Source organism: Pseudomonas sp. 22189, from assembly GCF_052045635.1.
GTDB lineage: Bacteria > Pseudomonadota > Gammaproteobacteria > Pseudomonadales > Pseudomonadaceae > Aquipseudomonas > Aquipseudomonas parakoreensis.
The window spans coordinates 237,695-295,365 of record NZ_JBQEPG010000005.1 but is presented as its reverse complement, the minus strand read 5'-3'; the positions used below and the strand labels follow the sequence as shown (position 1 = coordinate 295,365).

Below are 57,671 nucleotides of genomic sequence, written 5' to 3'. Positions count from 1 at the left end.
CCGAGACTGGCGAGCATCGCCATGTAGAAGCGATCACGTTCATTGACCGGCTCTTTCTGGATGATCTGGTGCAGCCGCTGCCAGTAAGCGATGCCGCGTGGCTGGGTACCCGACCACTTTTTACCGTCAGGCGACAGCAGGCGGGTCTTGCTCGGCTCGGCACGTTTGGCGTACGGGTACATCTTGAATTTTTCTACCAGCGCCTTGCCCTTGGCCGGATCCGGATCCAGCACCCGGAAGCCCACGAGCACGTTCATGGTTTCCGATTTGGCCAGGTAATACTTGTCGGCGTCGGCGGGTGGTTCCGCGCCCGGTGGCAGCACCAGGTATTGGCCACCCTGGCCTTTGTCCGGGCCGGTCTGGCCCATGTCGATGATCGCCCGCTGCCAGAAATCGCCAATGCCGCCGGCGGTCGGTCCCGGTGGCAGTTCAATCACCAGCGGCCCGGTTTCGCTGAGGTCGACGAAGCCGAGAATGTACGGCGTGGTGGCGTTGGCGGTGATCACGCCGAGTTTGTCTTCGTAGCTGTTGAGCACCATCAGATCGCCGCTGCGCGCGCCAAGCTTGTCGCGAAACTCTTCCTGCCACTGCGCGTAGGACACCAGTGGCAAGGCCCACAGGTAACTCTGGGTCGCCTGCTGGAAATCCAGCTCGGCGTAGAGTTTGGCAATCGACTCATGGGCCGGCAGTTCGCCCTCCATGGCGATCTTGCCGATACGGGTGTCGAGCTCCTGAGCACCGACGCCGCAGCTGGCGAACAGGGTCATCAGGCTGAAACCGGCTGCGCGTAAAGCGATGTGCATGGCGATGTCCTTATTTTCCGAATGTCACGTTGATCCCGGCAAACAGGGTGAACTGCGGCACACCGTCGCCTTTACGCTCGACGGTCCACTGCGGTTCGAGGAAGGCGTTGAGTATGTTGCTGCCGGACTTCCAGACCTTGCCTGCACCCAGGCCGATCGGGATGTAGTGAGTGTTGTTCTTCAGGTCGAACGTCCAGGTGCCGGTAGAGCGCAGGTACCAGCCCTTGTTGAGGTTATGAATGATGAACGGCTGCAGGGTTGCGGTTTCGACATGCGCGCGGTCGTGGTCGCCGGCAAACGAGCTCTGGTACTGCACCAGCGCACCGAGCAAGCCGCGCGGCGACGAATCGATCGCTACCGCCGCGAGGCCGGCCTGCCATTTGCCCGTGCCCAATTCATCTTCGGCAGCGGTCGGTGCGGTTATTTGCGGGCCGATGCCCAACTGCACGCCGTCGGTCTTGAGCAGGAAGATGTCGAACAGATTGAGATCGCCGATGCCGGTGCTGTAGCCGCCGTGCGGATCGGGTCGGGTGCTGATCGGCATCGTTGCGCGCAGCAGTTGCGGTACGCCGATGAAATCGTTGGGCGCAATCGGCAAAGTGCCGCGCAGCAGAGCGTCGTTGGTGTGCAGGTTGCTGTCGAACAGCTTCGGGGTGTAGTAATCCTGCAGGTTGGCGCCGGGCGCCAGGTTCAGCGGGTTGTTGCTTTTGTTGGCCTCTTCGGCGTTATTCGCCAAGGCACAAACTGCAGGCGCCAGCGAACTCGCCAGCAGCAAGGCGTGAATCCCCAATTTTTTTGACATGGTCCCCGTTTCCCTGGTGGCTACTGCATGGACGTCCCGGCGCCTCTCGGCCGTTGGACGTATTTCCTTTTTTATCAAGCCTGTAGGACACGTCTGAATGACGCTAGCAGCTAATCGGGAGTTAGCCAGTCGAAGGGATTAATTCTTTGGTTTTGTCTACAGAGTCAAACTAAAGGTGGGCGCTGAATTTTTACGACCCTGTAGGAGCTGCCGCAGGCTGCGATCTTTTGACTTTGATTTTTTAAAAGCCAGATCAAAAGATCGCAGCCTGCGGCAGCTCCTACAGGGGGCGGGGATTACAGATTTTTCTTCGCTTGCTCGCGAACGCGTTCTTCCTGCGCCCGTGCTTCAGGCGTGAACTCGGCACCGAAATCCTCGGCGGAGAAGATCTGGCGGATTTCGATATCGGAATCGCCCGGCATCGGATTGGGGCAGCGCTTGACCCACTCGATAGCGTCTTCTTTCGACTTCACTTCCCAGATCCAGTAGCCGGCCACCAGCTCCTTGGTCTCGATGAACGGACCGTCGATGACGGTGCGCTTGTCGCCGGAGAAATGCACGCGGGTGCCTTTGCTGCTCGGGTGCAGGCCATTGCCGTCGATGAGGATGCCGGCCTTGACCAGTTCTTCGTTGAAGTTGCCCATGGCGGTGATCAGCTCTTCACTGGGCATGATGCCGGCTTCGGAGTCGGCGCTGGCTTTGACAAGGATCATGAATCGCATGGTGGTTTCTCCAGGGGATGGGGTTGATTCACTGCTTAGTCGAACGGGCAGGGCGTGAATCGACAGGTCTCTGAATAAAAGATGCAGTCCGGCGTTTTAACAAACGCAATCCGACACACTGCAACTGCCAATGCAGGAGTTGCCGCAAGCTGCGATCTTTTGCTCCTGTCGTTAAAAACCAACATCAAAAAATTGCAGCCTTCGGCAACTCCCCGTGCGTATTTCAATTCAGGATGTTTAAACGTTGTTTCGATTTTGCGGAACGTTCCCACAAGGTTTTCAGGTTGTCCGTCGGATGTCGGGTCTCTAGCCTGTGTTCGTCGCTGCCAATTCAGCGACCGGGACTGGAAACCCCGATGGGTATTAGTGGCACGTACACGCCTTTCATAACGTATCCTTGCGCACATTCGAATGTGTGCACTCCGTTATGGCGGCTGTGCGCGGGGGATCTTCGGGTCATCCGGGTCGCCGCTGCCCGGGTTTCCAACCTGCGTACAGCTGCCACCTCTTCGTCCGGAAACCGAAGGGGGCAGCTCCGACTATTCAGTGGAGTTACACCTATCATCAGACTACGAATAACTGCACAACCGTGACAATTGCAGGAGCAAAGGTTTCGGGAAAGTCAATTGTGCAGAACCCGGCGAAATTCAATGAGGTGCGAGGTCTTTCATCGAAAGACAGGCAGCGCGTACGCAAAGTAGTCCGAAGGACGGTATTTTCATGCCTGCGGATTTACAAGCCATGCTCGAAGCAAATACCGAGGCCCCTGTGATAAGAAAAATGTTTACAAATAGACGTCTTGGCATATGGCTGGTGGCAGTTTTATCCGTCAATGCGATTTTTTTGGCTTTTCTGATTTTTGGCGATATTGCGAAAGCGCCCAATATGAAAATGATCAAGAGCAAAGAACCGTTGCTGATTGAAGGGCCGAATGGCGACGAGAATTACTATGTCCTGCCTTTGGGTACTACCCTTTATCACGATAAAAGCTTTCCTGAAGGGCATGACCGTTATGTGGTGTATCTCAATCATAAGGGTGCAATTGCACACGAAGAAGTACCCATGAAGCCTGAGTATGGCGGTTCATTTATAGACCCGCTCTGGCTGGCCAATGTTGATGAGGAAACCTTGAAAGAAATTTTCAAACGGTTTCCGCTCTCCAAAACCGATATTGCCGCTGCGATCAAGGCCAATGAAATAACCAAGGATGATCTAGCCGACATCATCCGATCCATGCCCGACTGACCAATTCTTTTAGCTGTCGGTGAAACGAAGCTGCGGTCTTTTGATCTTGATGAAAAGATAAAGTCAAAAGATCGCAGCCTGCGGCAGCTCCTACACGAGGGTTGTATACAATTTTTTGCGCGGCCCCTGACAATTTTCAGTCAGGGCATAGGTCGTCGGACAATTTCGTGGTTAACTTCGGCCTCTTGCATGCTCAATCACCACGTTAAGAAGGACTAAAGTCATGGCTCAAGTCACCCTCAAAGGCAACCCGGTTCAAGTCAACGGCCAGTTGCCACAAGCCGGTTCCAAGGCGCCAGCCTTTTCCCTGGTTGCCGGCAATCTGTCCGACGTCACCCTGAAAGACTTCGCCGGCAAGCGCAAAGTGTTGAACATCTTCCCAAGCGTCGACACCCCGACCTGCGCGACTTCGGTACGCAAGTTCAACGCTCAGGCCAACGAACTGAACAACACCGTGGTGCTGTGCATTTCGGCTGACCTGCCATTCGCCCAGGCCCGTTTCTGCGGCGCCGAAGGCCTGGAAAACGTGCAGAACCTGTCGACCCTGCGCGGTGCCGAGTTCATCGAAAACTACGGCGTAGCCATCGCTGACGGCCCGCTCAAAGGCCTGACCGCCCGTGCCGTAGTGGTTCTGGACGAGAACGACAACGTGCTGCACAGCGAGCTGGTCAAGGAAATCGCTGAAGAGCCGAACTACGACGCAGCACTCGCCGTTCTCAAATAAGCGCTTTTACAATTGTTAACGGCCTGGCCCTGTCCAGGCCGTTTTCATTTGTGTATCAGTGTTTTGCCTCACACCTTGAAACGTAAGTTGAAGGTAAATTGCCGGTAAAGCTGCTTTGCTTAAATCCCATCAGTGCTTATCGTTCAGCCTCCCGTAAAAGAAGCCCACGCGCCCAATGGTTAATCAATCCATGCAATCGTCCCCTCGCAACGCCCGTCGCTGGCTGATCAGCCTGCTCGTCCTGTTGGTCATCGCCGTCCTGTGCTGGAAATTCTGGCCCGCCGGTTCGGCCCACAAGGAGGGCGCCGACAAGGCGGCGAGCGGTCATGCCGGGCGTTCGGGGATGATGCGGCCGGGCTTCGGCGGCGCGGCCGGGCCGATTCCGGTGCGGGTGGCCCCGGCGGTCACGGGCGACTTCCCGCTGTATTACAAGGCGCTGGGCACGGTGACCGCGCTCAACACCATCAACGTGCGCAGCCGGGTCGGCGGCGAGTTGGTGAAGATCAATTTCGAAGAAGGACAGATGGTCAAGGCCGGCGACTTGCTGGCAGAGATCGATCCGCGTCCGTACCAGAACGCCTTGCTCCAGGCTGAAGGCACCTTGCTGCAGAACCAGGCGCAGTTGAAAAATGCGCAGGTCGACGTCGAGCGTTATCGCGGCCTGTACAAGGAAGACAGCATTGCCAAGCAAACCCTGGACACCGCCGAAGCACTGGTCGGCCAGTACCTGGGCACGGTCAAGACCAATCAGGCGGCGGTCAACGACGCCAAGCTGAATCTCGAATTCACCAAGATCCGCGCACCGATTGCCGGCCGCGTCGGTCTGCGTCAGGTCGACGTCGGCAACCTCGTTGCGGCCAACGACACCACGTTCCTTGCAGTGATCACTCAGACCCAGCCGATCAGCGTGGTCTTCACCCTGCCGGAAAACAGCCTCGAAACCGTATTGGCACGCTACCACAGCGGCGCCAGGCTGCCGGCCGAGGCATGGGATCGCGGCGATACCAAAATCCAGGCCAGCGGCGTGTTGCAAAGTCTCGACAACCAGATCGACGTCGCCACTGGCACCCTGAAATTCAAGGCCCGTTACGATAACCGCGACCAGTCACTTTTCCCCAATCAGTTCGTCAACGTTCATTTGTTGGCCGACACCCTCAAAGGCGTGGTGCTGGCACCGTCGGCCGCGATTCAGTTCGGCACCAACGGCACCTTCGTCTACGCGCTGGACGGCGACAAGAAAGTCACCATCCGCCAATTGAAGATCGGCGCCAGCGACGGCACCAACACCGTGGTCACCGAAGGCCTCGCTGCGGGCGATCGCGTGGTGCTGGAAGGCACCGACCGTCTGAAGGAAGGCAGTGAAGTGGAAGTGGTCAACGACAGCAATGACGTGCCGACCACCCCGACCGGCCACCTGCAAGGCAAACCCGCCGCCAGTGCACCGGACGCTGCCACAGCTGACAAGGCCAAGAAGGGCGCATGAACATTTCGCGGCTGTTCATCCTCCGTCCTGTAGCTACCACCCTGAGCATGCTGGCCATTGTTCTGGCCGGCCTGATTGCCTATCGCTTGCTGCCAGTCTCGGCGTTGCCGCAGGTCGATTACCCGACCATTCGCGTCATGACCCTGTACCCCGGCGCCAGTCCCGACGTGATGACCAGCGCCGTGACCGCGCCGCTCGAACGCCAGTTCGGGCAGATGCCGGGCCTGACGCAAATGGCCTCGACCAGTTCCGGCGGCGCGTCGGTGCTGACCCTGCGTTTCAGCCTCGACATCAACATGGACGTCGCCGAACAGCAGGTGCAGGCCGCGATCAACGCCGCGACCAACCTGCTGCCGACCGACTTGCCGGCACCGCCGGTGTACAACAAGGTCAACCCGGCGGACACCCCGGTGCTGACCCTGGCGATCACCTCGAAAACCATGCTGCTGCCCAAACTCAATGATCTGGTCGACACGCGCATGGCGCAGAAGATCGCTCAGATCAGCGGCGTCGGCATGGTCAGCATTGCCGGCGGTCAGCGGCAGGCGGTGCGGATCAAGGTCAACCCGGAAGCTCTCGCGGCGAACAGCCTGAACCTGGAAGACGTGCGCACCCTGATCGGCGCGTCCAACGTCAACCAGCCGAAAGGTAACTTCGACGGCCCGACCCGGGTCTCCATGCTCGATGCCAACGACCAACTGACGTCGCCCAAGGACTACGCCAACCTGATCCTCGCCTACAAGAACGGCGCGCCGCTGCGTCTGAAGGATGTGGCGGAAATCGTCGACGGCGCCGAGAACGAACGTCTCGCCGCGTGGGCCAACCAGAATCAGGCCGTGCTGCTGAACATCCAGCGTCAGCCGGGCGCCAACGTGATCGAGGTGGTCGACCGGATCAAGGCCTTGCTGCCCAGCATCACTGACAACTTGCCGGCTGGCCTCGACGTCACCGTGCTCACCGACCGCACCCAGACCATCCGCGCCTCGGTCACCGACGTGCAGCACGAACTGCTGATCGCCATCGCGTTGGTGGTGATGGTGACGTTCCTCTTTCTGCGGCGCGCCAGCGCGACGATCATTCCGTCAGTGGCGGTGCCGCTGTCGCTGATCGGTACGTTTGGCGTGATGTACCTCGCCGGCTTCTCGGTCAACAACCTGACCTTGATGGCGCTGACCATCGCGACCGGTTTTGTGGTCGACGACGCGATCGTGATGCTGGAAAACATCGCGCGCTTCATCGAGGAGGGCGACAGCCCGATGCAGGCGGCACTCAAAGGCGCCAAGCAGATCGGTTTCACCCTGATTTCCCTGACCCTGTCGCTGATCGCGGTACTGATTCCGTTGTTGTTCATGGCTGACGTGGTCGGGCGGCTGTTCCGCGAGTTCGCCATCACCCTGGCGGTGGCGATCCTGATTTCGCTGGTGGTTTCGCTGACGTTGACGCCGATGATGTGCGCACGCCTGCTCAAGCGAGAGCCAGAAGCCCACGAGCAGGGCCGTTTCTACCGGGCCAGCGGCGGCTTCATCGACTGGATGATCGCCGCCTACGGGCGCAAGTTGCAGTGGGTGCTCAAACACCAGCCGCTGACCCTGTTGGTGGCCATCGGAACGCTGGCACTGACCGTGTTTCTGTACATGGTAGTGCCCAAGGGCTTCTTCCCGGTGCAGGATACCGGGGTGATCCAGGGTATATCCGAAGCACCGCAGTCGATTTCCTTCGCGGCCATGGGCGAGCGTCAGCAGGCGCTGGCCAAGGTGATTCTTGAAGATCCGGCGGTGGAAAGTCTGTCGTCCTACATCGGTGTCGACGGCGACAACGCCACGCTCAACAGCGGTCGTCTGCTGATCAACCTCAAGCCTCACGGCCAGCGTGACCTGAGCGCCACCGAGGTGATCGCGCGCCTGCAGCCGCAACTGGACAAACTGGTTGGCATCCGTCTGTTCATGCAACCGGTGCAGGATTTGACCATCGAGGATCGGGTCAGCCGTACCCAGTACCAGTTCAGCATGTCCTCACCGGACGCCGAATTGCTCAGCCAGTGGAGCGGGCGTCTGGTCGAAGCCTTGGCGCAGCAACCGGAATTGACCGACGTTGCCAGCGACTTGCAGGACAAAGGCTTGCAAGTGTATCTAGTGATCGACCGCGATGCGGCGTCGCGCCTCGGCGTTTCGGTGCAGAACATCACCGATGCGCTGTATGACGCCTTCGGCCAGCGGCAGATCTCGACCATTTACACCCAGGCCAGCCAGTACCGCGTGGTGCTGCAGGCACAGGCCGGGGAGAAAATCGGGCCGGCGGCGCTGGACCAGATTCACGTCAAGACCACTGACGGTGCGCAGGTGCGCCTGTCGAGTCTGGCCCATGTCGAGGAGCGTCAGGCGCAACTGGCGATCACCCATATCGGCCAGTTCCCGGCGGTGATGATGTCGTTCAACCTGGCGCCCGGCGTGGCGCTGGGGCATGCGGTGGACATCATCGAACAGGTGCAGAAGGACATCGGCATGCCGATTGGCGTGCAGACCCAGTTCCAGGGCGCGGCCGAGGCATTCCAGGCCTCGCTGTCGAGCACCTTGCTGCTGATTCTGGCGGCGGTGGTGACCATGTACATCGTACTCGGCGTGCTTTACGAAAGTTACATTCACCCGATCACCATCCTGTCGACCCTGCCGTCGGCGGCAGTGGGTGCCTTGCTCGCGTTGCTGCTCAGCGGCAACGATCTGGGGATGATCGCGATCATCGGCATCATCCTGCTGATCGGTATCGTCAAGAAAAACGCGATCATGATGATCGACTTCGCCCTCGACGCCGAACGCACCCAGGGCATGGCGCCGGAACAGGCGATCTATCAGGCGGCGCTGCTGCGTTTCCGGCCGATTCTGATGACGACACTGGCGGCGCTGTTCGGCGCCGTGCCGTTGATGCTCGCCACCGGTTCCGGGGCTGAGTTGCGTCAGCCGTTGGGTCTGGTGATGGTCGGCGGCTTGCTGGTGAGCCAAGTGCTGACTTTGTTCACCACGCCGGTGATCTACCTGTATTTCGATCGCCTCGGTCGGCGCTTTGGCAAGACCAATGCCGACCGTGATGAGGTGGTGGTATGAATTTGCTGCACCTCATCCACTGTGGGAGCGAGCCTGCTCGCGAAAGCGCTGGATCAGTCACCATCAACGTTGAATGTCAGACCGTATTCGCGAGCAGGCTCGCTCCCACAGTGGGTAGGTGTGTTGATGGGGATTGCGGTCAATGAACCTCTCCGGTCCTTTCATCAAGCGCCCGGTCGCGACCATGCTCCTGAGCCTGGCGATCATGTTGCTGGGCGGTGTCAGTTTCGGCCTGTTGCCGGTATCGCCGCTGCCGCAAATGGATTTTCCGGTGATCGTGGTTCAGGCCAGTCTGCCCGGCGCCAGTCCCGAGGTGATGGCGTCCACGGTGGCGACGCCGCTGGAGCGTTCGTTCGGCGCGATTGCCGGCGTCAACACCATGAGCAGCCGTTCCAGCCAGGGTTCGACCCGGGTCATTCTGCAATTTGACCTGGACCGCGACATCAACGGCGCGGCGCGCGAGGTGCAGGCAGCCATCAACGCTTCGCGCAACCTGTTGCCGAGCGGGATGCGCAGCATGCCGACCTACAAGAAGGTCAACCCGTCGCAGGCGCCGATCATGGTGCTGTCGCTGACCTCGGACGTGTTGGAAAAAGGCCAGCTCTACGACCTGGCCTCGACCATCCTGTCGCAGAGCCTGTCCCAGGTGCAGGGCGTGGGTGAGGTGCAGATCGGTGGCAGTTCGCTGCCGGCGGTGCGTATCGAACTCGAACCGCAAGCGCTGAACCAGTACGGCGTGGCGCTCGACGATGTACGCAAGACCATCGCCGCGGCCAACGTACGCCGGCCCAAGGGCTCGGTCGAAGACGGCGAGCGCCTGTGGCAGATCCAGGCCAACGACCAGTTGGAGAAAGCCAAGGATTACGAGTCGCTGATCATCCATTACAAGGACGGCGCGGCCCTGCGTCTGAAGGACGTGGCCAAGGTCAGCGACGGCGTCGAAGACCGTTACAACAGCGGTTTCTTCAACGATGATGCGGCGGTGCTGCTGGTGATCAACCGCCAGGCCGGCGCCAACATCATCGAGACGGTCAACGAGATCAAGGCGCAGTTGCCGGCCTTGCAAGCGGTGCTGCCGGCCAGCGTGAAGCTGAATCTGGCGATGGACCGCTCGCCGGTGATCAAGGCCACCCTCCACGAAGCGGAAATGACCTTGCTGATCGCTGTGGCGCTGGTGGTTCTGGTGGTGTTCCTGTTCCTGGGTAACTTTCGCGCCTCGCTGATTCCGACGCTGGCGGTGCCGGTGTCGCTGGTCGGCACGTTCGCGGTGATGTACCTCTACGGTTTTTCGCTGAATAACCTGTCGCTGATGGCGTTGATTCTGGCCACCGGGCTGGTGGTGGACGATGCCATCGTGGTGCTGGAAAACATTTCCCGGCACATCGACGAAGGTGTCAAACCGATGAAGGCCGCGTACCTCGGGGCCAAGGAAGTCGGTTTTACCTTGTTGTCGATGAACGTGTCGCTGGTGGCGGTGTTCCTGTCGATCCTGTTCATGGGCGGTATTGTCGAAAGCCTGTTCCGCGAGTTTTCCATCACCCTGGCGGCGGCGATCGTGGTGTCGCTGGTGGTCTCGCTGACATTGACGCCGATGCTCTGCGCGCGCTGGCTCAAGCCGCACACGCCGGGCCAGGAAAACCGTTTGCAACGCTGGAGCCGCCGGATCAACGACTGGATGGTCGGCAAATATGCGACCAGCCTCGATTGGGTGTTGCGCCACCGCCGCCTGACCCTGCTCAGTCTGATCATCACAGTCGGGGTCAACGTCGCGCTGTACGTGGTGGTGCCGAAGACGTTCATGCCGCAGCAGGACACAGGCCAGTTGATCGGTTTCGTGCGGGGCGACGACGGCCTGTCGTTCAGCGTGATGCAACCGAAAATGGAAACCTTCCGCCGCGCCGTGCTCAAGGACGAAGCGGTGGAGAGCGTAGCCGGGTTCATTGGTGGCACCAACGGCACCAATAACGCGTTCATGCTGGTGCGCCTGAAGCCGATCAAGGAACGCAACCTGTCGGCGCAGAAAGTCATCGAACGCCTGCGCAAGGAGATGCCCAAGGTCCCCGGCGCCCAGTTGATGCTGATGGCGGATCAGGACCTGCAGTTCGGCGGCGGCCGCGAACAGACCACCTCGCAATACAGCTACATCCTGCAAAGCGGAGACCTGGGCGCCCTGCGCGAGTGGTACCCGAAAGTGGTGACCGCGCTGCGGGCACTGCCGGAGCTGACTGCGATTGATGCCCGCGAAGGACGCGGTGCGCAGCAGGTGACGCTGATCGTCGACCGCGATCAGGCCAAGCGCCTTGGGGTCGACATGAATATGGTCACGGCGGTGCTGAACAACGCCTACAGCCAGCGGCAGATTTCGACCATCTACGACAGCCTCAACCAGTATCAGGTGGTGATGGAGGTCAATCAGAAGTACGCGCAGGATCCGGTCACCCTCAATCAGGTGCAGGTGATTACCGCTGACGGTGCGCGGATTCCGTTGTCGACCATTGCCCATTACGAAAACAGCCTGGAGGACGACCGCGTCAGCCACGAAGGCCAGTTTGCGTCCGAAAGCATCGCCTTCGACATGGCCGAAGGCGTGACTGTGGAGCAGGGCAGTGCCGCCATCGAGCGGGCGATTGCCAAGGTCGGTCTGCCGGAAGACGTGATCGCGAAAATGGCCGGCACCGCCGATGCGTTTGCCGCGACGCAGAAGAGCCAGCCGTTCATGATCCTCGGTGCGCTGCTGGCGGTGTATCTGGTGCTCGGTGTGCTGTATGAAAGCTACATTCACCCGCTGACGATCCTCTCGACCTTGCCCTCGGCCGGGGTCGGCGCGTTGCTGTCGATCTACGCGCTGGGCGGCGAGTTCAGCCTGATTTCGCTGCTCGGACTGTTCCTGCTGATCGGGGTGGTGAAGAAAAACGCCATTCTGATGATCGACCTGGCGCTGCAACTGGAACGCCATCAGGGCCTGTCGCCGCTGGAGTCGATCCGCAGCGCCTGCCTGCAACGGCTGCGGCCGATTCTGATGACGACCCTGGCGGCAATCCTCGGTGCCTTGCCGCTGTTGCTCAGCCGTGCGGAAGGCGCGGAAATGCGCCAGCCCCTGGGTTTGACCATCATCGGCGGCCTGATCTTCAGTCAGGTCCTGACCCTTTACACCACGCCTGTGGTTTACCTCTATCTCGACAAGCTGCGCCACCGCTTCAACAAGTGGCGTGGCGTGCGTACTGACGCTGCTCTGGAAACTCCGCTATGACCGACCGTTCGCTTCTCAATCTGGCCACTGCGCGCGGTTCGCGGCTGTTGAGCCTGTCGCTGTGCGTGGCGATGCTCAGCGCCTGCGCCGTCGGCCCGGACTATCAGCGCCCGCAGACTGCCGAGGTTGCACAGTACAAAGAGGCCGAGGGCTGGCGCCAGGCCAATCCGAGTGACGCGCTGGCGCGTGGTGCCTGGTGGGAGCTGTATGGCGATCAGCAGCTCAATGGCCTGATCGAGAAACTCAACAGCTCCAACCAGACCGTGGCGCAATCCGAAGCGCAGTACCGTCAGGCCCAGGCCTTGGTGCGCAGTGCCCGTGGGGCGTTTTACCCCAGTGTCGACCTGAGCGTGGGCAAGACCCGCTCCAGTCAGGGCACCGGCAGCAGCAGTTCGAGCCTGAGCAGTTCTTCCAGCGGGATTCGCGATACCTACAACGCGCAGTTGGGCGTGAGTTGGGAAGCGGATATCTGGGGCAAATTGCGCCGAGGCCTGGAGGCCGACGAGGCCAGCGCCCAGGCGAGCTTCGCCGATCTGGCCGCGATGCGTCTGAGCCAGCAGTCGGAACTGGTGCAGAACTACCTGCAACTGCGGGTGATCGATCAGCAGAAACGCTTGCTTGAAGCCACGGTCGCGGCGTACGAAAAATCCCTGCAAATGACTCAGAACCAGTACCGCGCCGGGATCTCCGGGCGCGATGCGGTGGCGCAGGCACAGACCCAGTTGAAAACCACCCAGGCCGATCTGGTGGACCTGATCTGGCAACGGGCGCAATTCGAAAATGCAATCGCCGTACTGACCGGACAGGCGCCGGCCGAGTTCAGCATCGCCGAGACCCAGAACATCCCGAACCTGCCGCAGATTCCTCTGAGCCTGCCGTCGCAGCTACTGGAACGGCGCCCGGACATTGCCTCGGCGGAGCGCTCGGTGATCGCTGCCAACGCCAATATCGGTGTGGCCAAAGCCGCGTATTACCCGGATCTGACGTTGAGCATGAGCGGCGGCTACAGCAGCAGTACCTCGAAAAATCTTTTGACCATACCCAACCGTTTCTGGTCGGTCGGGCCGAAACTGGACTTACCGATCTTCGACGGTGGCATCCGTTCGGCCGAGGTTGACCGTACCGAGGCGGTGTACGACCAGACTGTCGCCAAGTACCGCCAGACGGTGCTCGATGGTTTCCGTGAAGTGGAAAACTATCTGGTGCAACTGAAAGTGTATGAAGACGAGGCGGCGGTGCGTCAGGAAGCACTGGATGCGGCGCGCGACTCGCTGCGTCTGACCCAGAATCAGTACAAGGCCGGGTTGATTGCCTACATCGATGTGGTTGTGGTGCAAGCCACGGCGCTGAGCAACGAGCGCACTGTGCTCAATATCCTGCAGAATCGCCTGATTGCCAGCGTGCAATTGATTGCCGCGCTGGGGGGCGGGTGGGACGGTCAACTGGCCACCGAATAAATCGTGTAGGAGCTGCGGCACGCTGCGATCTTTTGATCTTAAAAAACAAGGNGATCGCAGCGTGCCGCAGCTCCTACAAGTTGTGATGGTTGCTCCAGAGCCTTGCAAAACCATCAAACAAGCGTTTCATCGGGTTGATGGCAAAATGATTACTTTGTCAGTGCGTTCTTCCGCGCAATCAGTACAATCGCCGCATTTGCCCGGCCGAGAATGGACGCAGTACGGCGCGGGTGGTCGCGAGAATCTTCATGCTCATCGGTAATTATTCCTTCACCCTGGTTTTCATTTCTTTGTGTGTGGCGATCCTCGCGTCCTACACCGCGCTCGACCTGACCGGGCGCATCGCCAGCGCCCGTGGGCGCGCAGTGCATTTCTGGACGGCGGGCGGCGCGCTGGCGATGGGTGTCGGCGTCTGGTCGATGCACTTCATCGGCATGCTCGCCTTCAAGCTGCCGATCGAACTGGGTTACGACATTGCGATTACCGCGCTGTCGCTGCTGATTGCCGTTCTGTCGTGCGGGTTTGCCCTGTGGCTGGTCAGCCAGCCGAAACTGCCGATCCTGCAGTTGGGTTTCGGCGCCTTGATCATGGGCGCCGGCATCAGCGCCATGCATTACACCGGCATGGCCGCGCTGCGCATGACGCCTGGCATCGATTACGACCCGACCCTGTTCGGCGCCTCATTGCTGATTGCGGTCGGTGCTTCGGCGGCGGCGTTATGGATCGCCTTTCGCCTGCGCCAGCACTCGCCTTATGTGCGCCTGATTCGCGGCGGTGCGGCAATCATCATGGGCATTGCCATTGTCGGCATGCACTACACCGGCATGGCTGCGGCGCAGTTTCCCGCAGGCAGTTTCTGCGGCGCGACGCTCGCCGGTCTCAAGGGTAACGGCCTCGACAATCTGGTGCTGATCACCACGCTGGCGGTGCTGTCGATCGCCTTGCTGACCTCGATTCTCGATGCTCGCCTCGAAGCACGCACTGCCGATCTGGCGCATTCGCTGACCCTGGCCAACCGTGAGCTGACGCAACTGGCGTTGCACGATACCCTGACGGGCCTGCCGAACCGCATGCTGCTGGACGACCGGATCAATCAGGCGATGAAGAAGGTCGAGGAGCAGGGCGGCTGTTTTGCGTTGATGTTCATCGATCTGGACGGTTTCAAACCAGTCAACGATGCCTTTGGCCACCACATGGGCGACCAGTTGCTGCGCGAAGTCGGGGTGCGCCTGCGTGAGGATTTGCGCAGTCAGGACACGCTGGCGCGAATTGGCGGCGACGAGTTCGTGCTTCTGGTGCGTCTGACCGAGCCCAACGATGCCCTGAGCCTGGCAGCGCGCCAGGTCGGCCTGATCGGCCAGTCATTTCGCGTGGCCGAGCATGAGTTGCAGATTTCCGCCAGCGTCGGCATCGCCCTGTACCCGGGTAATGGCCAGAGCGCTCAGGAACTGCTGATGAACGCCGATGCGGCGATGTATCACGCCAAGGGCGGCGGTAAAAACGGCTACAGCTTCTTCGATGCCTCGATGAACAGCAACGCACGCAAGCAGCTGCAGTTGCTGCAAGATCTGCGCGCCGCGCTGGAGCACCGGCAGTTCAGCCTGTATTTCCAACCCAAATTCGACGCTGCCAGCGGTCGTCCGGTGGGGGCCGAAGCGTTGCTGCGCTGGCAGCATCCGACCCAGGGCATGTTGCTGCCGGACAAGTTCATCGATCTGGCGGAGAAGACCGGCCTGATCATCGCCATCGGCGACTGGGTGCTCAACGAGGCCTGCCGGCAGATGCGCGAATGGTATGTGCTCGGTTACACCGACTGGCGCATTGCAGTGAACCTCTCGGCGTTACAGTTCTGCCACGCGGGGCTGGTACAGAGCGTGGCCCGGGCGCTGGCCACGCATCATTTGCCGGCCAACAGCCTGACCCTGGAAATCACTGAAACCACGGCCATGAGTGACGCCGATGCCAGCATGACGGTGTTGCAGGAGTTGTCGGACATGGGCGTCGACCTGTCGATCGACGACTTTGGCACCGGCTATTCGAGCCTGATGTACCTCAAGCGTTTGCCGGCCAACGAACTGAAGATCGACCGAGGGTTTGTCCGCGATCTGGAGCACGACAGCGATGACGCGGCCATCGTCTCGGCGATTGTGGCGCTGGGGCAGGCACTCGGTTTGCGCATTGTTGCCGAGGGCGTGGAGACTGGCGTACAGCAGGACTTCCTCACGCAGTTGGGCTGTGATTCGTTGCAGGGCTATCTGTTGGGCCATCCGATGCCGGCTGACGCGTTCATGCAGAACCTCACCCGTGGAAAGGCTCAGGCGGCTGTCTGACTGCAAACGGTGGCGAGGGAGCAAGCTCCCTCGCCACAAAAAACATCTCAGTCTCATGCAGGGTTTTGTCTTGGACAGAGCCCATGCAAAACCGCCCAATGACGGTTATTCTTCACCCCGACTGTTACGTGTGCATTGGGGGAAGGGCCAGCATGGATAAAGTCATGGTAATCACCGGTGGCGGGCGCGGAATCGGCGCCGCTACGGCGTTGTTGGCTGCCGGGCAGGGCTATCGCATCTGCATCAACTATCAGTCGGATGAACAGGCCGCGCAAAGCGTGCTGGAGCAAGTGCGGGCGCTGGGGGCGCAGGCCATTGCGGTGCGCGCCGATGTCAGCATCGAAGACGAAGTCATCGCACTGTTTCACCGGGTCGACACCGAGCTGGGACGGGTCACCGCACTGGTGAACAATGCGGGCACCGTCGGCCATAAGTCGCGGGTCGATGAAATGTCCGAATTCCGCATTCTCAAAATCATGAAAACCAACGTATTGGCGCCGATCCTCTGCGCCAAGCACGCGATCCTGCGCATGTCGCCCAAGCACGGCGGGCAGGGTGGCAGCATCGTCAACGTCTCCTCGGTCGCCGCACGCCTGGGCTCGCCCAACGAATACGTCGACTACGCCGCGTCCAAAGGCGCGCTCGACACCTTCACCATCGGTCTGTCCAAGGAAGTGGCGGGCGAGGGCATTCGCGTCAACGCGGTGCGTCCGGGCTACATCTACACCGACTTCCATGCGCTGAGCGGCGATCCGGATCGGGTCAGCAAGCTTGAGTCGGCGATTCCGATGGCTCGGGGCGGGCGCCCGGATGAGGTGGCGGAGGCGATTGTCTGGTTGCTGTCCGACAAGGCTTCTTATGCGACGGGGACGTTTGTTGATCTGGGGGGCGGACGTTAGAGCCAATGTTCTGACGCATTTGTGTTTTGTATCGTTGTCAACTGTCAGTTTTGACAGTTTGATCTGTTTGCTGCTGCGCCTAGAGTAGACGTGACGGACATTGGCAAATCGACTCCCGAATTGCGCTGTTCGCCGTGGCTAAACGGGAGCAGCGAAATGTACACGATTTCAGGTGGGAACTTCGAACCAACGGCGCCCCTGTCAGTGCCGCGGGCGTTGCACAGTGCGACATTGCTGACGAGCGGGGAAGTGTTGGTAGCCGGAGGGCTCAATACGGTGGGGGCAACTCTCACCCCCCTCACGTCCGTGCGTTTTGATGCGCTGTTTCCTGGCGGCATGCAATTTGACTTGCACTCGGTGACATCAAGCGTTGAGCGCTATGACCCGACTCGGCAAATGTGGTTATCGGCGGCCCCCCTTCGTATTCCACGTTGGTCTCACACTGCGCTGATTCTTCATTCCGGCTTGGTCATGGTCGTAGGCGGGAGCAATGGAACTACACTGCGCAGTGTCGAGTTATATGACGCCAACAGCAATCGATGGAGCGCCGCTGCTGACGTGAAGACGCCGCGTTTTGCTCACACCGCCACGTTATTGCGTTCCGGAGAGGTGTTAGTGACAGGTGGCAACAATCTGCAGCCCAGCGGCGGTGAAGTCCTCGATAGTGTCGAGCTGTTTGACCCGTCAACGGGCCAATGGGTGGATGTACCCAGTCTGCCTGTCGCAAGAATGGATCACACCGCGACATTGCTCGACTCAGGGCAGGTGCTGGTTGCTGGCGGCTACTCGGCAATTGAAAATGCTGCACTTCGTAGCGCTTTTGTTTTTGATCCGCAGCGTCGAACCTGGAAAGAAGTCGAAGCATTGCCTGCGCCGCGAATGCAGCAAACAGCGACACTGCTCAAAGATGGACGCGTTCTGCTGGCCGGGGGCGCTGGCGAACCATTTGGGGCTGCGTTGCGCAGTGGCGTCCTCTATTGCCCGAATGATGGCACTTGGCAAGGGACGGCTGAGTTGATGGTTGCTCGCAATCGGCACACAGCGACCAGGCTGGCGAGTGGCGAGGTGCTTGTGACAGGTGGGAGCGGGGCATTCGATGTAAATGATCCATGGTCCGCCGAAATCTACCAATCTGCGAAAGATGAGTGGATCCGTGTCGGTGACTTGAGCGACGGCCGTCATTCCCACAGTGCGACATTACTTGGCTCAGGTGCAGTCCTGATCACCGCAGGACAGCTTCCAACACCTGACCCGGGTTACACAAACAGCGCTGAATTGTTCACCAGTGCGCTTTGAACGGCTTTTTGAAGCGAACGTATATTGGTGCGTCCGATGTTCTGGAACGTTTGTTGATTTGGGGGGGAGGGCTGATTTTTGACATTTGTGTTGGGCGATCTTACCTCATCGCTGGCAACATCTGACTGTCAGAACGACCGCACAATCCGCCCCAATGTCTCCATTGCCTTCTCCGAATCCTCGGTCCACGGGCTGCCGTAATTCAGGCGAATACAATTCCTGAAACGCTGAGTCGGCGAGAAGATCGGCCCCGGCGCGATGCTGATGCCCTGCGCCAATGCCATCTGAAACAACTTCAAGGAATCCATCTGCGGCGGCAATTCCAGCCACAAAAAGTAGCCACCCGCCGGCTGGCTGACCCGGGTCTGCGCCGGGAAGTAGCGGGCAATCGCCGCGAGCATCGCGCTTTGCTGTTCTTCCAGGGCGTAGCGCAATTTGCGCAAGTGGCGGTCGTAGCCGCCGTGTTGCAGGTAGTCGGCGATGGCCGCTTGCGCCGGCATTGAGGCACAGAGCGAGGTCATCAGTTTCAGCCGCTCGATTTTCTGTGCATAGCGCCCGGCGGCGACCCAGCCGATGCGGTAGCCGGGGGCCAGACTCTTGGCGAACGAACCGCAGTGCATCACCAGCCCTTCTGTGTCGAACGCCTTGGCCGGTTTCGGCGCTTGCTGGCCGTAATAAAGTTCGGCGTAGACGTCGTCCTCGATCAGCGGCACCTGATGCCGGCGCAGCAGTTCCACCAGTTCCTGTTTCTTGGCTTCGGGCATGGTCGCGCCCATCGGGTTCTGGAAACTGGTCATGCACCAGCAGGCCTTGATCGGATGGCGTTCCAGGGTCTGGGCGAGCACGCCGAGGTCGATACCGTCGCGCGGGTGCACGGGGATTTCCACGGCTTTGAGTTTCAGGCGCTCCAGCACTTGCAGGCTGGCGTAGAACGCCGGGGCTTCGATGGCCACCAGATCGCCCGGTTCGGTCACTGCTTGCAGGCACAGGTTCAGCGCTTCGAGGGCGCCGTTGGTGATCAGCAGTTCTTCCATGGGCAGCATCAGCCCGCCGACCATGTAGCGCAGGGCAATCTGCCGACGCAGTTGCGGGTTGCCCGGCGACATGTCGGTGACCACCATGCGCGGGTCCATCTCCCGCGCGGCACTGGCCAGCGAGCGCGACAGACGCTGCAATGGGAACAGGGTCGGGCTGGGGAACGCCGAGCCGAAGGGCACGGTGCTCGGGTCCTTGATCGATTCGAGCACCGAGAACACCAGTTCGCTGACGTCGACTTCGGTGGAGTCGTTGACGTGGCTACTGATCACCGGCTCGGAAAACGGACTCGGCGCGTGGGTGTTGACGAAGTAGCCGGAGCGCGGCCGCGCGCGAATCAGTCCGCGACGTTCGAGGAGGTAATAGGCCTGGAACACCGTGGACGGGCTGACCCCGTAGGTCTGGCTGGCGTAGCGCACCGATGGCACTCGCTGCCCGGGGCCGAGGACGCCGGAGCGGATCAGTTCAGCGATGTCGTCGGCGAATTTTTCGTAGCGTTTCATCTTGCGTCCGGGTTGGGTTCATTCTGGAAGACCGCGCTGCCTTCATTCGCGAGCAGGCTCGCTCCCACACTGGATCTCAGTGTCCACAAAACCCTGTGGGAGCGAGCCTGCTCGCGAATGGCCGCGCCGCAGTCTAAGGGATCAGCGATTCATCGGCGCCACAAACCTGCTTTTCGCCACGCTATAAATCTGCGGCTCGTCGCTGTCGGCGATCTTGAAGCTCAAGGTCTGCGAGCTGCTGGCCGGGCGTTCGGTGGTCATCGCCACCGATACCGGCACATCGACAATCTCGCCCGGCGCCAGGCTCAGTTCGGTCTTGCCCTGTAACTGGAAGCCGTCGCCATCCACCAGGCTCAGGGTGTAGTCCTGGCGCTGTTGGGTCTTGTTGATCACCTTCAGGGTGTAGATGTTTTCGATCTGGCCCTGACCGTTCTCGCGGAACAACCCACGATCCTTGGTCACGTCGAGCGAGACCATGGGCCGTTCGACCAAAGCCAGTGCCAGTGCGCCGATCATCACCAGCAGCACCGCGACGTAGCCGATCAACCGTGGCCGCAGCAGGTGGGTCTTGCCACCCTGCAATTCGCGCTCGGAACTGTAGCGGATCAAGCCGCGCGGGTAATTCATTTTGTCCATGATCGAATCGCAGGCGTCGATGCACGCCGCGCAGCCGATGCATTCCATCTGCAGACCGTCGCGGATGTCGATGCCGGTCGGGCAGACCTGCACGCACAACTGGCAATCGATGCAATCGCCGAGACCGGCTTCGGCGGGCTTCACGTCGCGTTTGCGCGGGCCACGGTTTTCGCCACGCGCCGCGTCATAGGAAATCGCCAGGGTGTCCTTGTCGAACATTACGCTCTGGAATCGCGCATACGGGCACATGTGCATGCACACCGCTTCGCGTAACCAACCGGCGTTGATGTACGTGGCGGCGGCGAAGAACAGTACCCAGAACAGACTGACCCCGCCAATCTGCAGGGTGAACAGCTCTTCGGCCAGCGGCCGGATCGGCGTGAAGTAGCCGACGAAGGTCAGCCCGGTCATCACGCTGATCGCCAGCCACAAGGTGTGCTTGGCGGCGCGCCGCGCCAGTTTGTTCAGGCCCCACGGCGCTGCTTGCAGTTTGATGCGCTGGTTGCGCTCGCCTTCGGTGACTTTCTCGCACCACATGAAAATCCATGTCCACGAGCTCTGCGGGCAGGTGTAACCGCACCAGACCCGACCAGCGAACACGGTGATGGCGAACAGACCGAACGCAGCAATGATCAGCAGCGCCGAGAGCAAGATGAAATCCTGTGGCCAGAAGGTTGCGCCGAAGATGTGGAATTTGCTTTCAGCGAGGTCCCACAGTACGGCCTGACGACCGCCCCAGTTCAACCACACGGTGCCGAAAAACAGCAAAAACAGAAACCCTGCGCCGCTGATGCGCAGGCGGCGGAACAGCCCGGTGAAACTGCGCGTGTGGATCTGCTTGTCGGTGGAGCCGGCCTTCGCCTTCATTGGGCGACCTGGCACATTTTTAATGGTGGGGCTTGCTTCTACGGTTCGGACGGGGATTTGTTCGCTCATGGTCATTCGCTCATCAGCCTCCATCAGGCGAACGAACTATGAGCGCCGATCTGTTTGCATAACAGACTCAGCTATTTGAATAAAAAGCGGATCAGATGGCGTCTGAGCGACGCCCTGCGACAACTTGAAGCAGCCCGCAGGCGCAGGCGCAAACGCCTATCGCAGGCGTCTGCACCGGGTGTTGATCAGGGTCAGTCAAATCACCGAATCACTCTCGTCAGCCTTCAGGTGCTTGCGGCCGTCTTTCGCGCCGGCGACGGTCAAGGCATCCGCCTCTGCTTCAGTGATGTAAACGCGCCGGCTTTCAATTTCCACGAACGACATGGCTTTTTCGCTATCCGTTTTGACTTCCAGGGTGTCGCAGATACGAATTTCTTCGCCATTTTCGACGGTGAAAAAACACACTTTTGATTCGGGGTTGGATTCATCGATTCGAACGGGCATGAGGCTGTCCTTTTTTCATGGGTACCTGAGAGGTTAGGGCGCGCGCGTGGCCGATCGTTCTGCGCAACTGATTAATGGTCGCTGCTGTCCATCCATTAACGACAAATAAAAAGGAAGGAGCGATGAACGCTTGGTGGCATGAAGTGTGGGTAACGCTGCAAGCGGAGTTCGCCGATGTCGGCGACGCTTCGCAACTGACGCGCATCACCGTGCGCCTGCTGATGGCGGCGGTGCTCGGCGGGATTCTTGGTTTTGAACGTGAGCACAAAGGCAAGGCCGCCGGGGTGCGCACGCACATGTTGGTGGCACTCGGCGCGGCGCTGTTTGTGCTGGTGCCGCAAACCAGCGGGGCGGAGTCCGATGCCATGAGCCGGGTGTTGCAGGGCGTGATCGCCGGGATCGGTTTTCTTGGCGCCGGAACCATCCTGAAAAACAAGGAAGGCGATGAGGGTCATGTCAAAGGGCTGACCACTGCAGCCGGGTTGTGGATGACGGCGGCGATCGGCGTGGCGGCGGGGTTGGGCAGGGAAGCGACTGCACTGCTCAGCACCGTGTTGGCATTGGGGATTTTCAGCGTGATGCCACGGGTGGTCAGGTTGTTCGAGAAAGAAGACGAGAAAAACCAGCATCTGTGAACACCGCGAACAACCTGTAGGAGCTGCCGCAGGCTGCGATCTNTTTTGACTTTGATTTTTAAAAACAAGATCAAAAGATCGCAGCCTGCGGCAGCTCCTACAGGGGGGCGTGTTGCTCAGACGATGACGGGCGGCATTGTCGTCGGCGGTTCTTCCTTCGGCGGTGGCGTGGTGCCTGGGGGTTCCTGCTCGGGAATCGGCTGCGGTTCGGTCTCGGGCAAGGTGGGTTTGTCGATGTTCGGATCAGGCGTTTCTGCCGGGATCGGGATGTTCATCTGTAGACCTCCGTGTGGCACATGGCGTGAGAAGTGCTTAAGTGGATTGACCACCTGCTGGCGAATTCGATCCGCTTTTTTGCCCAGGCAAATCCCTGTGAACTTTTCCCCGCGCCGGTCGCTCGGAACCTAAGTGAGTTCATGTCGGGGCCGGTGCCTCCTTGTGGACACGGATCCGGCACAAGAGCGTCCTTGGGGCGTAAAGGAGAGAGGCTCGATGTCCGCTGAAAAACCTTCAGAGCAGAGCTATAACCCGCATATGCCGCTGTCGCAGGCGTTACTGCTGCCGCGCATCGTGATCGAAAACACCATGCCGACCCTCGATGGCGGGCAGTTTGCCGTCAAGTCGATCGTCGAGCGTGACGTGATCGTCACCAGCAAGGTCTTTGCCGACGGCCACGACAAGCTGGCGGTGCGCATCCGCTGGCGTGCGGAGGGCGAAGAGTCCTGGCACAGCGAGGTAATGAACGAGCTGGGCAATAACAGTTGGCAGGGGCAGTTTCGTCCCCAACGCCAGGGTCGCTACCTGTATTGCATCGAAGCGTGGATCGATCACTTCGCCAGTTTCCAGTACGAACTGGAGAAAAAGCACAACGCCGCCGTCCCGGTGTCGCTCGAACTGCAGGAAGGCCGCACTATGGTGCAGCAGGCCGCCGAGCGCAGCGACGGTCAGCTCAGCGAACAGCTCGCCGCCTTGCATCATGAATTGTCCGGCCTGCTCGAAACCGAGCAGGTGGCGCTGTTTTTGCACTCGCGCAGTGCGCAATTGATGGCGCAGGCCGATCACCGTGCCTATCTGAGCCTGAGCGCCGAATTCCCGGTGGACGTCGAACGGGAGCTGGCCGAGTTTGCCAGTTGGTATGAGCTGTTTCCGCGCTCGATCACCGACGATCCCAAGCGTCACGGCACCTTCAACGACGTGCACGCGCGTCTGCCGATGATTCAGGACATGGGCTTCGACGTGCTGTACTTCACGCCGATTCACCCGATCGGCCGCGCCCACCGCAAGGGCCGCAACAATTCCCTGACCGCCGGCCCGGATGATCCGGGCAGTCCTTACGCGATCGGTAGTGAGGAGGGCGGGCACGAAGCGATTCACTCGCAGCTCGGCACCCGCGAAGACTTCCGCCGGTTGGTTGCCGCCGCCGCTGAGCATGGTCTGGAGATCGCCCTCGATTTCGCCATCCAGTGTTCCCAGGATCACCCGTGGCTCAAGCAGCATCCGGGCTGGTTCAACTGGCGCCCGGACGGCACGATCAAATACGCGGAAAACCCGCCGAAGAAATACCAGGACATCGTCAACGTCGACTTCTATGCGCCGGACGCGATCCCCAGTTTGTGGGTCGAGCTGCGCGATATTGTGGTCGGCTGGGTCAACGAAGGCGTGAAGATTTTTCGCGTCGACAATCCGCACACCAAGCCGCTGCCGTTCTGGCAATGGCTGATTGCCGATGTGCGGGCACTGCACCCGGAAGTGATCTTCCTCGCCGAGGCGTTCACCACGCCGGCGATGATGGCGCGTCTGGGCAAGGTCGGTTACAGCCAGAGCTACACCTATTTCACCTGGCGTAATACCAAGTCCGAGTTGGCGACCTATTTCACTGAGCTCAATGAGTCGCCATGGCGTGAATGCTACCGGCCGAACTTCTTCGTCAATACGCCGGACATCAACCCGGCGTTCCTGCATGAGTCGGGGCGGCCGGGCTTTTTGATCCGCGCGGCGCTGGCGACCATGGGATCGGGTTTGTGGGGCATGTATTCCGGTTATGAACTGTGCGAATCGGCGCCGGTGCCGGGCAAGGAGGAATACCTCGATTCGGAGAAGTACGAGATCCGCGTCCGCGACTTCAATGCGCCGGGCAACATCATTGCCGAAATTGCCCAGCTCAATCGCATCCGCCGGCAGAACCCGGCGCTGCACACGCACCTGGGCCTGAAAATCTACAACGCCTGGAACGACAACATTCTGTATTTCGGCAAGCGCAGCTTTGATGGCAGCAATTTCATTCTGGTGGCGGTGAGCCTCGATCCGCACAACGTGCAGGAGGCCAATTTCGAATTGCCGCTATGGGAGATGGGCCTGCCCGACGACGCAACCACGCACGGTGAGGACTTGATGAACGGGCATCGCTGGGACTGGCACGGCAAGTATCAGTTCATGCGCATCGAACCGGCGTACCAGCCGTTCGGGATTTGGCGGATTACTGCCGCGTAAGACACACACCGACCCGTGTAGGAGCTGCCGAAGGCTGCGATCTTTTGCCTTTGATTTTTTAGAAGCAAGATCAAAAGATCGCAGCCTTCGGCAGCTCCTACAGAAGTATCAGCACGATCACATTATGTGCAGAGACGAATTGAACAGGAGTTTCACATGGCGAAGAGACCCAAGGCAGCCACCTTCATCAAAGACCCGCTCTGGTACAAGGATGCGGTGATCTATCAAGTTCACGTCAAATCGTTTTTCGACTCCAACAATGACGGGATCGGCGACTTTCCCGGCCTGATCGCCAAACTCGACTACATCGCCGAACTCGGCGTCAACACCATCTGGCTGTTGCCGTTCTACCCGTCGCCACGTCGCGATGACGGTTACGACATCGCCGAATACCGGGGCGTGCACAGCGACTACGGGACCATGGCCGACGCCAAGCGCTTCATCGCCGAGGCGCACAAACGTGGCTTGCGGGTGATCACCGAGCTGGTCATCAACCACACCTCGGATCAGCACCCGTGGTTCCAGCGGGCGCGCAAGGCCAAGCCCGGTTCGGCGGCGCGGGACTTCTATGTGTGGTCGGATGACGATCAGAAGTACGACGGCACCCGGATCATCTTTCTCGACACTGAAAAGTCCAACTGGACGTGGGACCCGGTCGCCGGCCAATACTTCTGGCACCGCTTCTATTCGCACCAGCCCGACCTCAACTTCGACAACCCGCAAGTGATGAAAGCCGTGTTGTCGGTGATGCGCTACTGGCTGGACATGGGCATTGACGGTCTGCGTCTTGACGCCATTCCGTACCTGATCGAGCGCGACGGTACCAACAACGAAAACCTGCCTGAGACCCACGACGTCCTCAAGCAGATCCGTGCCGAGATCGATGCCAATTACCCGGACCGCATGCTGCTGGCCGAGGCCAACCAATGGCCGGAAGACACCCAGCTGTACTTCGGTGACACCGATGCCGAGGGCGTCAACGGTGACGAATGCCACATGGCCTTTCACTTCCCGCTGATGCCGCGCATGTACATGGCGCTGGCCCAGGAAGATCGCTTCCCGATCACCGACATTCTGCGGCAAACCCCGGAGATTCCTGCCAATTGCCAGTGGGCGATTTTCTTGCGCAATCACGATGAGCTGACGCTGGAAATGGTCACCGACAAGGAGCGCGATTACCTGTGGAACTACTACGCCGCTGACCGTCGCGCGCGGATCAACCTCGGCATTCGTCGGCGTCTGGCGCCGTTGATGGAGCGAGACCGCCGCCGCGTAGAACTGCTCAATAGCCTGCTGCTGTCGATGCCCGGCACGCCGACCCTGTATTACGGCGACGAAATCGGCATGGGCGACAACATCTACCTCGGCGACCGCGACGGTGTGCGTACGCCGATGCAATGGTCGATCGACCGCAACGGCGGTTTCTCCCGCGCCGATCCGGCGAGCCTGGTGCTGCCTCCGATCATGGACCCGCAATACGGTTATCTCTCCGTCAACGTCGAGACTCAGGCCGGCGATCCGCATTCGCTGCTCAACTGGACGCGACGCATGCTCGCCGTGCGCAAGCAGTCCAAGGCGTTCGGGCGTGGCACGCTGAAGATGCTTTCGCCGAGCAACCGACGGATTCTGGCCTACACCCGCGAGTTCACCGACTCCGACGGCAAGCACGAGATCATTCTTTGCGTGGCCAACGTCTCGCGCAGCGCGCAGGCGGCGGAACTCGACCTGTCGGCCTACGTCGGCATGGTCCCGGTGGAGATGCTTGGTGGTAACGCGTTCCCGCCCATCGGCCAGTTGAATTTCCTGCTGACCCTGGCGCCGTACGGCTTCTATTGGTTCGCCCTCGCGGCGGAAAACCAGATGCCGAGCTGGCACGTCGAACCGGCGCAGAGCCTGCCGGACTTCACCACGCTGGTGCTGAAAAAACGCATGGAAGAACTGCTTGAAGCGCCGACCCGCAACACCCTGGAGCAGAGCGTCTTGCCGAGCTGGCTGCAGAACCGCCGCTGGTTCGCCGGCAAGGACGCGGCCATCGAGCAGGTCAATCTGGCCTACGGCGTGCGTTTTGGCGATGCGCAGCATCCGGTGCTGCTCAGTGAGATCGAAGTCACCAGCGCCGGGCAGACCAGCCGCTATCAACTGCCGTTCGGGTTTATCTCGGAAGATCAGGTCGGGGCGGCGCTGCCGCAGCAATTGGCCTTGTCCCGAGTACGCCGCGGACGTCAGGTGGGGCTGATCACTGATGCGTTCAGCCTCGAAACGTTTGTGCACGCCGTGCTGCACGGCATGCAGAGCAGCACCGTGCTCAATTCCGAACAGGGCGAGATTCGTTTCGCGCCGACCGCGCAGCTGGAAAAACTCGGCCTCGGTGCTGAGTCCGAGGTGCGTTATCTGTCGGCCGAGCAATCGAACAGTTCGGTGGTGATTGGCAACAGTCTGGTGCTGAAGCTGATCCGCAAAGTCGCCTCGGGGGTGCACCCGGAACTGGAAATGAGCGCCTACCTGACCGAGGCCGGGTTCGAGAACATCTCGCCGCTGCTGGGTTCGGTGATTCGCCGTGATGCCCAAGGCGAAGACAATCTGCTGATGATCGCCCAAGGCTATCTGAGCAATCAGGGCGATGCCTGGGAATGGACGCAGAACAACCTCGAACGGGCGCTGCGCGATGAACTGGCCGACGCCATGTCCGAGCAGGAACAGCATTACAACGCCCTCGGCGAGCTCAAGGACTTTGCCGGCATGCTCGGCCAGCGTCTGGGCGAAATGCATCAAGTGCTCGCGGCGCCGAGCGACAATCCCGATTTCGCCCCGCAAACCACCAGCGCCAAAGACGCCCAAGCCACCGGCAAGGACGTTGCCGCGCAGGTCGAGCATGCGTTGAAGCTGCTCAAGCAACATCAAAGTCATCTGAGCGCGGCAGATCAGAAAATGGTTGCGCGGCTGCTGGACAACAAAAAAATCATCCTCGGCCATGTGCAGGAACTCGCGCAAAAAGCCGTAGGCGGCCTGCGGATTCGGGTCCACGGTGACCTGCACCTGGGCCAGGTGCTGGTGATCAAGGGCGATGCCTATCTGATCGACTTCGAAGGTGAACCGGCGCGGCCGCTGCACGAACGGCGCGGCAAACACAGTCCGTACAAGGACGTCAGCGGCGTGCTGCGGTCCTTCGATTACGCGGCGGCCATGACCATCAACGTGCATAACGTCGATCACAGTGCGGAGTCGGAAGCGGCCCGGCATCGGGTTGCCGAGCGCTACCTGCGTGAGGCGCGCGAGGCATTTGTTCAGGCATATCGCCAAGCGGCGACTAGTCTTGATCATGCCTGGCAGGATCCTGCGGGTGCCGACGCAGCGCTTGCGCTGTTCGGCCTGGAGAAGGCGGCCTATGAAGTGGCCTATGAAGCCGAAAATCGCCCCACGTGGCTGCCCGTGCCGTTGCACGGTTTGTATGGGTTATTGACGGGGCTTAAACCCTTTTCCGATCTTGGTGGAGAGTAGTCATGAGTGTCTCGAACAAGGAACAGGGTCACGCTAAAGAAGCGTTATTGCCGACGGCGCAAGACATCGACGCGTTGGTACGTGCGGAACATCACGACCCGTTTTCCATTCTCGGCCCGCACGGTGATGGTGCCGGCGGGCAGTTCATCCGCGCCTATTTGCCGGGTGCGTTGAAAGTTGAAGTGCTGGACAAGGACAGCGGTGAAGAACGTGGCGAACTGACCGCCACCGAAACCCCGGGGCTGTTTGTCGGGCACTTCGCCCAGGCCCGGCCCTATCTGCTGCGCACGCGCTGGGCCGGCGGCGAGCAAGTGGCGGAAGATCCCTACAGCTTCGGTCAGTTGCTCGGCGAAATGGATTTGTATCTGTTCGCCGAAGGCAATCACCGCGACCTGAGCAGCTGCCTCGGCGCTCAGCTGAAAACCGTCGATGGCGTTGACGGCGTGCGTTTCGCCGTGTGGGCGCCGAACGCCCGGCGCGTCTCGGTGGTCGGCGATTTCAACGTCTGGGACGGTCGCCGCCATCCGATGCGCCTGCGCCATCCATCCGGTGTCTGGGAATTATTCATTCCGCGCCTGCAGGCGGGCGAGTTGTACAAATACGAGATCCTCGGCGCCCACGGCATCTTGCCGCTTAAGGCCGACCCGATGGCGCTGGCCACCAGTCTGCCGCCGGACACCGCGTCGAAAGTCGCCGCGCCGCTGCAGATCAACTGGCAGGATCAGGACTGGATGAACGGCCGCCGCGAGCGGCAGAAACATTCAGCGCCGCTGTCGATCTACGAATTGCATGCCGGCTCGTGGCAGTGCGAACTGGACGATCTGGGCGAAGTCGCTCGCCAGTACACTTGGCCGGAACTGGCCGAGCGCTTGATTCCTTACGTCAAGGAACTGGGTTTCACCCACATCGAACTGATGCCGATCATGGAGCACCCGTTTGGCGGTTCGTGGGGCTATCAACTGCTCTCGCAATTCGCCCCGAGCGCGCGATATGGCACACCCGAGCAGTTCGGCGAGTTCGTCAACGCCTGTCACCAGGCCGGAATCGGGGTGATCCTCGACTGGGTGCCAGCGCATTTTCCTACCGATACCCATGGCCTGGCGCAGTTTGACGGCACGGCGTTGTACGAATATGGCAACCCGCTGGAAGGCTTCCATCAGGACTGGGACACGCTGATCTACAACCTGGGGCGCACCGAAGTGCACGGCTACATGCTGGCATCGGCGCTGCACTGGTTGAAGCATTTTCACGTGGATGGCCTGCGCGTCGATGCGGTGGCCTCGATGCTGTATCGCGACTATTCGCGCAAGGCCGGCGAGTGGATTCCGAACCGCCACGGCGGGCGCGAGAACCTTGAGGCAATCGATTTCCTCCGGCACTTGAACGATGTGGTCGAGCTGGAGGCGCCGGGCGCGCTGGTGATTGCCGAAGAGTCCACCGCCTGGCCGGGCGTCAGTCAGAGCACCCAGCAGGGTGGCCTCGGTTTCGCTTACAAATGGAACATGGGCTGGATGCACGATTCGCTGCACTACATTCAGCAAGACCCGGTGTACCGCGCGCATCACCACAACGAACTGAGTTTCGGTCTGGTCTACGCCTGGTCCGAGCGCTTCATCCTGCCGATCTCCCACGACGAAGTGGTGCATGGCAAGCATTCGTTGATCGACAAGATGCCCGGCGACCGCTGGCAGAAATTTGCCAACCTGCGCGCCTATCTGAGTTTCATGTGGACCCACCCGGGCAAAAAGCTGTTGTTCATGGGTTGCGAGTTCGGCCAGTGGCGTGAGTGGAACCACGATCAGCAGCTGGACTGGTACCTGCTGCAATACTCGGAACACAAAGGCGTGCAGAAACTGGTCGGCGACCTCAATCGCCTGTATCGCGAAGAACCGGCGCTGCACGACCAGGACGACGCGCCGCAGGGCTTCCAGTGGTTGATCGGCGATGACGCCATAAACAGCGTGTACGCGTGGCTGCGCTGGAGCAAGGACGGCAAACCGGTGCTGGTGGTCGCCAACTTCACCCCGGTGCCGCGTCAGTCGTACCGCGTCGGCGTGCCGTTTGCCGGGCGCTGGAATGAATTGCTCAACAGCGATGCCGACACCTACGCCGGGTCCAACTATGGCAATGGCGGCGGGGCGTTTACCGAAGAGGTGCCGAGCCATGGGCAGTCGCTGTCGCTGGAACTGAATCTGCCACCGCTGGCGGTGTTGATTCTCAAGCCGGAGGGCTAGTCCAGCCACCGCTAACCCTGTGGGAGCGGGCTTGCCCGCGAAGAGGTCGGAACATTCAACATCTCTGTTGCCTGATCCGCCGTCATCGCGGGCAAGCCTGCTCCCACAGGCGTTTTCGGTGATCCGGGGTTCGCTGCCGCAGCAGGATTACAGGTGCACCTCCACCGCCAATGGCAAGTGGTCCGACAGGTGCGTCCACGGTTTGTTGCCGAGGATCTGCGGGTCGTGGCTGCTGGCGTTGCGCAGGTAGATGCGGTCCAGGCGCAGCAATGGAAAACGCGCTGGATAGGTCTTGGCTGGACGGCCATGGTGGCGTTCGAACGCTTCGTGCAGGTAATCGCGGCGGGCGAGGGCGACATTGCCCTGCAGTTGCCAGTCGTTGAAGTCGCCGGCAATGATCACCGGCGCGTCCTCGGGCAAGGATTCGAGCAACTGGCAAAGCAGCTGCAACTGCAATTGGCGGTGACTTTCCAGCAGACTCAGGTGCACACAGATGGCGTGGACTTCGGCGTGGCCCGGCACGTCCAGTACGCAATGCAACAAGCCTCGGCGCTCGGGGCCGGTGATCGACACGTCGAGGTTGCGGTATTCGCGGATCGGGTATTTTGACAGCAGGGCATTGCCGTGGTGGCCATCGGGGTAAACCGCGTTGCGTCCGTAGGCAAAATCGCTCCACATGCTGTCGGCAAGAAATTCGTATTGCGAGGTTTGCGGCCATTCGTTGTAACGATTGGAATGGCGCTCGTGTTCGCCCACGACTTCCTGCAGAAACACCAGATCGGCCGAGGTGCTGCGCACCGCTTCACGCAACTCCGGCAAGATGAAGCGCCGATTGAGGGCGGTGAAGCCCTTGTGGGTATTGACCGTCAGCACGCGCAGGCGTTGGATGACGGGGGCGTCGACGACGTGACGCTCGGGATCGCTGGACACGTTCACTCCTCTGAAAAAACGGCTTCCTGTTCATGCGACTGGTCTGTGCGCGGGCAGTTCCTTCCAGATGCCTCAGGCCGTAACACGAATCCCCCGAGCCGACAGAAAACCTGTAGGCGCGAGCCTGCTCGCGAAAGCGGCCTCCTGATCGACCAATCTCTGACTGAATGCACTCGGTCAAATTGTGGGAGCTGGCTTGCCAGCGATGACGGCTCACAAGCCGACCAACCTCCCACTGAATGCAAGCATTCCAAGTGTGGGAGCGAGCCTGCTCGCGAAAGCGGCCTGCCAGACAAAATCAGAACAACAGACCAAACCCCGCACATAAACATAACCCCGCAGCCACGTTTAAAGTACACGAACCGTTACGCCATACCGGCTACAACGCCTTGCGCCGTTACCTACGCGTACGCCAGAATCCGCCGGCTTACACGGCTATGCGATGGGCTTATCGTTTCCCTGTCACTGGAAAACAGTGATCGGGTTTGGTAGCCCATTTCGGTACGGTCGTATGGCGTCACCTTATGTAGCCTCTTTTTGGGGCTCAGTTTTATGGTGGGCATGCGTGGGGCTCATTCGTGAGCGCCGGGTTCCGTATCGACCGGTCTACCAACCCGCGCATGGCCGCCACCCATCGTTTGGTAGCGAGGGTGATGGCTCCTATTTCTCGATACGGAGTTTCATCCATGTTCAAAGCCACACCCAACCCCCCGGACACCTCGATCCCGTACGACCCAGCCCTCGACCCGCAGAAGATAAAAGCGGCCACCGACCGCGCCATCAACTTCTACCTCAACCCCGGCGCCCTGAAGATCTCGATCCCTTCAGCCTCGTCACGCAAATCGAGCAGAATCTTCCTCATCGACCCCACCGTGGACGAAGAAACCTTGCTCGTCGAAGCCTGCGAATCCTTAGCCGCCGCCAGCGACATGGCCCGCGACATCAGCGACGTCGCCGACCACCCACAGCGCCGGGCCATGCTGATGCTGCATCAGGTGATCATGCTCAGTGAACTGATGGTCAACCGAGTACTGGACGGCCGCCGCGTGCCGAACTAACTGCCCGGTCCCCTGTAGGAGCTGCCGAAGGCTGCGATCTTTTGATCTTGTTTTTAAAAGCAACATCAAAAGATCGCAGCCTTCGGCAGCTCCTACATTGAGAAATTCTTTCAAGTGCCTCGATCGGAGTGCCAGCTGATGTCCGAAACCCCACCCAATCCGCCGATCACAGAATCGGTTTCGCCGTACGAATCCCTCAACTCCAGAAAACTCCACGAAGCCGCCGAACGCGCCCTCGACCATTACCTCGCCCCCGCACACATCATGGCAACGCCCTATACCCCCAGCAGCATGTTCCTGGTCAACCCGCAAACCGATACCGAATCGCTGCTTGCCAACGCCTGCGAATCCCTGGCCTCGGCCACGGTCATGCTCGGCGATTTCGCCGGCACGCTCGAAGGGACGAGCCGTCATACGGCGCTGGGCATTGCGCAGGTGGTGATGCTGGGGGAGCTGGCGGTGAATCAGGCGCTGGATAATGTTGTGCCGAAGGATTAGTCGCCAGCCGTTGTAGCTACATAGCGAGCAGGCGAATGCCTACTTGGGATCTGCGTTGGTTACAGGTTAAGTGCCCGGCAAAGAATTCTTGTAGGTGTGAACTTACTCACTATTGCCATCAAATAAATCCGTTCGACTATGTTGCCTTTACAGCTCTGGTTCATGCCAAAGTGCGAAAGATAGGCAGAGGCGGGTAATTTAACCCGTCCCTGTCTTTTCAATGCCTGTTACTTCTCATTAGGTTAGTGGCTAAATATGAAGTTATCAAAAAAAATAGATGTCCTGGTAGTGGTGACAATCATTTTTTTTATGCCATTGCCTTGGAATTGAGCAGATTTCGGCTTCTCATAGTTTTCTACTATAAGTGTTATTTCGCCTAGCAGTCTATTCGTGGAGTCATAAAATTTAGCTGTCGCCGGGAAAGATGTGTGTGCGTAGTCGAACGATATATATGAGTAACTTTCCCTGAATGTAAATGTGGACGTGGAGTAGCCACCATTTATCGATAACACATTTCCAGCGAAAGGAGGTAGGTAAATACTATTTTTCCCAATTCCTACATATAGTCCTTCTCCTACTGGGCTGCGCTCTATTGTCATAGTAGGAAGGTCCAATCTTATTGGATCAATACCACTCCTGGTCTCAAAATCCTCTCCCAGTGGGATTGGTGGCGATACGACCACGACCCGCGATCCCGACACCTGTCCACTGCCATACAGCGCGGTGGCAGTGAAGCTGTGAGTAGCCACGCTCAAGCCCGTCACGGTCAGTTCCCACAGGCCGGTCGTCAGGTTAACCGTCGCCACACCTTTGACGGTGGCGCCGTCCTTGATCCGGACTTTCTGACCTTTAGCCCCACTTCCTTTAAGCGTGACAGAAGTTTCAAAGGTCGAGCCGCCCGGAAGAATTTCTTCCCCTCTAGAGTTCTCCGCCCGAGTGATGGTCGGCGCGATATTGGCCGTCACCGTCAGCGTCCACGCCGCAGAGACCTGCCCACTGCCATACAGGGCGGTGGCGGTGAAGCTGTGAGCGGCCACGCTCAAGCCTGTCACGGTCAGTTCCCACAGGCCGGTCGTCAGGTTAACCGTCGCCTCACCTATGACGAAGGTGCCATCCTTGATCTGGACTTTCCGGCCTTTGGCCCCGGCCCCTGACAACGTGACCGTGGTATCGACGGTAGTCCCGCCGTTGTCAATTGGCGCTCCTTTGGAGTCTACGGCCTGGGTGATGGTCGGCGGGTCGAGCTCTTGGGCAGCGCCCACATTGAAGTCCAGTGGCTGCGAATACCGGGTGCGCTCTCCCGCACGTTCGACGAAGTACCTGGCCTGAACCGTGCCGTCCTCGTTACCTTTGATCAAATCGGCGCTGATGGGGAACGGCACCTCGCTACCGGCGGTGATCGAGTTCAGTATGATCCAGTCGCTGTCCAGGCCGGTTTTCGAGCCCACCCACTCTCGTGTCACCTTGTCGTCGACCAGGGTATTGAGCCAGGTGGCGCTCAGCGTGGTGCCTTTGCGATCGGGGTCGAGGACGTTGTCGACCACACCGTCTACCCTCGGCATCGGCAATTCCAGGCGTGGCTCGCCGACCGCGAGCAGCGGCGCGTGTTCGGACTCGCGGATCGCACTGATCGCGCTATAGCGATCCAGCTTCGCCAGTACGCCGTCGTCGCTCAGCAATTGGTAATAGAGCTCCAGCGTGCCACCTTCCAGAACCTTGATATGGGCACTGTCGACAGTGATGTACAAAGACACTTTATCGTTGACGTCGCCATGGGTGATCGGTCGCAATGGCAGGTCGGGCAGGTACGGGGTGAAATCCGGCAGGGTGCCGAGCCAGAACAGTTTGATTGCCTGACCGGACTCGAACGAGTCATCCCAAGGGATTTCAATGCGGGTACGCGGCAGGTCCGGATCGAGTGCCCCTTGCTTGGCGTCTTCGGCAATTGGCGCCTTGAGACGCTGGAGTTGACCGATGACGCTGATGAACTGCCCTTTGGACAAAATGTCGGCCGAGCCATCGGCTTTCTGGATACGGTACAGCAGCACCATCTGGACCTTGGCAAAACGGCGCAGCAGGGCATTGTCGATCGGTATCTCAAGGATGCTCGGTACGCTCTCCAGGATCACGCCCGGCAGTTCGTGGTCGATTGGTGCCCCTTCCACCGGCGTGCCTTTGAGTTGGAGGAACACGGTGTCGCCCTTCGCGAACAACTTGCCGTCCACGGCAACGACCTGCCCGGTGCCCTTGGCATCGCCCAGCTTGTCGAGATCCAGAACGTTGTTCAGCGTTTCCTTGAGCAGGGGTGCCAGTGGGCGCGACGTGTCGATGCTGACCACCACCCGCTGGGCGGCACTCCAGTCTTCGGAACGGTTGTCGACTTTGTCGTAGAGTTCGAAAGCCACTGCCAGCCCGGTGCTGTCAGAGTCACCCGCTTTACGGATCGTGGCTTCGTCGACATGGATGACGATGGGGGTTTTGCCTTCGACCTGGTCCTGGGTCAGTGGCGGGCTTGACACGAAGACCCCGCCCCAGCTCAGGCGGATCACGTCACCGGGGGCAATGTTCGGGTAAGGTTCAATCCTGATGTCGACGCCCGCAGCCACGTTGTCCTTATCGATGCCAGCTTCGAGAATCTCGCGGGGAATGTGCATGATCAGCTTGGAGTGGCCCGGTTCTTCGTTGTCATCATGACCACCGGGGCGGGTGAGCTTGACGAACACCTTCATCACTTCGGAGGGCTCGGCTGTCTGGCCCAAGCGGGTCACGCTGTAGGAGACATCGAAGTTGCCGGCCAGGATGTGCCGCGGCTCCACGAACAACTGCAGTTGGGTGCCGACCTCATTTTTCTCCACGGTCTTTTGCAGTACCTGATTATTGGGACCCCAGAAAATGACCAGGCTGTCGCCTTGCCCCATGGTTCCCCAGGGGCCGGCTGTGCATTGCAGGCCGTGGCGCGGAAAATTGTCCAGTACCGCCGCAATGTTCAAGCCCCACACATCAGGACTGGTGGAGATCGGTTCCTTGGTGCGCCCGGGAATGCCCAGCTCACGCAAGAGGTTGGTGTGCTCGTCGGGGGAAGGGGATGAGGCCATGGGAGGTACTCCGGTCGAGGGCTGGGGGACTGAATGATTTAAAGCCTGACGGAGTGGAGCTGCCTACTGTCAGATCTGACAGGTCGGGAGGGATTTTCGATGAGTGGTAGATGTTTCGACGGGGATGATTCTCGGCCAATGATACTGGGGTGTCGATCTCACCTCGTGTCACAGGGCGTTTTAGCAAGAGACTTTTTTTTAAACTGGATCTGCCCTGACGAAAATCCCTTGTGGCAGCGGGCTTGCTCGCGAATGCGGTGTATCAGTCAGCAATTCAAGCGCCTGACACTGCCTATTCGCGAGCGAGCCCGCTCCCACAGGGGAAAAGTGTTTCAGATGAGGACGATTTCGTACGGCAAGCGCATGCGCTCGAGGATCACCCGTGGCAGCATCGGCGCGATGCCGATCGCCGGTTCGCCCTTGAGCTGGCTGGCATAGGCATGGGTGGCGTGGCTTTTGCGCGCCACGGTCCAGGTGTCGAGGCGCAGTTTGCGCGCACGTTCCCAGGGAATCAGGTTCTGCTCGCGCTCCGGCCAGTGCCAGGCCCAGACAGGCACGTCATGGAAGGTCGCGCCGACTTGCGCAGCCGCTTGGGCACTGGCACGGCCGACCGCTTCATGGTCGTCGTTGCTGTCGTTGCGCCAGGTGCTGAACACCACGTCGCCGGGGCGCAGGTAGCGCGCGATGAAGTGGGTGATGTCAGCCTCGCAGTCGAGCAGCGCATTGTCGGTAAACCCGCCGCGTACCCATTTCAGACTGTGCATCGGCAGGCCGAGCCGGCGCAGGGCTTCGACGCTTTCCTGGGGACGGAATACGCTCAGGCGTTTTTCCGACCATTGTCGTGAACCCGGATGGCTGGCGCTGCCGTCGGTGATCGACAGCAGTTGCAGCGGATGACCGAGGCTGGAAAGCAGTTGCAGGAGACCGCCACAGGTCACCACTTCATCACCCGGATGCGGGGCGACCACGACGGCACGGGCACCGGGGGGAACGAGGCTGTGGGTGTTGATGACGGGAATGTTGTCCAGCTGCGGGGCGCTGTTCCATATCTGCGCCGGCAGCGAGTGTTCGCTGAGGAATAACGGTTTCATGGGTATTACGTCCTTGTTGTCTCTGGCCCTCAGTCATGCAGACACCGTGGAAAATCAGGTGCGCGCGACCCGTGAAGGCGGATGAATTGCCGTGCGTCGCTCCGAACCCTGGATTGCCGCGCAGCAGAGTATTGCTCATGAAAGTTGATTCGTCGCGTCACAGATCAATCTGATCCGCTTTTTTTATGTCTATCTGTACCATTTTTCGCAAGTAATCACCGAATCCGCCCCGGGCTCGGCTGTCCAGACGGGCGCTGGTGTGCACTTGCGGGCGATGGCTCCAGGCGATGTCGGCACCGGACAGCTCCAGTTGCCGCACCAGTTGGACATCTTCATCGCAGGCCAAAGGTTTGAACCCCCCGGCCCAACGATAGGCGTCTGCGCTGATTCCGAGGTTGGCACCGTGAATGTGCCGATGCCCGTCACGCGCCTGATAGTGGCTGTGATAGCGGATTTGCGCGGCTTCGTCGAACGATTGATCCCAGTGTTCGACGGTTACCGTGCCGCATACCGCGTCGGCGCCCAGGCCCAACTGCGCCACCAGCCAGTCGTCGGCCACGCGGCTGTCGGCGTCGGAGCAGGAGATCCAGCGTGCACCACGCTCCAGTAAAACCTGCGCGCCGGCGGCACGGGCCTGGCCGACGTTGCGAGCGTCGATGTGCAGGCTCAGTACCGGAAAGCCGCTGACAATCTGTGCCGAACGGTCGGTACAACTGTCGAGCACCACCAGCACCTCCACCGGTTCGCCGGCCAGCAGTCCATGTTTGCTGGCGCGCAGGGCGGCTGTCAGGCACTGCTCGAGCAAGTCTTCTTCGTTGTGCGCGGGAATCAGAATGCCGATCATCGCAGGCCCTCCAGTGCGGCCACCGAGCGCGGCTCGCGGCTCCAGACCTCAAGGATGAAGTCGGCTTCCTGATGCAGCGCCAGACGCGGCAGCGGCAGTTGTTCGTGAATCAAGTCATGCACCTGGCGGGCATTGAGCGGGCAGCCGTCGATGGGCGGGCGCCAGTGGCACGCGAGCAATTGCCCGTCTGCGGTCAGGGAATCGCTGATGCGCCGGATCACGTCTGTCAGATCCTGGGCATCGAGGTAGTAGCCGACTTCGCTCAATACAATCAGGTCGAATTTTTCTTCCGGCCAGTCGCCGGGCAGGCGGCTCTGGCGGACTTCGGCGTGGTCAAACAGGCTCAATCGGTTGCGCGCCAGGTTCACCGCCGCACTGGCGGTGTCGCAACACAGCAGACGGTCACAGCGGCCAGCCAGTTCGGCGCTGAGCTCGCCATTGGCGCAACCGGGTTCGAAGATCGCCCGATAGTGCGCGCGGGGCAGGGCGGCGAGGGTGATCGCGCGTTTGCGTTGTTCGTACCAGCGCTCGCGAAACGCCCAAGGGTCATCGCTGGCGCGGAACAGGCCTTCGAAGTAACGATCATCGACACTCACAGGAACACCACTTCGAAGGGTTGCAGCAGACGATCCAGCACGTACGGCGCCAGCACCGGTTGCAGCCCGGCTTGCGGGTCGCCTTCCAGTTGGCTGGCAAAGGCATGCACCGCGTGGCGTTTGCGCGCCACTTGCTCGGGTGACAACAGGATTTTGCGCGCGCGCTGCCACGGCAACGCGGCGTCTTCGGGGGAGGCCCAGTGCCAGGTCCATACCGGCAGTTCGTGGCAGGTGGCGCCGACCCGGCGTGCGGCTTCGATACTGGCGCGACCGGCGGCTTCGTGATCGCAATGGCCGTCCTCGCACCAGGTGCTGAACACCACATCGCCGGGGCGCAGGTGGCGTTCGATGAACGTGACCAGCGACGGCTCATCCGCGGCAACCTGGCTGTCGCTGAAACCGCCGCGCAGCCATTTCATCCGGTGCAGTGGCACACCGAGGCGGCGCAGGGCTTCCGCCGATTCCTGCGGGCGCACCACGCTCAGACGTTCGACTGGCCAGCGCTCGGAGCCGGGATGACTGGCGCTGCCATCGGTGACCGAGATCAGTTGCAACTGACGCCCGGCGGCGGCCAGTAACTGCAACATCCCGCCGCAGCCAAGCACTTCATCGTCCGGGTGCGGGGCGACAATCACCGCCCGCGCGCCCGGCGGCACCAGACTGAGGACATCGACGCTGTCCAGCGCCGCCAGGTGCCGGGAATGTTGCCATTGCAGCAGGGAAGTCCCTTGGTGGCCGATGATCGGATCGGGTTTATTGGCGACATTCATAGCGTCCAGGCCTCCTCGGGGTGTTCAGCCAGCACTTGGCCAAGGGCCGCCAGATCACGCTCGGCATGGCTCTGGCGCAGGAACACCGGCAGATCGGCGCTCAATCGGGCGAAGTGCCGATCCTTGCAGAACGGAGCGGCACCCAGCGCCCGACCGGTCTCGCGCATCACTTGCTCAGCCGATTGTTCGACCACAGCGCGGGCGCGCTGGGCCAACAGTCGGGCATCGGCTTCGGGGTGCGCATCAATGTGCAGAGCACTGAAACGCAGCACATTCGCCGCTGCGTACAACGCCGCATCGACCGCACCGAGGTGGGCGAGGGCGTGTGGCTCCTGGCGTTGCGCGCAGTGTTGCCGCAGTGCCTCGGCGATCTGCCGTGCCGCGCCGTACCAGCATGCGGCAATGCCAATCCCGCCTTGCCAGAAACCGGGGCGCTGCAGGTAATCGCCAGGGTTGCCGATAGCCTGGGCTTCGACGCCGTCGAACAGCACTTCGACGCTGCCGGTGGCCCCCATGCCAACTGCCTGCCAGCCCTGATCGGTGATGGTCACCCCCGGTTGATCGAGCCCCACCGCCACCAGTTGCTGGCGATCTTCGGCGTCCCACGCTGTGAGCAGTGCGTGGCTGAGCACCGCCGCACCGGAACACCAGGCCTTGCGCCCGTCAAGGCGCACCATGTGCCCGGCCGGTCGCACGTGCACCCGTGCCTGCGGCGGTTCCGCCGCCCACATGCCCCAAGTGCTGCCCGGCGTGGGCGTCCCCCCCAGTTGTTCGATGATCGCCAGTGCGTCGGTGTGGCCTTCGTAGAGTTTGCACAAGCCCAAGTCGTGTCCGCCGACTTCGGCCAGACGCTGAAAACGCTCCAGCGTAAGACCACTGCCCGGTAACGGCAGTTGATCCAGCCCGGCTTCGACCAACGCTCGCAGGCAGTGGCCGAGGGCGGCGGTGTCGGCGTAGTCCGGCGGGCGGCGCGCCAGATAGTGCTGCAGGTCCATATCAGTCTTCTTCTTCGCGTTGCAGTTCGAACAGCAGCAGCGAACGGCCGGTGACCGAGTATTCATGGCCGAACTCGAAGCGCTCCTGACCGCGAATGGCCGGTTGATTGGTATCGATCATGCAGGTCCAGAAACTGCCTTCCGGCACTTCCGGCAGGCTGAAATTGACGATGTCGTGATGGGCGTTGACCACCAGCAGCAGCGTCGCGTCGGCACCCTTGCGGCGGATCCCGGTCTCCTGCGCACGGCCATCGAGCAGCATGCCCAGGCAACGGTTATGCGCGTCATGCCAATGTTCGGTGGTCATCTCGGTGCCATCCGGCGCCAGCCAGGTGACGTCCTTGACGCCAATGTCCTCGTTGTACTCGCCGACCAGGAAACGCCCACGGCGCAGAATCGGATAAGCCATGCGCAACTTGATCAGGCGTTTGACGAACTTGAGCAGCGCCTTGCCGTCTTCGCTGAGGTCCCAGTTGACCCAGCCGATCTCGCTGTCCTGGCAATAGGCGTTGTTGTTGCCGTCCTGCGTGCGGGCGAATTCGTCGCCGGCGACGATCATCGGCGTTCCCTGGGACAGCAGCAGCGTGGCGAAGAAGTTGCGCATCTGCCGGTGGCGCAGCGCGTTGATCTCGGGATCGTCGGTCGGGCCTTCGACGCCGTGGTTCCACGACAGGTTGTTGTTGCTGCCGTCCTGGTTGTTCTCGTCGTTGGCTTCGTTGTGCTTGTCGTTGTACGACACCAGATCGTTGAGGGTGAAACCGTCATGCGCTGTGATGAAGTTCACCGACGAGTACGGCCGCCGCCCGCGCTGGTTGAACATCTCGCCGGACGCGGTCATGCGGCTGGCGAAGTCGGCAACCTGGCCGTCGTCGCCTTTCCAGAACGCGCGCACGGTGTCGCGGAATTTGTCGTTCCACTCGACCCAGCCCGGCGGGAAGTGGCCGACCTGATAGCCACCGGGGCCACAGTCCCATGGCTCGGCGATCATTTTCACCTGGCGCAGCACCGGGTCCTGGCGGCAGGCGACGAGGAAGCTGTGGCGTTCGTCGAAACCGTCGTGATAACGCCCGAGAATCGTCGCCAGGTCGAAGCGGAAACCGTCGACATGCATTTCGCTGGCCCAGTAACGCAGCGAGTCAGTGACCATCTGCAGCACACACGGATGGCTCAGGTCGAGGGTGTTACCGGTGCCGGAATCGTTGATGTAGTAGCGCTTGTCGTCCGGCATCAACCGGTAATACGAGGCGTTGTCGATGCCGCGCATCGACAGGGTCGGGCCTTGCTCGTTGCCCTCGGCGGTGTGGTTGTAGACCACGTCGAGGATCACTTCCAGGTTGGCTTCGTGCAGGTGCGCGACCATCTCCTTGAACTCGGCGATCTTGCCGCTGGCCAGATAGCGCGGGTCGGGGGCGAAGAAGGCGATGCTGTTGTAGCCCCAGTAGTTGGTCATGCCCTTGTGCAGCAGGTGCTGGTCATTGACGAACGCGTGAATCGGCAGCAGTTCCACCGACGACACGCCGAGTTTGCGGATGTGTTCGAGCACATCATCGACCATCAACCCGGCGAAGGTGCCACGCACGTTCTCCGGCACCGACGGATGACGCATGCTGATGCCGCGTACGTGGGTTTCATAAATGATGGTTTTGTCCCACGGCACGCTGACGCGATGGTCGTTGCCCCAGGTGTGCGCCGGGTCGATGACCTTGCATTTGGGCACGAACGGCGCACTGTCGCGCTCATCGAAACTTAAGTCGGCGTCGGGATGGCCGATGGTGTAACCGAACAACGCCTCGGACCATTTCAATTCGCCAACCAGTTGTTTGGCGTAGGGGTCGATCAGCAGTTTGTTGTGGTTGAAGCGGTGGCCGTTGGCCGGGTCATACGGGCCATAGACGCGGTAGCCGTAGATCAGCCCCGGGTGGGCGTCGGGCAGATAACCGTGATAGATCTCGTCGGTGTATTCCGGCAGTTCGATACGTTCGAGTTCGACTTCGCCGGCGTCGTCGAAGATGCACAGCTCAACCTTGGTGGCATTGGCGGAAAACAGCGCAAAGTTGACCCCCAGACCATCCCAGGTCGCACCGAGCGGGAAGGGCAGGCCTTCACGGATTCTCGACGGTTCAGCGTGCGCTGCGGGCTCGGCTTTTTTTGGACTGGTCATGATTGCTCCTGCAAAACGGGTTGGTTCGAATAATCAACTGTGGGAAAAGAATCTGTGGTGAGGGGATTTATCCCCGATGGGTCGCGCAGCGGCCCTGCGACTGCTTCGCAGCCGATCGGGGATCAATCCCCTCACCACAGACATCTCTCCCTGACAGGGGTTATCAGGTTTTTTGAGGACGAGTTGTCCCTGCGTGACGGGCGAACCCGCCACACGGTCATTCAGTTCAACAATCCGGGTGTGTCAGTTGGCCGGGGGCTTGCGTGGGGCGCGGGGCTTTTTCTCGGCGGCTTTTTCACCCGGCGGGACGACCTTGGCGGCGCCTGCCGGTTTGGCCTTGGCGGCCGCGGGCGCCTTGGGCTTGGTCGCCGCAGCCTTGCTGTCGGTGCCTTTGCCGGCGGTTTTGCTGCCCGCCGCTTTCGGCGCTTTCTTCGGTGCCAAAGCTTCGGCTTCAGCCAGTTTGCGCGCCATCTCCCAGTGGCGTGCTTCATGACCTTCAGGTTTGCCCTCTGATTCCCAGATCTGATAGGCGAACTCGCGGATGCGTTTATCGTCGGTACTCATCGCAATGCTCCTGAACTGAACTCGTCGTTACGTAAAGAGTTGGATAAACAGATTGACCGGGATATCCCCCAGCGCGGCGCTGACGTTCAGCTCCCTGTTTTTTGTGACTGCGCTGCTGTGAAAAAGTCCCTTCAGGTTTGTGTCAGAGGCGGCGAACGGTAAAACCACCCGTGTATCGCCCCAGCGCAGCGCATCAACTTGAGGGACGGCACCGTTTTCCAGCAGCGTCGCGCAGCGCACCGGGACGATCACGATGGCGTACATCCCCTCGTGCTCACGGGCAAACGCGAGCACGTTGTGCGCCTGGCTGCCCAGTACCTCCAAGGCTTGGTACGCGCCGCGCCGGAACAGCTCGGCGTGTTCGACGCGCAGGTTCAGCACCTCGGCGATCAACGCTTGCTTGATACGCCCGTCACGCCAGTTCGCCAGCAGAGTCTCGACTTCAATGCGTTGATGCAGGGCCTGCTCGCGAGCGGCGTAGTCCACCGGCCGGCGGTTGTCCGGATCGACCAGGCTGAAATCCCAGAACTCGTTGCCCTGATACAGATCCGGCACCCCCGGCACCGTCATGCGCAGCAAGGTTTGCGCCAGACTGTTGAGGGCGCCGGCCGCAGCGATACTGTTCACGGTCTTGCTCAGCGCGGCGCGCAGCAGCTCGCCTTCTGCACCGGTGAGCAGGCGTTGAGTGAACGCCTGCGCAGCGTTTTCATAGGCTTCATTCGGTGCACTCCAACTGCTTTGCAGCTTGGCTTCGCGCAGGGCTTTCTGCTGCCATTGCCAGATCCGCTCGGCGTAATCGGCCAAACCGGCCTGATCGTCATCGCGCAAGTGCAGCGGCCAACTGCCGAGCAGGGCTTGATAGAGGATCAGTTCATCAGCGGACGAGGGCTGTTGATCATCGTCACGCAGCGGACGGGCGAGGGCGCGCCACAACTCGACCTGTTCGGCGTACCAGTGGCTGCGCTCGCTGAGCACCGCCAGCCGCGCACGGGTGTCCTCGCCGCGTTTGTGGTCATGGGTGGCGGTGGCCAGCAAGTTGTCGGGAAACGCCTCCATGCGCTGTTGATTGATCGCGTGGAAGTCACTCAGCGGTGCGCTGAACTGTTCGGTGTTGTAGCCGACGTCGTTGCGCGACAGCAGCACCGCCGAGCGGTACAGCGCGGTGTCTTCGACGGCTTTGGCTGCCGCTGGGGAGGTCAGTTGCTGGAAGCGTACGCAGGCGTGCTTGAGAATCTTGCGTGAGCGTCCGCGCGGTGTGTGCCGCCACGGCGTGCCACCGAGCCATGCGGCCACGCAGTCGAGCACCGGCCAGTCGCCTTCGCTCAGGGTCTGCCGGGCGCCGTCCATGGCCTGCTGGAAGAAGTGCTCATCCTGCGCCGAGCGACCGAGTGCGCTGATGTAAGTGCGATACACCGGGAAATGCACGATCAGCGCCTGCAACACACGGCGAATCGCGCCGAGGGTCAGGTCGCGGGTCATCAGGTCGTCCCGGGCAACCTGCAGCAGCGCCTGGGCGACGCTTTCGAAGTCGCTGGCCAGCGAGCCATTGAGAATCTGCTGGCGCGCCAGTTGCGCTTCTTCGATGAACGCCGCCGGACGCTCGGTACGCCGCTGCCACAGATCGCCGAGGACGTGTTCGCCATCGGGGTCGTGTTGCAGCAACGAGAGCTGATTCATGAACTCGTAACCGGTGCTGCCATCCACTGCCCAGTCGGTGCGCAGGGTTTCGCCGGCACCGAGAATCTTCTCGACGTAGATCGGCAAGTGCCGACCCGGTGCGAGCAAGTCGAGGCGCCGCCGCAACTTGCGGCAATAGCCACGCGGGTCGGCGAGGCCGTCGATGTGGTCGATGCGCAAACCGTCGACCAGCCCTTCGGCGATCAACTGGAAAATCTTGCCGTGAGTCGCTTCGAACACCGCCGGGCGTTCGACACGCAGGCCGCCGAGTTCGTTGATGTCGAAAAAACGCCGCCAGTTGATGTCATCCGCTGCGGTACGCCAACTGGCCAGACGGTAGCTCTGGCGTTCGAGCAATTGATGAAGCTTGTCGAAACCTTCGGCAGTGGTGGAGTCGTAATGCGCGAGACTTTCCTCGATCGCGGCGAAGATCTGCGGATCGCTTGCCAGCTCCTTCAATTCAGCTTTGAGCGGCATCGCCAGCGCATGCGCGTCGTTCTGATAGCTCAACGCACTGAAACGATCAGCCAGTGACTTCAGTGTCTCAATGGGTTTGAGCAGTTCACCGTAGTCATTCGGGCAGATCGGGAAGTGGTGTTCGTAATGCTCGACGTAAAAGCGCCCTTGCTGTGCGTCGAAGTGCAGTTTCAGTGTGCCTTCCTGCAACGCGACGCCGTAATCGCTGCCCAGAAACGGCAGCAGCAACTGGCCTTCCATCAACGGATCCGGCGAGTGCCACTGGATGTCGAAGAACTCGCCGTAAGGGCTCAGTCGGCCCCATTCCAGCAGGTCGAGCCACCACGGATTGTCCCCGCCGCCGACGGCCATGTGGTTGGAGACGATGTCGAGGATCAGCCCCATGTTGTGTTCGCGCAGGGCGCTGACCAGACGCCGCAACGCCGGTTCGCCGCCGAGTTCCGGATTGACCTGGGTCGGGTCGACCACGTCGTAGCCGTGCATGGAGCCGGCGCGGGCCGCGAGCAGCGGTGAGGCGTAGAGGTGGCTGATGCCAAGGCGGGCAAAGTACGGCACCAGCGGCACCGCTTGCTCCAACGTGAAACCCTTGTGAAATTGCAGGCGCAGGGTGGCGCGTAGAGGCTGGATAAGCGTCTGGTTCATTGGTCACGCTCGGCAGCTTGCAGGCGGGCACAGGCCAGCAGTTCCAGACGCCGCGCGGCATCGGTGCCGTCGAGCAACGCTTCGCTGTTGCCGGGCAGGCGCCGCGACCAGTTCGGGTGGCTGTCGATGGTACCCGGCAGGTTGGCTTGTTCGTCGATGCCCAGCGCATCCTCCAGCGGCAGCAACACCAGCGGCGCGCGGGTGTGGCCGAGGAAACGCACGCTGGCATCGACCACCTGATCGGCTTCGTGGGACTCTTCGCGAAAGTTCTGCGGGTCCTGACTCAGGGCCCCGCGCAGGCCTTCGCGTTCGCGCTGGCGATGACGGCGCCAGTCGATTTCACCGTTGGCATCGACAAAGCCCAGGCGCGCATTCCAGTCGATGTCACGGCCGTGCCACCAGCCGTTGAGGGTTGGCAGATCGTGGGTGCTGGTGGTCGCCAGCGCGTTGTCCGGCCAGTCGAGGATCGGCTTGAAACGGGTGTTGTCCTGCTCAAACAACAGCACGCGCATGCCGAGAATCGAACGTGCGCTGAGCTTTTCCCGCAGCCCCTCGGGCACCGTGCCCAAGTCTTCGCCGAGGACGATGGCCTGATGCCGATGGGATTCGAGGGTCAGCAGGCGCAGCAGGTCGTCGAACGGGTAATACAGATAAGCGCCATCGGCCGGAACGGCGCCATTGGGGATCACCCACAGGCGTTGCAGGCCCATCACATGATCGATGCGCAGTCCGCCGGCATGGGCGAAGTTGGCCCGGAGCATGTCGATGAACGCGCGAAAGCCGTTGCGTATCAGGCCCTCGGGGGAAAACGCGGAAATCCCCCAGCCCTGACCAGAGCGGTTGAGAATGTCCGGGGGCGCGCCCACGGTGAGCGAGGCGAGCAATTCGTCCTGAAAGCTCCAGGCCTGACTGCCGGCGCCGTCGGCACCGACCGCGAGGTCGGCGATCAGGCCGATGCCCATGCCGGCGCTACGGGCAGCCGTCTGCGCGCGCTCCAGGCAGCGGTGGATCAGCCATTGGCAGAAGGCGAAGTAACCGATGCGTTCGGCGTATTCCTCGGCAAAGGCTTCAAGGGCGGCACCGCGCGGGTCGTGCCAGTGTTCCGGCCATTCGCGCCAGTCGAGGCTTTCGCCACGGGCGGCGCGCATTTCCTGGATCGCTTCGAAGCGGCAGTGGTTTTCCAGCGCTTCGCCACCGGCATGACGGAAACTGGCGAAGTCCGGGTGCAACGGATGTTCGCCGGCGACAAAACCTTCGTACAAGGCTTGCAGCAATGCCTGTTTGGCGTTGGCGGCGGTCGGCCAGTCGATCAGTTTCGAATCTTCCAGTTGGCGAAATTGTTCCGTCAGCCCGCTGGCGTCGATCGCATCGCGCAAGGCCCGTTCGCCAAGGATGGCGCCCGGTGCGGCATACAGGGGGTTGAGAAACAGGCGGCTGGAGGGCGAGTAAGGGCTGTAGCGCCCGGTGTCGGCGCTGAACATCGCGTGCAACGGACTGATCGCCAGCGCATCGGCGCCGCGTTCGCCGGCCACACGAGCCAGTTCCTCCAGTGCCTGGGTGTCACCAAAGCCGCAGTCGCCGGGGCGACGCAGACTGTACAACTGCGCACTCAGGCCCCAGACGCGAGGGATCGGGTTGTCCACCGCATCGCCCACGCTGAAGCAGCGCTCGGGGGCCACGGCCAGAGTGAAATACTGATCGGCGATATGCACCTGCTGGTAACCGACCTGGATCAAGCCGGGCAGTTTCGCTTCGGCGTCGAGTTTGAGGTTGAGGCGGGAGCCGTCTTCGAGGTGGATTTCGCAAGGCGTCTCGGGCTCGAAATAGCGAGCCAGATCAACGCCGACCCCGACATCGGCGGTCAACAGCGGCGGCAAGTGGCGATCTTGCTGTACTTGTTGCAGTTGCAGCAGGCTGGCATCGATTTCCTGCGCGGTGTTGGCCGGATGACCCAGCCCGGTAAGGACATTGCGCAGTACCGCCGGGGCGACTTTCTGCGGGCGGCCGTTGGCGTCGATCCAGTCGACGGCGAGGCCGGCGCGGCTTGCGAGTATTTCCAGTTGCGCATCGCTCATAGGCGCTCTCCATCCAGAGGTTGCAAGGGGGTTGCGGCCGTGAGGCTGACAAGCGCGCAATACGCGGGCAGTTGGCCCGGTTCCGACAGGGCAACGGCGGGCGGTTGCTGAAACAGCCACACAGCGTCGCTCTGTGCTGGGTTGACCACTGGCGTGTCGCTGAGGTTCAGGTCAATTCGCAGCTCACTGCCATCGCCCAGGCGCCAGCGCGCACTGACCGCGCCACGACCGAGCATGTGCGCCCCGAGCGCCTGAGTGCCGGACAGGTTGGGAATGATGTATTGATGGCGCAATTGCAGCAGGCGTCGGTACAGCGCGAGGTTTTCCTGCTGTTTTGCGCTGCCGCTGCCGATCAAGCGTGGCTGTGAGGCGTGGAAGGTCTGTTCGGCATTCGGATCGGGAATCTTTTCGCGCTGGTGCGGATCGGTGAAGGCGCTGAACGCGGCGAACTCATTGCGCCGGCCTTCGCGCACCAGATCCGCCAGTTCACCGTGGTGGCTGGTGAAGAACAGGAACGGTTGCTCGGCGGCGAATTCGTCGCCCATGAAAATCAGCGGAATCATCGGTGACAGCAGCAACAGCACAGTGGCGGCCTGCACGGCGCGTGGGTCGGCCAATTGATGCAGGCGTTCGCCGAAGGCCCGGTTACCGATCTGGTCATGGTTCTGCAGGAACAGGATGAAAGCGGTCGATGGCAGGTGTTCACTGGGCTCACCGCGAGGTTCGCCGTGGCGGGTGATGTGGCCTTGAAACACGAAGCCCTGGCTCAGGCAGCGGGCCAGTTGCTCAGTGGGTTGCAGCGCATAGTCAGCGTAATAGGCATCGGTTTCGCCGGTCAGCAGCACGTGCAGGGCGTTGTGGCCGTCGTCGTTCCACTGGGCGTCGTAATCCTCTTCGAGCAGGCTCGACTGGTTGAGCTCGTTTTCCACGGTCAGCCAGACGTGACGCGACGGATCGATCTGTTGCCGGATGCGTTGTGCCAGTTCCGGCAGGAAATCCGGGCTTTCGATCGCATGCACTGCGTCCAGGCGCAGACCGTCGAAACGGTATTCGAGCACCCACATCAGCGCGTTTTCGATAAAGAAGTCCCGGACTTCACGGCGGCGGAAGTCGATCGCCGCCCCCCAGGGCGTGTGCTTGTCTTCGCGAAAAAATCCTTTGGCGTAGCGACCCAGGTAATTGCCGTCAGGGCCGAAGTGGTTGTAGACCACGTCGAGAATCACCGCCAGCCCGTGGCCGTGGGCACTGTCGATCAGGTGTTTGAGTTGTTCCGGGGTGCCATAGGAGGCTTGCGGTGCGAAAGGCAGGACGCCGTCGTAACCCCAGTTGCGGTTACCGGGAAATTGCGCGACAGGCATCAGTTCGATGGCGGTAATCCCCAGCTCGACCAGACGTGCCAGATGCTGCTCGACTTCCGCAAAACCGCCGAGCGCGCCGACATGCAGCTCGTAGATCACCGCTTCGCTCCACGGCCGGCCGTGCCAGGTGGTGTGCCGCCAGTCATAGGCCAGCGGATCGACCACCACGCTGTGGCGGTCAAGGTCACCGTCCTGAGCGCGGGAGGCCGGGTCGGGCACCTCCAGTTCACCGTCGATGTTGAAGCGGTAGCGGGTGCCCGCCGGGCACCGGGCCTTGATCACGAACCAGCCATCGCCCTGCGGCAACATCGGCAGGGACTGGCCGTCTTCAAGTTCGACACTGACGTAAAACGCATCCGGTGCCCACAGCGCAAACTGAGTGTGTTCGGCGTCCTGCATGATCGCGCCGTGGGGCCAGTTTTCTTGGGTCCGTAACGGCATTGTGAAAAGCTCCCTGAGTTATTTGTGGCCGGCTTTACCCAGCGCCTTGGCGACCAGTCGTTCGTAGAGTTCGGCGTAGGGTTCGACCGCTTTGCACCAGTTGAACGGCGCGGCCATGGCCCGGCAGCGCATCGCGTTAAGCAATTCGGGGAAGGCGAAGACCTTGAACGCACGGCTCAGGGCTTCGCGGTAGCTGTCGGCGGTGGATTCGTCGAAAAGGAAACCGGTGACGCCATTCTCGATGGTGTCGGCCAGCCCGCCGGTATTGCGCGCCACCGGCAACGAGCCGAAACGCTGGGCGTACATCTGACTGAGGCCGCAAGGCTCGTAACGCGACGGCATCAGCAGGAAATCGCTGCCGGCGAACATGCGGCGAGCGTCGGTTTCATTGAAGCCGATGCGCACGCCGATCTGCCCGGGGAAGCGCAGCGCCAGCTCACGCATGGCCTGTTCCTCTTCCGGCTCGCCACGGCCGATGATTGCGATCTGGCCGCCGTTCTGCACGATGTATTCGGAGACGGCTTGCGTCAGGTCCAGACCTTTTTGATAGACCAGTCGCGAAACCACGGCAAACAGCGGGCCGCTGGAGTCGCTCAGGCCAAACAGTTCACGCACATGGGCGGCGTTGATCGCTTTGCCTTCCCAGTCGCCGATGGCGAACGGTGCGAACAGGTGCGGATCAGTCGCCGCATCCCAGCTTTCGTCGATGCCGTTGGGAATGCCGCTGAGCAAGCCTTGCTGGGTCTTGGCGGCGAGAAAACCGTCGAGGCCGCAGCCAAAATCCGGGGTGGTGATCTCTTGCGCATAGGTCGCGCTGACCGTGGTGATGTGGCTCGAATAGGCCATGCCGGCCTTGAGGAACGACATCTTGCCGTAGAACTCCATGCCTTCCTGTTGCAGGGCGTGGGTCGGAATACCCAGCTCCGGGCACGAGCCGAGACTGGTCACGCCTTGATAGGCCAGGTTGTGAATGGTGAACAGGGTCGGCGTGCGCTGCCCGCGCCAGTGCATATAGGCAGGAGCCAGACCGGCCGGCCAGTCGTGGGCGTGCACCAGATCCGGGCACCAGTGAATCTGTGCGAGGTTGGCGGCGATATCGGCAGCGGCCAGACCCAGGCGGGCGAAACGGATATGGTTGTCGGGCCAGTCGCGGCCATTGTTGGCGCCGTAGGGCGAGCCTTCACGTTCATACAGTTCAGGGCAGATCAGGACGTAGATCACCAGTCCGTCCGGCATGTCCATGCGCCCGATCTTGCACGGGGGCAGTGCGGCATGGCCGCCGAGTTCGCCGATGATATGGATCGGGTTCTCGCTGTGCATCACCTGCGGGTAGCCGGGGATCAACACCCGCACATCGTGCAAGTGCGCCATGGCGCGGGGCAGGGCGGCGGAGACGTCACCCAGACCGCCGGTCTTCACCAGGTCGGCGATTTCCGAGGTGACGAACAGCACTTTCTTCTTGTTCGGATTCTGGCTGGCGACTGGCGTCAGCGTTTTGGTGCCCGGGACGCTGATCGACCGGCTGCCGGGAAGACTCATGGTGCTCGATTCACCAACCGCCTGCTGAGCACGCTCTCCCTGAATATCCAATGCCGCACTGATCATATGAATCTCCCGTGTCGTTGATCTGATTCTTGTATCGAACAAGCTGTGGCCAAATCCTGTGGCCGGGCGCAAACGCGCCACGCATCGGTGAGCAAACGCTACCCAACACGCGCAAGCAGAATGGGTGAAAGGGCCGTTGCAAGGATTGCACCAGTCGCGTTGACCCTGCCTTTCAGATGACCCGCCGCCATCGGCAAAAGTTTCGACAATTTTTCGGCTTTGTGACTGGCCGGTTTTAACCCGCGAAAATCAGTCTAGGCCAGATCCTAGAGCGGGCGAGAGCAAACGGGTAAATTGTTCGACAATCGGTTTGCAGGCAGCGAAAACCGTGGTGTTCAAGCGGGAACGCACCGACGAAGGGCAGGTTTTTTTGATGGAGAGGGCTAAAACGGTGACTGGCCGGTCACGATTTTGTGCTAGCGGAAAGGCGAAGCGCACTGTTGTGGTGCGGTCAGTTTGTTGCTTTGCTGACTAAGGACAAAACCTGTAGGAGCTGCCGAAGGCTGCGATCTTTTGATCTGGTATTTAAGATCAAGATCAAAAGATCGCAGCCTTCGGCAGCTCCTACACGGGGTCAATTGAGGATTCGGATTGGGTTGCCGGCCGCCCAACCCTGAATATCGTCGATCATTTGCGAAAAGAACTGTTGGTAGTTCTGTCGGCTGACATACCCCACATGCGGTGTGGCCAGCACATTGTCCAGCGTGCGAAACGGATGCAGTTCAGGCAATGGTTCCTGATCGAACACATCCAGCGCCGCTGCGGCGATCTTGCGTTTCTGCAATGCCTTGATCAGCGCCGCTTCATCGACGATCGGCCCGCGGGCGGTGTTGACCAGCAGCGCGCCGGGTTTCATCCAGTCCAGCGCCTGTGCGTCGACCAGCCCACGGCTGCGCTCGCTCAATACCAGATGCACCGACAGCACATCGGCCTGCTCGAACAGTTGCTGTTTGCTGACCCGGGTCACGCCGACGGCTTCAGCGCGTTCGGCGGTGAGATTCTCACTCCAGGCAATTACGCGCATGCCAAACACCTGACCGAATTGCGCGACCTTTTGACCGATGCTGCCCAGACCAAGAATGCCCAGGGTTTTACCGTGTAAATCACCGCCCAGCCCTTGCTGCCAGCCGCCGGCGCGCAGGGAATTGACTTCATTTACCAGATTGCGCGTGGCGGCCATGATCAGTGCCCAGGTCAGTTCCGGCGCCGCGTGCTTATAGCTGTCGGTGCCGCAGACCTGGATCCCGAGCCTGGCAGCCGCCTGCATGTCCAGCGCCGCGTTGCGCATGCCGCCGGTGACCAGCAGCTTGAGGTTGGGCAGGCGCTGCAGCAGGTCCTGGTCGAAACGCGTGCGCTCGCGCATTACGCAGATCACCTGGTACTGGCCAAGACGTTCGGCCAGTGTGGCGTTGTCCGCCGGGTAGTCGTGCACAAACGTCACTTCGCCGATGCTGTCGAGCACCGACCAGTCGACCACGTCACGCGCCACGTCCTGCCAGTCATCGATCACTGCAATCTGCACCGCCATCAGCCTTACCTCATCAACGAACGGGATTGGGGTTGTTCAGCCAGCCGAGCAAGGCCTGGTGAAATTTCGCCGGCTCTTCCATCTGCGGCGCGTGGCCCATGCCGGGGAATTCCACCAGCGTCGACTGTGGAATCAGCTTGGCGACCTGCTTGCCGAGCACCTCATAGTGGCCGATTTTCGCCTTGACCTCGGGGGACGCGAGATCCTTGCCGATGGCCGTGGTGTCGGACGTGCCGATCAGCAACAGGGTCGGCATTTTCAAGTCCTTGAACTCGTAGTACACCGGCTGGGTGAAGATCATGTCGTAGATCAGCGCCGAGTTCCATGCCACCTGGGTCTTGCCTGGCCCATTGCTCAGGCCGGCGAGCATGTCGACCCAGCGGTCGAATTCGGGTTTCCAGCGGCCGTCGTAATAGGTGTTGCGCTCGTAGTCGCGAATGCCTTGGGCGGTGACCTTGAGTTCGCGCTGGTACCACTGATCGACGGTGCGATAAGGCACGCCAAGGGCTTTCCAGTCCTCCAGACCGATCGGGTTGACCAGCGCCAGTTGTTCGACCTGTTCCGGAAACAATAGCGCGTAGCGGGTGGCGAGCATGCCGCCGGTGGAGTGGCCGAGCAGCGTGGCTTTCTGGATGCCGAGGGCCTTGAGCAGTTGTTGGGTATTGGTCGCCAGTTGCTGGAAACTGAACTGATAGTGGTCGGGCTTGCTCGAGGTGCAGAAGCCGATCTGATCCGGCGCGACGACGCGGTAACCGGCCTCGCTCAAGGCCTTGATCGAGCTGTCCCAGGTGGCGGCGCAGAAATTCTTGCCGTGCATCAGCACCACGGTGCGGCCGTTGGCCTTGCCATGGGCGGCGACGTCCATGTAACCCATCTGCAGGGATTTACCCTGGGACTGAAAGGCAAAGTGCTTGAGTGTGTAGGGATACTGAAAACCCTGCAGCTCCGGACCATAGGTCGGGCCGTCGGCGGGGGCTGCTTCAGTTGCGGCGGCATGGGCAAACAGCGGTAGCGCGGCGCTGAGGACCAGGCCGGGCAGCCAGCGGAGAGCGTGACGGACATAGGGACAAACTCCATGAAAATCGGCCGATGCTGGAACGCCCGGATTAGGGCGACGTTAACCACAGGCAACGCCGCGAGCGGAATGTTCAACCGAGCCAGCCCAGGGTCAGCATCGCTACCACCGCGTAGCGCGCGCCCTTGGCCAGGGTGACGATCAATAGAAAGCGCCCGAGTGGCTCGCGCATGACGCCGGCGATCAGGGTCAGCGGATCACCGATCACCGGCAGCCAACTGAGTAACAGTGACCAGTGACCGTAACGCTCGTAATGTTTGCGCGCGGTGGCCATGTGTTTCGCGCTGACCGGAAACCAGCGTCGATCCTGAAACCGTTCGAGGCCACGTCCCAGCCACCAGTTGACCAGCGAACCGAGGACATTGCCCAGCGTCGCCGCGCCTAACAGACCCCAGAGCCAGTAACGATCGCTGGCGATCAGGCCGACCAGCAACGCTTCCGATTGCAGTGGCAGCAGCGTCGCAGCGCCGAACGCCGCCGCGAACAGCCCGAGGTAACCGGCAGCCATCAATGCGCCGGGTAGTCCGCCACCACCACATCCGTGCCGTCGTTTTTCAGGCCGATCACTTGATAGGCATCGCTCATGCCGTCCATTTCCATGCCCGGCGACCCCATGGGCATGCCCGGTGCGGCGATACCCAACAGATCGTCACGCTTGCTCAGGGCCAGTATTTGTTCAGCCGGCACGTGGCCTTCGACGAACTTGCCGTTGATCAGCGCGGTATGGCACGAGCCCAGGCGCGGTGGTACGCCGTGTTGCTGCTTGAAGCGGCTCATGTCGCTTTCGACGTGGTCTTCGACTTTGAAGCCGTTGGCTTCGAGGTGGCTGATCCATTTTTTGCAGCAGCCGCAATTGGCATCGCGATGCACTTCGATCGGAATCAGGTCGGCCGCCTGGGCCAGGGAGGAGAGAAGCAGGGCGCTGAGGGCGGTCAGTCGCAGGGAGGTTCGCATAATGGATTCTCGGCTCGGATGACGATCAAAAAGGAAAGCATTTTGACCGGATTATCCTGCCCGGCATCAACGGAGTGTTTCAAGTTGATACAAGACAGGCTGGCAGGATGATCATTGATCAAGCCTGACAGCCTGCTGAGTGAAAGATTACAAATCTGTCAGGCTCAACGAACCTTGAACCGCCCCATGATCGCGCTCACCCGGTTATTGGCTTCCAGCAACTGGTGGGTGTTGCGTTCGCTGGCCTGGCCGCTGTGCACCAGTTCTTCGACCATGTGCCGGATCTGCACCATGCTGCGGTTGATCTCTTCGGTGACTGCGCTCTGCTGTTCGGCAGCGGTGGCGATCTGCGTGCTGAGGCTGTTGATGTGACTGACCGAGCCGGCCATTTCATCCAGACCCGAGTTGACCCGCGCGGTGGCGTCGGCGGCGGACTGGCAACTGGCCTGAGTGTTTTCCATGGCGCTGACGGAGGAGCTCACGCCTTGGGTCAGGCGAGTCAGCATTTCGTTGATCTCCGAGGTGCTGGCCTGAGTGCGGGCGGCGAGGGCGCGGACTTCGTCGGCCACCACGGCAAAGCCGCGACCCTGTTCACCGGCCCGGGCGGCTTCGATGGCGGCGTTGAGCGCCAGCAGGTTGGTCTGGCCGGCGATGGCGCCGATCACCCCGAGGATCTCGGTGATGCGCTGGGCGTCCTGCTGCATGTTCTCGACTTTTTTGGTGGCACTGGCCACTTCATCGATCAAGGCCACCACGCTGTTGGTGGCTTCACCGACGACCACCCGCGAACGGTCGGCGTTTTCGTTGGCGCGTTGGGTGAACGCTGCGGTTTCTGCGGCGTTCTGCGCGACGCTTTCGGCCGTCGAGCTCATCTCGGTGATGGCGGTAACGGTCTGATCGGTTTCCGATGCATGGCGCAGCAGAATCTGGCTGGTGTTGGCCGACGTGCGTTGCAGATCGTCGAGGCTTGAGGCCATGGCGCCGGTGGCCTGCGTCACTTCACCGATCATGTTCTGCAAGTAGGCAATAAAGGTGTTGACCGAGTGGCCGATGGCGCCCAGTTCATCTTCGGCGCGGATGGTGATGCGCCGGGTCAGATCGGCATCGCCGCTGGACAACGAATCGATATTGGCCTTGAGCGCCTTCATTCGCGACACCAGTTGGCGGATCGCATACACCTGCAACAGCACCAGCAGAATCACCAGCGGAATCTGCAGCAGGCTCAGGCTGCTGAGCACGTCGTCACGCTGGGCGGTGAGCATTTTCGTTGGCAGGGCGGTGGCGAGGAACCACGGCGTGCCTTCGATCGGGCGCATGAAGAACGTGCTGGCCTCGCCATTGTTGTCGAACTCGACGCGTTGCGCCTGATCACGGTTTTGCAGACCCGCCTTGACCTGACTGGCGAAAGTCGAACCGGCGGCCAGCTCGCTGATGTTCTTCAGCACGATCGGGCCGCTGATGCGCGAGCTGTTGCTGATGATCTTGCCGTCGGCCTCGACGATCAGCATTTCGGCGTTGAGGTCTTTTTCCTTGCGCGCCACCAGATCGTTGAAGAAGCCCAGCGTCACGTCGATGGTCGACACGCCCCAGGCCGCACCGTTTTTCTGGATCGCCATGGCGCAGTTGGTGCGCGGCTCGGCGCTGGCGTCGTCTTTATAGGCGGCCGCCCAGGCGCACTGGCCGCGCGGGGTCTGCATGCCACCCTTGTACCAGCTCTGATCGTAGTAATTCGGCGCCGCGTCGCTGTTCCAGAAGGTGTTCACCGCCAGTTTGCCCGAGGCATCGCGGTGCCAGAACGTGCTGAACTTGTTCCGTCCGGCTTCACGCTGACCCGGCAACGGCCAGATCCCGCCACCAAACACTTTCAGTTCGCCGTACTGATCCACCAGCCCCGGCAACACCGTGTCGATGGCCGCGCTGTCGAGCAGGGGAATGGTCTGGGTGATGCTGCGCTGCTGCGACTGAACCTTATTGAGTTCGCCCTGAATCTGCTCGGCGACTTCGGCAATCCGATTGAGCACCACCTGTTCTTCGGTATGCCGCAGTTTGGGTGCGACCAATTGGCTGATACCGACCACGGTCAACACCGACAGCAGCAGGATGAAAAGAACCAGAAATAACGTGTAGCGAGCCTGAATGGTGCGGAATGCGGGCATGGAGACCGGTCCTTGAGCTGCGATTCTTATTGTGGGGTCGAGGGAGAAACGGCGGGGTTACACCAGCGTATCGTCGGCGAAGGGGGAAGCTTTAGGTACTTTCGTGCAAGAAAGTTTCGGGCTGACAGACGGGGCGTATCGACCCTGATACAAATGAATTGACCGCCTGTTTAACCGGTACGGAAAAAGCATCGCCAGCCATCGTCAAACTGCCATGAAGCCCAGTGATAGTGAGCTTGCGGTGATTTGTATCGAGAATGTACAGAAATTGTAAGCGACTGCACTAAAAGGGTTGGTGCCACTAGTTGGCCGGTAGATACTTCGCGTCATTCAAAGTGTCACCAAGGACATTTCATGGTTATTTCACAGGGAGTCTTCTCATGACGATCGGCATTGTCGGTGGTTGGGAAAGCAAGGCAGGGGTGCTGGTTCGCAATACGGGCGCGAAAAAGCAGGTGAATCAGAGCGTCAAGGTGCAGCAGATGCTGACCATGGTCGGCAACGATCCGAACGCGCTGAATACCGCGGAAATGGACAAGCAGGGCCTGCGCAAGAACATCA

Annotated in this window: 41 protein-coding genes (2 of these 41 running past the window's edge); 16 read left to right on the top strand and 25 right to left on the bottom strand. The window is 60.8% G+C overall.

Features of this window, described 5'->3' with window-relative positions; translation table 11 throughout:
• From ACTJKS_RS07630 to ACTJKS_RS07620, 3 genes are all read right to left on the bottom strand, one after another.
• Nucleotides 1-803, bottom strand: partial view of a DUF1254 domain-containing protein gene (locus tag ACTJKS_RS07630; protein ID WP_262948359.1) — the 5' portion only. 649 nt of this gene lie to the left of the window's left edge; only the first 803 of its 1,452 coding nucleotides appear in the window; its start codon is at nt 801-803; its stop codon lies beyond the left edge, outside the window.
• Between the two features lie 10 nt (nt 804-813).
• Nucleotides 814-1,605: a hypothetical protein gene (locus tag ACTJKS_RS07625; protein ID WP_108182597.1), complete on the bottom strand. Its 792-nt coding sequence runs from the start codon at nt 1,603-1,605 to the stop codon at nt 814-816.
• Nucleotides 1,606-1,901: 296 nt separating this feature from the next.
• Complete coding sequence (locus ACTJKS_RS07620; RefSeq protein WP_108182598.1) at nt 1,902-2,327, bottom strand: YciI family protein; 426 nt, start codon at nt 2,325-2,327, stop codon at nt 1,902-1,904.
• A 720-nt stretch (nt 2,328-3,047) separates the two neighbouring features.
• On the opposite strand from ACTJKS_RS07620, the gene ACTJKS_RS07615 reads away from it, so the two are divergent.
• The 9 genes from ACTJKS_RS07615 (at nt 3,048) to ACTJKS_RS07575 (ending at nt 18,109) form a co-directional block, all read left to right on the top strand.
• Nucleotides 3,048-3,572, top strand: a complete 525-nt coding sequence (locus ACTJKS_RS07615) for a hypothetical protein (protein ID WP_262948362.1) — start codon at nt 3,048-3,050, stop codon at nt 3,570-3,572.
• Between the two features lie 223 nt (nt 3,573-3,795).
• Nucleotides 3,796-4,296 (top strand): thiol peroxidase, encoded by a 501-nt coding sequence (gene tpx / locus ACTJKS_RS07610; RefSeq protein ID WP_041066982.1) that lies wholly within the window; start codon nt 3,796-3,798, stop codon nt 4,294-4,296.
• Nucleotides 4,297-4,471: 175 nt separating this feature from the next.
• Nucleotides 4,472-5,779, top strand: coding sequence for an MdtA/MuxA family multidrug efflux RND transporter periplasmic adaptor subunit (locus ACTJKS_RS07605; RefSeq protein WP_108182599.1), 1,308 nt, complete (start codon nt 4,472-4,474; stop codon nt 5,777-5,779).
• Entirely contained in the window at nt 5,776-8,877 is a 3,102-nt protein-coding gene (locus ACTJKS_RS07600) for an MdtB/MuxB family multidrug efflux RND transporter permease subunit (RefSeq protein ID WP_041066988.1), read from the top strand. The genes ACTJKS_RS07605 and ACTJKS_RS07600 overlap by 4 nt, the downstream gene beginning before the upstream one ends.
• 142 nt (nt 8,878-9,019) lie before the next feature.
• The gene (locus ACTJKS_RS07595) at nt 9,020-12,127 is read left to right on the top strand and encodes an efflux RND transporter permease subunit (protein WP_198759803.1); all 3,108 of its coding nucleotides are present in this window, start codon (nt 9,020-9,022) and stop codon (nt 12,125-12,127) included.
• Nucleotides 12,124-13,584, top strand: coding sequence for an efflux transporter outer membrane subunit (locus ACTJKS_RS07590; RefSeq protein ID WP_262948365.1), 1,461 nt, complete (start codon nt 12,124-12,126; stop codon nt 13,582-13,584). Before ACTJKS_RS07595 ends, ACTJKS_RS07590 begins: the two co-directional genes overlap by 4 nt.
• A gap of 248 nt (nt 13,585-13,832) precedes the next feature.
• Entirely contained in the window at nt 13,833-15,914 is a 2,082-nt protein-coding gene (locus ACTJKS_RS07585; RefSeq protein ID WP_041066997.1) for a putative bifunctional diguanylate cyclase/phosphodiesterase, read from the top strand.
• Between the two features lie 152 nt (nt 15,915-16,066).
• On the top strand, nt 16,067-16,813 hold the full coding sequence (locus tag ACTJKS_RS07580) for an SDR family oxidoreductase (protein WP_047294160.1): 747 nt from the start codon (nt 16,067-16,069) through the stop codon (nt 16,811-16,813).
• A 156-nt stretch (nt 16,814-16,969) separates the two neighbouring features.
• Complete coding sequence (locus ACTJKS_RS07575; RefSeq protein ID WP_108182602.1) at nt 16,970-18,109, top strand: Kelch repeat-containing protein; 1,140 nt, start codon at nt 16,970-16,972, stop codon at nt 18,107-18,109.
• Nucleotides 18,110-18,237: 128 nt separating this feature from the next.
• On the opposite strand, the gene mapR is transcribed toward ACTJKS_RS07575, so the two are convergent.
• The 3 genes from mapR to ACTJKS_RS07560 all read right to left on the bottom strand — a co-directional run bounded on the left by mapR (nt 18,238) and on the right by ACTJKS_RS07560 (nt 21,663).
• On the bottom strand, nt 18,238-19,647 hold the full coding sequence (gene mapR, locus ACTJKS_RS07570) for a GntR family transcriptional regulator MpaR (protein ID WP_008087199.1): 1,410 nt from the start codon (nt 19,645-19,647) through the stop codon (nt 18,238-18,240).
• A 141-nt stretch (nt 19,648-19,788) separates the two neighbouring features.
• The gene (gene ccoG / locus ACTJKS_RS07565; protein ID WP_262948372.1) at nt 19,789-21,219 is read right to left on the bottom strand and encodes a cytochrome c oxidase accessory protein CcoG; all 1,431 of its coding nucleotides are present in this window, start codon (nt 21,217-21,219) and stop codon (nt 19,789-19,791) included.
• A gap of 195 nt (nt 21,220-21,414) precedes the next feature.
• On the bottom strand, nt 21,415-21,663 hold the full coding sequence (locus ACTJKS_RS07560; RefSeq protein WP_041067006.1) for a DUF3203 family protein: 249 nt from the start codon (nt 21,661-21,663) through the stop codon (nt 21,415-21,417).
• Nucleotides 21,664-21,785: 122 nt separating this feature from the next.
• On the opposite strand from ACTJKS_RS07560, the gene ACTJKS_RS07555 reads away from it, so the two are divergent.
• Nucleotides 21,786-22,298 (top strand): MgtC/SapB family protein, encoded by a 513-nt coding sequence (locus ACTJKS_RS07555; RefSeq protein WP_108182603.1) that lies wholly within the window; start codon nt 21,786-21,788, stop codon nt 22,296-22,298.
• 116 nt (nt 22,299-22,414) lie between these two features.
• Here the strand turns inward: ACTJKS_RS07555 and ACTJKS_RS07550 are convergent, their stop codons facing one another.
• The gene (locus ACTJKS_RS07550) at nt 22,415-22,573 is read right to left on the bottom strand and encodes a hypothetical protein (protein WP_003224520.1); all 159 of its coding nucleotides are present in this window, start codon (nt 22,571-22,573) and stop codon (nt 22,415-22,417) included.
• Nucleotides 22,574-22,790: 217 nt separating this feature from the next.
• Here ACTJKS_RS07550 and ACTJKS_RS07545 point away from each other — a divergent pair, with 217 nt between their 5' ends.
• The 3 genes from ACTJKS_RS07545 (at nt 22,791) to glgB (ending at nt 30,520) form a co-directional block, all read left to right on the top strand.
• Nucleotides 22,791-24,788, top strand: a complete 1,998-nt coding sequence (locus ACTJKS_RS07545; protein ID WP_108182604.1) for an alpha-1,4-glucan--maltose-1-phosphate maltosyltransferase — start codon at nt 22,791-22,793, stop codon at nt 24,786-24,788.
• A 156-nt stretch (nt 24,789-24,944) separates the two neighbouring features.
• A complete protein-coding gene (gene treS / locus ACTJKS_RS07540; RefSeq protein WP_108182605.1) occupies nt 24,945-28,286 on the top strand; it encodes a maltose alpha-D-glucosyltransferase in 3,342 nt (1,113 codons plus the stop codon).
• A gap of 2 nt (nt 28,287-28,288) precedes the next feature.
• Nucleotides 28,289-30,520 (top strand): 1,4-alpha-glucan branching protein GlgB, encoded by a 2,232-nt coding sequence (gene glgB / locus ACTJKS_RS07535; RefSeq protein ID WP_108182606.1) that lies wholly within the window; start codon nt 28,289-28,291, stop codon nt 30,518-30,520.
• A gap of 147 nt (nt 30,521-30,667) precedes the next feature.
• On the opposite strand, the gene ACTJKS_RS07530 is transcribed toward glgB, so the two are convergent.
• Complete coding sequence (locus ACTJKS_RS07530) at nt 30,668-31,450, bottom strand: endonuclease/exonuclease/phosphatase family protein (RefSeq protein WP_108182607.1); 783 nt, start codon at nt 31,448-31,450, stop codon at nt 30,668-30,670.
• 686 nt (nt 31,451-32,136) lie between these two features.
• Between ACTJKS_RS07530 and ACTJKS_RS07525 the strand changes: the two genes are divergently transcribed.
• Both ACTJKS_RS07525 and ACTJKS_RS07520 read left to right on the top strand, forming a co-directional pair.
• Nucleotides 32,137-32,508, top strand: a complete 372-nt coding sequence (locus tag ACTJKS_RS07525; protein ID WP_198759916.1) for a DUF6124 family protein — start codon at nt 32,137-32,139, stop codon at nt 32,506-32,508.
• A gap of 138 nt (nt 32,509-32,646) precedes the next feature.
• Complete coding sequence (locus ACTJKS_RS07520; protein ID WP_262949318.1) at nt 32,647-33,006, top strand: DUF6124 family protein; 360 nt, start codon at nt 32,647-32,649, stop codon at nt 33,004-33,006.
• Nucleotides 33,007-33,248: 242 nt separating this feature from the next.
• On the opposite strand, the gene ACTJKS_RS07515 is transcribed toward ACTJKS_RS07520, so the two are convergent.
• The 17 genes from ACTJKS_RS07515 to ACTJKS_RS07435 all read right to left on the bottom strand — a co-directional run bounded on the left by ACTJKS_RS07515 (nt 33,249) and on the right by ACTJKS_RS07435 (nt 57,110).
• A complete protein-coding gene (locus ACTJKS_RS07515; protein ID WP_262949319.1) occupies nt 33,249-36,101 on the bottom strand; it encodes an Ig-like domain-containing protein in 2,853 nt (950 codons plus the stop codon).
• A 332-nt stretch (nt 36,102-36,433) separates the two neighbouring features.
• Nucleotides 36,434-37,192, bottom strand: a complete 759-nt coding sequence (locus tag ACTJKS_RS07510; protein WP_047294177.1) for a PIG-L deacetylase family protein — start codon at nt 37,190-37,192, stop codon at nt 36,434-36,436.
• 157 nt (nt 37,193-37,349) lie between these two features.
• The gene (locus ACTJKS_RS07505) at nt 37,350-38,036 is read right to left on the bottom strand and encodes a glycosyltransferase (protein WP_041067035.1); all 687 of its coding nucleotides are present in this window, start codon (nt 38,034-38,036) and stop codon (nt 37,350-37,352) included.
• Nucleotides 38,033-38,632: an SAM-dependent methyltransferase gene (locus ACTJKS_RS07500; RefSeq protein ID WP_108182613.1), complete on the bottom strand. Its 600-nt coding sequence runs from the start codon at nt 38,630-38,632 to the stop codon at nt 38,033-38,035. The genes ACTJKS_RS07505 and ACTJKS_RS07500 overlap by 4 nt, the downstream gene beginning before the upstream one ends.
• Nucleotides 38,629-39,402: a PIG-L deacetylase family protein gene (locus tag ACTJKS_RS07495; protein ID WP_108182614.1), complete on the bottom strand. Its 774-nt coding sequence runs from the start codon at nt 39,400-39,402 to the stop codon at nt 38,629-38,631. Before ACTJKS_RS07495 ends, ACTJKS_RS07500 begins: the two co-directional genes overlap by 4 nt.
• Nucleotides 39,399-40,397 (bottom strand): acyl-CoA dehydrogenase family protein, encoded by a 999-nt coding sequence (locus ACTJKS_RS07490; protein ID WP_262949321.1) that lies wholly within the window; start codon nt 40,395-40,397, stop codon nt 39,399-39,401. The genes ACTJKS_RS07495 and ACTJKS_RS07490 overlap by 4 nt, the downstream gene beginning before the upstream one ends.
• 1 nt (nt 40,398) lies before the next feature.
• On the bottom strand, nt 40,399-42,558 hold the full coding sequence (gene glgX / locus ACTJKS_RS07485; RefSeq protein WP_047294185.1) for a glycogen debranching protein GlgX: 2,160 nt from the start codon (nt 42,556-42,558) through the stop codon (nt 40,399-40,401).
• A gap of 243 nt (nt 42,559-42,801) precedes the next feature.
• Nucleotides 42,802-43,122 (bottom strand): DUF2934 domain-containing protein, encoded by a 321-nt coding sequence (locus ACTJKS_RS07480; RefSeq protein ID WP_041067049.1) that lies wholly within the window; start codon nt 43,120-43,122, stop codon nt 42,802-42,804.
• A gap of 27 nt (nt 43,123-43,149) precedes the next feature.
• Entirely contained in the window at nt 43,150-45,918 is a 2,769-nt protein-coding gene (locus ACTJKS_RS07475; protein WP_262949322.1) for a malto-oligosyltrehalose synthase, read from the bottom strand.
• Nucleotides 45,915-47,993: a 4-alpha-glucanotransferase gene (gene malQ, locus ACTJKS_RS07470; RefSeq protein WP_262949323.1), complete on the bottom strand. Its 2,079-nt coding sequence runs from the start codon at nt 47,991-47,993 to the stop codon at nt 45,915-45,917. Before malQ ends, ACTJKS_RS07475 begins: the two co-directional genes overlap by 4 nt.
• Nucleotides 47,990-49,792, bottom strand: coding sequence for a malto-oligosyltrehalose trehalohydrolase (gene treZ / locus ACTJKS_RS07465; protein WP_262949325.1), 1,803 nt, complete (start codon nt 49,790-49,792; stop codon nt 47,990-47,992). The genes malQ and treZ overlap by 4 nt, the downstream gene beginning before the upstream one ends.
• Nucleotides 49,793-49,810: 18 nt before the next feature.
• Nucleotides 49,811-51,397: a glycogen synthase GlgA gene (gene glgA / locus ACTJKS_RS07460; RefSeq protein WP_041067060.1), complete on the bottom strand. Its 1,587-nt coding sequence runs from the start codon at nt 51,395-51,397 to the stop codon at nt 49,811-49,813.
• A 574-nt stretch (nt 51,398-51,971) separates the two neighbouring features.
• On the bottom strand, nt 51,972-52,925 hold the full coding sequence (locus tag ACTJKS_RS07455) for a D-2-hydroxyacid dehydrogenase family protein (RefSeq protein ID WP_198759357.1): 954 nt from the start codon (nt 52,923-52,925) through the stop codon (nt 51,972-51,974).
• A gap of 13 nt (nt 52,926-52,938) precedes the next feature.
• Nucleotides 52,939-53,790 carry an alpha/beta fold hydrolase gene (locus ACTJKS_RS07450; protein WP_440828810.1) on the bottom strand — a complete coding sequence of 284 codons (852 nt, stop codon included), beginning with the start codon at nt 53,788-53,790 and terminating at the stop codon, nt 52,939-52,941.
• Between the two features lie 283 nt (nt 53,791-54,073).
• Nucleotides 54,074-54,508, bottom strand: a complete 435-nt coding sequence (locus ACTJKS_RS07445; RefSeq protein WP_041067067.1) for a YqaA family protein — start codon at nt 54,506-54,508, stop codon at nt 54,074-54,076.
• A complete protein-coding gene (locus tag ACTJKS_RS07440) occupies nt 54,508-54,954 on the bottom strand; it encodes a DUF411 domain-containing protein (protein ID WP_198759358.1) in 447 nt (148 codons plus the stop codon). Before ACTJKS_RS07440 ends, ACTJKS_RS07445 begins: the two co-directional genes overlap by 1 nt.
• 164 nt (nt 54,955-55,118) lie before the next feature.
• On the bottom strand, nt 55,119-57,110 hold the full coding sequence (locus tag ACTJKS_RS07435; RefSeq protein WP_041067073.1) for a methyl-accepting chemotaxis protein: 1,992 nt from the start codon (nt 57,108-57,110) through the stop codon (nt 55,119-55,121).
• A gap of 380 nt (nt 57,111-57,490) precedes the next feature.
• On the opposite strand from ACTJKS_RS07435, the gene ACTJKS_RS07430 reads away from it, so the two are divergent.
• Nucleotides 57,491-57,671 carry the start of a hypothetical protein gene (locus tag ACTJKS_RS07430; RefSeq protein WP_041067079.1) on the top strand. Its footprint extends 347 nt past the window's final position, so the window shows 181 of its 528 coding nt (coding positions 1-181); the start codon lies at nt 57,491-57,493; its stop codon lies beyond the right edge, outside the window.

Coding starts and splice junctions, on each gene's coding strand:
- ACTJKS_RS07550 (WP_003224520.1), bottom strand. CDS start 22,573: ATGAACATCCCGATCCCGGCAGAAACGCCTGATCCGAACATCGACAAA.
- ACTJKS_RS07560 (WP_041067006.1), bottom strand. CDS start 21,663: ATGCCCGTTCGAATCGATGAATCCAACCCCGAATCAAAAGTGTGTTTT.
- ACTJKS_RS07440 (WP_198759358.1), bottom strand. CDS start 54,954: ATGCGAACCTCCCTGCGACTGACCGCCCTCAGCGCCCTGCTTCTCTCC.
- ACTJKS_RS07475 (WP_262949322.1), bottom strand. CDS start 45,918: ATGAACCAGACGCTTATCCAGCCTCTACGCGCCACCCTGCGCCTGCAA.
- ACTJKS_RS07515 (WP_262949319.1), bottom strand. CDS start 36,101: ATGGCCTCATCCCCTTCCCCCGACGAGCACACCAACCTCTTGCGTGAG.
- ACTJKS_RS07510 (WP_047294177.1), bottom strand. CDS start 37,192: ATGAAACCGTTATTCCTCAGCGAACACTCGCTGCCGGCGCAGATATGG.
- treZ (WP_262949325.1), bottom strand. CDS start 49,792: ATGCCGTTACGGACCCAAGAAAACTGGCCCCACGGCGCGATCATGCAG.
- ACTJKS_RS07625 (WP_108182597.1), bottom strand. CDS start 1,605: ATGTCAAAAAAATTGGGGATTCACGCCTTGCTGCTGGCGAGTTCGCTG.
- ACTJKS_RS07605 (WP_108182599.1), top strand. CDS start 4,472: ATGGTTAATCAATCCATGCAATCGTCCCCTCGCAACGCCCGTCGCTGG.
- glgA (WP_041067060.1), bottom strand. CDS start 51,397: ATGATCAGTGCGGCATTGGATATTCAGGGAGAGCGTGCTCAGCAGGCG.
- ACTJKS_RS07595 (WP_198759803.1), top strand. CDS start 9,020: ATGAACCTCTCCGGTCCTTTCATCAAGCGCCCGGTCGCGACCATGCTC.
- glgX (WP_047294185.1), bottom strand. CDS start 42,558: ATGACCAGTCCAAAAAAAGCCGAGCCCGCAGCGCACGCTGAACCGTCG.
- mapR (WP_008087199.1), bottom strand. CDS start 19,647: ATGAAACGCTACGAAAAATTCGCCGACGACATCGCTGAACTGATCCGC.
- ACTJKS_RS07555 (WP_108182603.1), top strand. CDS start 21,786: ATGAACGCTTGGTGGCATGAAGTGTGGGTAACGCTGCAAGCGGAGTTC.
- ACTJKS_RS07615 (WP_262948362.1), top strand. CDS start 3,048: ATGCCTGCGGATTTACAAGCCATGCTCGAAGCAAATACCGAGGCCCCT.
- ACTJKS_RS07490 (WP_262949321.1), bottom strand. CDS start 40,397: ATGGACCTGCAGCACTATCTGGCGCGCCGCCCGCCGGACTACGCCGAC.
- ACTJKS_RS07505 (WP_041067035.1), bottom strand. CDS start 38,036: ATGATCGGCATTCTGATTCCCGCGCACAACGAAGAAGACTTGCTCGAG.
- ACTJKS_RS07525 (WP_198759916.1), top strand. CDS start 32,137: ATGTTCAAAGCCACACCCAACCCCCCGGACACCTCGATCCCGTACGAC.
- ccoG (WP_262948372.1), bottom strand. CDS start 21,219: ATGAGCGAACAAATCCCCGTCCGAACCGTAGAAGCAAGCCCCACCATT.
- ACTJKS_RS07580 (WP_047294160.1), top strand. CDS start 16,067: ATGGATAAAGTCATGGTAATCACCGGTGGCGGGCGCGGAATCGGCGCC.
- malQ (WP_262949323.1), bottom strand. CDS start 47,993: ATGAGCGATGCGCAACTGGAAATACTCGCAAGCCGCGCCGGCCTCGCC.
- tpx (WP_041066982.1), top strand. CDS start 3,796: ATGGCTCAAGTCACCCTCAAAGGCAACCCGGTTCAAGTCAACGGCCAG.
- ACTJKS_RS07575 (WP_108182602.1), top strand. CDS start 16,970: ATGTACACGATTTCAGGTGGGAACTTCGAACCAACGGCGCCCCTGTCA.
- ACTJKS_RS07450 (WP_440828810.1), bottom strand. CDS start 53,790: ATGGACGTCGCCGCCCATGGCAAGGCCAACGGCCGCACCGTGGTGCTG.
- ACTJKS_RS07545 (WP_108182604.1), top strand. CDS start 22,791: ATGTCCGCTGAAAAACCTTCAGAGCAGAGCTATAACCCGCATATGCCG.
- ACTJKS_RS07495 (WP_108182614.1), bottom strand. CDS start 39,402: ATGAATGTCGCCAATAAACCCGATCCGATCATCGGCCACCAAGGGACT.
- ACTJKS_RS07585 (WP_041066997.1), top strand. CDS start 13,833: ATGCTCATCGGTAATTATTCCTTCACCCTGGTTTTCATTTCTTTGTGT.
- ACTJKS_RS07620 (WP_108182598.1), bottom strand. CDS start 2,327: ATGCGATTCATGATCCTTGTCAAAGCCAGCGCCGACTCCGAAGCCGGC.
- ACTJKS_RS07445 (WP_041067067.1), bottom strand. CDS start 54,508: ATGGCTGCCGGTTACCTCGGGCTGTTCGCGGCGGCGTTCGGCGCTGCG.
- ACTJKS_RS07435 (WP_041067073.1), bottom strand. CDS start 57,110: ATGCCCGCATTCCGCACCATTCAGGCTCGCTACACGTTATTTCTGGTT.
- ACTJKS_RS07520 (WP_262949318.1), top strand. CDS start 32,647: ATGTCCGAAACCCCACCCAATCCGCCGATCACAGAATCGGTTTCGCCG.
- ACTJKS_RS07600 (WP_041066988.1), top strand. CDS start 5,776: ATGAACATTTCGCGGCTGTTCATCCTCCGTCCTGTAGCTACCACCCTG.
- glgB (WP_108182606.1), top strand. CDS start 28,289: ATGAGTGTCTCGAACAAGGAACAGGGTCACGCTAAAGAAGCGTTATTG.
- ACTJKS_RS07590 (WP_262948365.1), top strand. CDS start 12,124: ATGACCGACCGTTCGCTTCTCAATCTGGCCACTGCGCGCGGTTCGCGG.
- ACTJKS_RS07480 (WP_041067049.1), bottom strand. CDS start 43,122: ATGAGTACCGACGATAAACGCATCCGCGAGTTCGCCTATCAGATCTGG.
- ACTJKS_RS07455 (WP_198759357.1), bottom strand. CDS start 52,925: ATGGCGGTGCAGATTGCAGTGATCGATGACTGGCAGGACGTGGCGCGT.
- treS (WP_108182605.1), top strand. CDS start 24,945: ATGGCGAAGAGACCCAAGGCAGCCACCTTCATCAAAGACCCGCTCTGG.